Raw genomic sequence first — 56507 nt, 5'->3', positions numbered from 1 at the left:
CGTTGCCCAACACGAAGGTCACCGCCATGGTTTCACCAAGCGCACGGCCCAGGCCCAAGAACACACCGCCGACCACCGCAGAGCGGGTGTAAGGCAGGACGATGTCCCAGACCACTTCCCAGGTCGTGCCGCCCAGTGCGTAAGCCGACTCTTTCAACGCGATGGGCACGCTGCGGAACACTTCGGTCATGACCGAGGTGATGAACGGGATAATCATGATCGCCAGCACGATGCCGGCGGTGAGCATGCCGATGCCCAGTGGCGGGCCCTGGAACACCGGGCCGATCAGCGGCAGCGCGCCGAGGTTGTCGTTGATCCACGGGGCCATGTATTGCGCCATGAACGGCCCGAACACGAACAGGCCCCACATGCCATAGATGATCGAAGGAATGCCCGCGAGCAGTTCCACCGCCGAAGCGATGGGCATGCGCAACCAGGGCGGTGCGACTTCAGTCAGAAAAACCGCGATGCCGAAGCTCACCGGAACGGCGATCAGCAGCGCGAGAAAGGAGGTGACCAGCGTGCCGTAGATCGGCACCAGCGCGCCGAACTTGCCGTTGACCACATCCCATTCGGTACTGGTAAGAAATTCGAAGCCAAAGGTCTTGAACGCCAGGGCACCGCCCCAGAGTGTCGAGCCGGCGATACTCGCCAGCAACAGCAGCACCAACAGAGCCGCTCCCAGCATCGTGCGCCGAAACCAGGCGTCGTGTCGGTGATCGCGGGCCGCGCGTTTTTCGCTCTCGGATAGTGCATCCGGAATCACAGCGGACATGTATTGGGTGTTCTCATTCATGGTAGGTCCACTCGCAAGGAAACCCTGCCACCGAGCGCTCGGTGACAGGGGTTAGCCGGATTACGTCGAGTTACTTGGTGAACTCGGTTTTCCAGTAGTCTTCGATCTTGCTGACCAGCGATGCAGGCAGAGGTACGTATTCCAGTTTTTCAGCGGCGCTCTGGCCTTTTTCCAGGGACCATTTGAAGAAGTCGAAAGCAGCCGCGCTTTTCTCGGCGTTCTTCGGTTGCTTGTACATGATGATCCAGGTGGTCGCGGTGATCGGCCATGCCGTCTTGCCCGGCGCGTTGGTCATGATCAGGTTGAAGTCTTTGGCGTTGGCCCAATCAGCCGTGTCAGCCGCTGCGGCGAAGGCTTTGGCGTCAGGCTTGATGAACTCGCCAGCAGAGTTCTGCAGTTGAGTGAAAGCGATATCGCTCTTGGTGGCGTAGGAGTATTCAACGTAACCGATCGAGCCCTTGATCTGTTTTACGTAAGCCGCCACACCTTCGTTACCCTTGCCGCCAACGCCCACAGGCCATTGAACAGCGGAGCCAGTGCCTGGACCGGATTTCCATGCGTCGCTGACTTTGGTCAGGTAGCTGGTGAAGTTGAAGGAAGTGCCCGAGCCGTCCGAACGGTGGACCACGGTGATGTTGGTATCAGGCAGTTTCACGCCATCGTTCAGTTTGACGATTGCAGGATCGTTCCACTTGGTGATTTTGCCCTGGAAGATGTCAGCCAGAACCTGGCCGCTCAATTTCACGTCGTTGGCTTTGACGCCTTCGAGGTTGACGACTGGAACGATACCGCCGATGACGCTTGGGAATTGACCCAGGCCGCCGGCCTTGAGGTCTTCAGCGGACATCGGGGCGTCAGACGCGCCGAAGTCTACGGTGGCAGCCTTGATCTGGGCGATACCGCCGCCCGAACCGATCGACTGATAGTTCACGCGATTGTCAGCAGTTTTGCTGTAGTCCTGCGACCACTGGGAGATAACCGGGAATACGAAACTCGAACCAGCGCCCGTCACATCAACGGCGTGTGCCATACCCGACAGGCACATCGAAGCCATCAGAAGCGACAGGCGTTTTTTAGTCAGCAGAATCACGGCAATACCTCAACAAGAGAATTTTGTGTGTGTGGTCACAGTTGAAGACCCGAGGCAGATTTAAAACTGGAAACATTTCTGTTTGATGACAGTCTTGAGACCACGCGCCAAAACGGAGTCGTCTGTCAGCCATTTCCTACAGCGTGTAAAGCTGAAGTGCCCGGTTTTGTTGGCTAAGGCTGAGGTTGTCTAGCAGAAGGGAATTTAATATCAATGCGCCATATATCGGCATCAAGGCATCAAATCTGTGGCAATTGAGCGGCGTCTGGGGACGGCACAGGGCTGTGTGAGACGTTGGCGGAGTTCTCCGGCCGTACGGCGCAACCGATCCATCGAGGGCAATGTGTATCGAGATTTTACGACTCGCCTCGATACACCTCGACGCTCGCCCTACACCCCGGCGGCAAGTCGCCCGATTTCGGCCATCAGCGCGTTGATCTGATCACCGCTGGCTTTCGATCCGGTGTAATACGCCGTCACCAGAACAGGCGGACGGTCGCCGGGCCAGATCACCGCAACGTCGTTGCTGGCGTTGTTGGCACCCGAACCGGTCTTGTCGCCCACACGCCAACGGGCAGGGACGCCGGCGCGCAGCTTTTTGTCGCCGGTCTGATTGTTCACCAGCCAGGCCGTCAACTGATCTCGCGAGGCCAGCGTCAGTTTTTCACCCAGCACCAGCGTGTTCAATGTCTGCAGCATGGCGACGGGCGTGGTGGTGTCGCGCGGGTCACCCGGCCGGTTTTCATTCAACTCGGGCTCGCGCCGGTCGAGGCGCGTTTGCGTGTCACCGATCGAGCGCAGCCAGGCCGTCAACCCTTCGGGACCGCCCATGCTGTCGAGCATAAGATTGGCAGCAGTGTTATCACTCAGCGTCATCGCCGCCTCGCACAGCGAACCGACGCTCAGCCCCTGCCCGCCCACGTGCAGCTCGGTGGTCGGTGAATACGGCACCAGTTGCTCGGCGGAATAGACGATGCGCCGCGACAGGTCTTCCTGCTTTCGATCCACCCGCGCCAGCACATGGGCGGCGGCCAGGCATTTGAAGGTGCTGCACAGGGCAAAGCGTTCATCGCCGCGATGGCTGATCAGGCGCTGGCTCGCCGTGTCCAGAATGGCGACACCCAACCGGCCGCCGTAACGACGTTCAAAGTCGGCCAGTTGCTGCTGGATGACTCGATCGGAAGAAGGCTCCGAGCGCCGCTCGAAAGCGAATGAAGGAAGACTCAACAACGTGGGCACAGCCAGCAACGACGCGCCGATGAGGGTTCTGCGGGTGATCAAGATGAACGTCCTTGTGAAGGGCAACGAGCGCCGCACGGATCATGGCACTCACCCCAATGTGACGAGCCGCCGGTGAGCCGCTGCGAACGGTGGGCAAACCGGCGCACATCATCCGGCCAGACGCCGGGACATTTCAACCATAAGCCGCTACACACGCACAATCATCGGCCCGCGCCCTCATCGCCCTTCTCACGTTGCCTCAGTGCGATCGTTTGAAAGCCGGGATCGACCGCACCCACATAAACAGCCGAAGGGTCGCCGGCGTGTCGACGGGCTCGTGGCTCGCCGCAAGCTCGCCGGCCAGAGACGCCAGTGATTGCGGCAACAACCAGGAAATCTCCTGCTCGGTGGCTTGATAAGGCATCGGGGTTTCCTCTTTCTCGAACGCTGGCCATGGGTTCATCGCCGTCTCTCCCGCACACGCATGGATGGTTACAGATCGAGCACCAACGGCCCTGAAGCCGGGACTGCGCAGCAGATCAGCACGTGGTCCGGCGCCGGCCTTTCAGCGGGCGGGACCGGGTAATGCACCTGGCCACTGATGAGCCGGGTCTTGCAGGTGCCACAGGATCCGCCGCGACAGCTGAATTCCGGGCTCAGTCCTCGGCTCTCGGCCAGTTCCAGCAGACTGCCAGCGGCGGGTTGCCAACGCGCTTCCTTGGCGGAGCGTTCGAACACCACCGGCACTGCTTCGGTGGCGGCAGGCGGTTGATCAAAGGCAACCCCCTGTGAATCACCGCTGCGCTTGAGGCTGGACGGGCCGAAGGTCTCGGCATGAATGCGCTCATCGCGAATGTGCATGCCGCGCAGGCCGTCGTAGATCTCCTGGGTAAATGCCGCCGGCCCACACACATAAAAATCAAAATCGTTGAACGGCAGCAGCGCCTTGAGCAGATCGAGGTCAATGCGGCCGGTCAGGTGGAAGTCTTCACCCACCCGCGCCGACGTTTCCGGCTGGCTCAGCACGCGGATCGCTGTGAGCTGGTCGCCAGCCTTTGCAATGAGTGTGTCCACTTCTTCGCGAAACGCCAGGTCGGCCAGACGACGGGCACTCTGGATGAACCAGGTCGCCCGCCCTCCCCGCACCCGTTTGCCTTCGTAGATGACTTCTCGCAGCATCGACAGCATGGGCGTGACGCCGATGCCCGCACCCAGCAGCACCAGCGGCCGACGCTCCTGCGCATCCACCACAAAACTGCCCTGGGGTGACCGCGCCTGAAGCAGATCGCCAATGCTGACGTGGTCATGCAGGTACGCCGAAGCCAGGCCGTCGCGCTTGACGCTGATGCGGAAGAATCCATCGGACGGCGCGCTGGACAGGCTGTAGGTACGAATCAGCGGCGGCGTCCGACCATCCGGGGACAGGCGCAGCGGCAGGTGTTGACCGGCCTTGAACGCGGGCAACCCGGCGCCGTCGGCAGGCTCGAAATAGAACGAACGAATGCCGTCGCTTTCGTCCTCGATCCGCGTCACCCGCAGGGGCCGCCATTGATCGCGCAGGGCATCGGCCTGCAAGCGCGCGGCGGTCTGCTGCCAGTCGCCGGTCATCAGGCTGTTCGGCGACCAGCCCTGGAATTCCCAGCGCGAGCGCAACGCCGCCGGCCGACGCACCACCTGCTCCACCCGCACCTGCCAGAGCCGCTCGGCGCCCTGGAACGCCGCGATTTCCGGCCCGTCGAGGATCAGCCTTACAGTGCCTGCCACCTGCAACAGCTCGCCGGTCTGGAAATCAACGAACAGCAGACCGGCCCTTGGATTGACCTGGAAATTGCCGAGCGTATTGAAAAACAGGTTGCCGGCGAAATCCGGGATGGTCAGCACATCGCCCTCTACGCGCACGAACCCGGCATGGCCGCCACGGTGGGACACGTCCACCGAACGATGGGGCTGGGCGCCTTCAAGGTCGACATAGCTGGCGACGAAGAAGGTGTCGGCGCCACGAATGGTGGCGATGGCGGCATCATCCAGCGCGGCCAATCGCTGCACCGGGGAACGCTCCGCCTCAGCTTTGAGCGGCACCTGCTTGAGTGCCCGCAGCTGAATGTACTGCGGACAATTGCCGTACGAGTGCTCGACGCTCACGGAAAAACCGTTTTCCCACACATCGCTGATGTGGCCATTGATGCGGTTGCGACGGCGAGTGTGCAGGTCGATGCCGAGCATGCCCACCGCCGCGCCCGGGGTGAACTCGGCGCCGGCCGGGTCTTCGGCGTCGGGTCGTCGGGCGATGTGCAACTGCCTGGCGTCGGGTGAATGGATAAACCCCGACTGGGCGTCCAGCAGGCTCGCCCATGGCCAGCCCTCAGCGTCCACGGCGCCGAGAATCAGGTACGGCAGATGCTCGTAGAACTCACGGTGCTGATCGGGCATGTAGTCACGAATGACGCGCTTGCCCAGGGTTTCCATGCGCTCTGCAACGCCGACTTTGGCCTGCAGAGCGCGCTCGCCGGAATGCCATGGCGATGGTATTTCAGTGCGAATCTCGTTCATGGCGCGAACTCCCTGGACTCCCGGATGATTAGTTGACCAGCCCTGCCGCCGTGCGTGGCATGGGCGTGAAGCCCGGCAGGTTCTCGATGCGCGCCAGCCATGCCTGCACGTTGGCGTATTCGTCCAGCGACACATTGCCTTCCGGCGCGTGGGCGATGTAGCTGTAGGCGGCGACGTCGGCGATGGTGGCGTGATCGGTGGCGAGAAATTCGCGGCCGTTCAGGTGCTGATCGATGACACGGAGCGCGTCGTGGGCCCGCTGGATCGTGTCTTTCGGATCGAAGCCCGCGCCGAACACCGTGATCAGCCGCGCCCGCGCCGGGCCCAGATAAATCGCGCCGGAGGCGGCAGACAACCAGCGCTGCACCTGCGCGGCGCCCTCGGGATCATTCGGCAACCAGCGGCCCGACGGGTCGTACTTCTTCGCCAGGTACACCAGGATCGCCGTTGAATCGGCGACGATGACGCCGTTGTCGTCAATCACCGGCACCTGGCCGAAGGCGTTGATGGCGAGGAATTCCGGCTTTTTCTGCTCGCCCTTGGCCAGATCAACAAACTGGATCTTCGGATCAAGGCCCAGCAGCGACAGCATCAGCTCGGCGCGGTGGGAGTGGCCGGACAGCGGGAAGTGATAGAGCGTGATGGCGGTCATGGGGTGGGCTCCTGGGCAAGTGCGTCAACTCAGCGTGGGGCGGCGGTGCCGCAATGGTGGGCCGCGCTGGTGGAATGGATAGTGGGCCTGACCGCTGGATTGGAGAATGACCAGAAAAAGCAATCCACTGTTTCACGTAGTGAAATGCCGGGCGTCAAATCCCGCTGCTTGAACCGCTCACACGGCTCGCGCCTCCCCTATCTGCAACATTCAGAAATATCCCCTTGACGGCGGCCCGATGGCTGAGCGTTCATATTGGAGTACAGCCATCATCCAACTGCTCTGCTCTCTGGTGAATTTCCATGGTTTCGTCCGTTCTGGCGGCTTCTCTGTCGCGCCGTCGCATTCACTACAGCTGGGTGATCCTGGCCGTCACCTTCCTCACCATGCTGGTCATGGCCGGCGCAGTGGGCGCGCCGGGTGTGTTCATCCGGCCACTGCAAGCAGAGTTCGGCTGGGACACGGCCGAGATTTCTTCGGCGCTGGCGATTCGCTTTGCCCTGTTCGGTCTGGTCGGCCCGTTTGCCGCCGCGTTCATGAACCACTTCGGCGTGCGCAAGGTGGTGCTGACCGCGCTGACGCTGGTCGCCAGCGGCATGGTCTTGTCGCTGTTCATGACGCAGTTCTGGCAGTTGGTGCTGCTATGGGGCGTGGTGGTTGGCTTCGGCACAGGGCTGACGGCGATGGTGCTCGGCGCCACCGTTGCGACGCGCTGGTTCTCAAAACATCGCGGGCTGGCAATGGGCTTGCTGTCGGCCAGTTCTGCCACGGGCCAACTGGTGTTCATGCCGCTGCTGGCGAACATGACCGAGCATTTTGGTTGGCGCACGGCACTGGCATGCATCTGCACGGCCATCGTGATTGCCGGGGTTGCCGTACTCGCACTGATGCGCAACCGCCCTGCCGATCTGCAACTGCCACTCTACGGCGATCAGGACATCCAGCCCGTAGCCGCGAGCAGCCAGACCTTCGTTCAGCTGTTGATCACCCCGCTGCGAGTGCTGCGCGACGTGTCGAAAACCTGGACGTTCTGGGTGCTGTTCATGACGTTTTTTATCTGCGGCGCCAGCACCAACGGCCTGATCCAGACCCACTTCATCAGTCTGTGCGGCGATTACGGCCTGGCCGCAACCACGGCGGCCGGAATGCTGGCGGTGATGGGGATTTTCGACTTCTTCGGCACCATCGGTTCCGGCTGGCTGTCGGACCGTTTCGACAATCGCTGGCTGCTGTTCTGTTACTACGGCTTTCGCGGCGTGTCGCTGGTGCTGCTGCCGTTTCTGGATTTCACCGTGTTCGGGCTGTCGGTGTTTGCCCTGTTGTACGGGCTGGACTGGATCGCCACAGTGCCGCCGACGGTCAAGCTGACCGCCCAGCGATTTGGCGCCGAGCGCGCCAATATCGTGTTTGGCTGGGTGTTTGCCGGCCATCAGCTGGGCGCCGCCTTTGCCGCCTTCGGCGCCGGCTGGACACGCACGCATTTCGCCACCTACCTGCCGGCGTTTTTCATTTCCGGCCTGTTGTGCGCCATTGCGGCGTTGATCGCGCTGTCCATCGTGCCGCCCGTGAAGTCGACCAGGGCTGCTACTGCGTAAACGGCTTAAAGCCACTGCCGCGCGGTCAGCCACATCCCATAGCCCACGGCCATCAGCGCCCAGGCCAGCAGCGGGTGAAACACCACCCGCCAGGCCATCGCGCGCGGCTCGAAACCGACGCCGTGGACGAACCCTCCGGCCACGCCCCACATGATCAGCATCAGCAGGCTGTGGGAGTAATGGCCGTTGGCGTCGAGCATCGACGCCGGGTGAATCAGCAGCACCAGGCTAAGCGGCGCGGCCATCAACAGGGACAACGCCCGGCCGATGGCGTGTCTGAAGGGCGCGTTGAGCGCTTCAGCGGTCACGGCCGCTCTCCAGCGCAGCGGCGTCGGATGACTCCAGCCAAAGCGCGTTGATGATGCCGAAGCTGCAGGCCAGCAACACGCCGAGAATCCAGGCGAAATACCACATGATTGTCTCTCCTCTAAAACGTGGCTCAGTACAGGCCGTGGGGGTTGTGGTCGATGTGCGCGGTGGTGACCTTGCCCCACATTTTGGCGTAGCACCACAGCGTGTAGCAGAGGATCAACGGCACGAAAATCGACGCCGCGATCAGCATGATCATCAGGGTTCTATGGCTGGAAACGGCGTCCCACACGGTCAGGCTCGACGCCGGGTCCAGGCTCGAGGGCATGACGAACGGGAACAGCGCAAAACCGGCGGTACACAGCGCGCCGACGATGGCCAGGCTGCTGCCGAGGAACGCCGTTCTGCCCTGCCCCGCACTGGCGCCGAGCAAGGCCAGCAAGCCACCGAAAATCCCGAGCAATGGCGCGATGACCGTCAGCGGGTGCTGCTGATAATTCCCCATCCAGCCGTGGTTGCTGGCTGTCACGGTTTTCGCCAGCGGGTTCAGCGCCGCGCCGGCGTCGAACGCCGAAGTGATCGCCAGGCCCTGAATGCCGCCGAGCAACAGCCACACGCCGGCGCCGATGAACGACAGCAGGAACAGCAGCGACAGCCACTGCGCCGCCCGGCGGGAGCGTCGGGCAATGGCGCCTTCGGTGCGCATCATCAGCCAACTGCCGCCGTGCAGGCCGAGCATGCTCAGGCTGACCACGCCGGCCAGCAGGCCGAACGGGCTCAACAGCTGCCAGAAGTTGCCGTGATAGCTGGAGCGCAGAGTGTCGTCGAACTGAAACGGCACGCCCAGCAACAGGTTGCCGAACGCCACGCCGAAGACCAGCGACGGCACCACGCCCCCGACAAACAGGCCCCAGTCCCAGCTCTGCCGCCAGCGGGTGTTTTCCAGTTTGCTGCGGTAGTCGAACCCCACCGGGCGCACGAACAGCGCAAACAGCACCAGCAGCAGCGCCCAGTACAAACCGGAGAACGCGGCGGCGTAGACCAGCGGCCAGGCCGCGAACAGCGCGCCGCCGGCGGTGATCAGCCAGACCTGATTGCCATCCCAGTGCGGGGCGATGGTGTTGATGACCACGCGCCGCTCGGTGTCGCTGCGTCCGACGTAGGGCATCAGCATCGCCGCGCCCAGGTCGAAGCCATCGGTGAGGGCAAAGCCGATCAGCAATACGCCGACCAGCACCCACCAGATCATTTTCAGTGTCTCGTAATCGAACATCGGGGATTCCTCAGGCCAGGGCCGGGTGTTTGGCGTGGGCAGCGTTGCCGGGCGCGCCTTGCTCGAAGTGGTAGCGACCGGTGTGCAGGCTGCTCGGGCCGAGTCGGGCGAACTTGATCATCAGGTACATCTCGATGATCAGCAGGAGGGTGTAGAAGCCGACCAGCGCCACAATCGAACCGAGCACATCCCCCGCCGACAGGGTCGAGGCTGAAAGATGCACGGGCAGCACTTCACCGATGGACCAGGGCTGACGGCCATGCTCGGCGACCCACCAGCCGGTCTGGGTGGCAATCCACGGCAGCGGCAGGCTGAACACCGCCCACTTGAGCAGCCAGCGCTTGCGGGTCTCGTTCTTGCGCGCCGAGGCCCAGAAGGCACAGGCAAACAACAGCAGCATGAGCATCCCGCTCAGCACCATCACGCGGAAGGTCCAGAAGATCGAGGCCACCTGGGGGATCGAATCCAGCGCAGCCTGTCTGATCTGCTGCTCGTTGGCGTCGACCACCATGTCGGTGTACTTCTTCAGCAAAAGGCCGTAGCCGAGGTCCTTCTTCACGGCGTTGAAGGCGTCGAGGGTCTGCGCACTCTTGTCGCCCCCGCGCAGCTGGCCGAGCAGGTCGTAGGCGGTCATGCCGTTGCGGATGCGACCTTCGTGTTCGCGGACCAGGTCCTTGATCCCGGTGACCTGCTTGTCCACCGAGCGGGTGGCGATGAGGCCCATCACGTACGGAATCTTGACCGCGTAGTCGGTGCGCTGCTCGGCCTGATTGGGCAAGCCGAACAAGGTGAACGCTGCCGGGGCCGGTTCGGTGTCCCATTCGGCTTCGATGGCGGCCAGCTTGGTTTTCTGCACGTCGCCAATCTCGTAACCGGATTCATCACCCAGCACGATCACCGACAGGATCGATGCCATGCCGAATGCCGAGGCGATGGCGAACGAACGCCGGGCGAAAGCGATGTCGCGGCCCTTGAGCAAATACCAGCTGGAAATCGCCAGGACGAAGATCGCGCCGGTGACGTAGCCGGACGCCACGGTGTGGACGAACTTGACCTGGGCGACGGGGTTGAACAGCAGGTCGCTGAAGCTGGTGAGTTCCATGCGCATGGTGGTGAAATTGAACTCGGCGCCGACCGGGTTCTGCATCCAGCCGTTGGCGATGAGGATCCACAGCGCTGACATGTTGGAGCCGATCGCCACCAGCCAGGTGACGGTGAGGTGCTGGACGCGGGTCAGGCGGTCCCAGCCGAAGAAGAACAGGCCGATGAAGGTTGATTCGAGGAAGAACGCCATCATCCCTTCGATGGCCAGCGGCGCGCCGAAGATGTCGCCGACGTAGTGGCTGTAGTAGGCCCAGTTGGTGCCGAACTGGAATTCCATGGTCAGGCCGGTGGTGACGCCGAGGGCGAAGTTGATGCCGAACAGCTTGCCCCAGAACTTTGTCATGTCTTTGTAGACTTGCTTGCCGGTCATGACGTAGACCGATTCCATGATGGCGAGCAGGAAGGTCATGCCGAGGGTCAGGGGGACGAAGAGGAAGTGGTACAGCGCGGTCATCGCGAACTGCAGCCGGGAGAGGTCGACGACTGATTCCGATATCATTTTGGGTTTTTCTCAGAGGGTGCGGATGGGGTGCTCAGTAGGTGCAGGCCGGCTTGCACGCCGTCGTCCTTGACTTCGACCGGGGCGTCGAACCAGACGCTGCGGATGCCCATGAGCAGGACGAGTTTGATCAGGAGGATCAGGCTGATGTCTCTGGCCAGGGGGTGTTTGAGGAAGTCGAAAGGACCGGGCATGTTGAGGACTCGTCGGGGTGCGAGGTATTTTTCCTACAGGCCCTTCGTGCACCTTTGATCCAGGTCAAGGAACCGCGTTTACTCCGGTGTGGCAGAACGCCACAGTTGTTTAAAAGCATCTGCCTGGGGGCAGATTGTTTCGCCTTCGGCGAGTTACTTGGAAAAGCACCCCAAGTAACCAAGGGTGCCTGCTCCTGGTTGGGCCCCTCCTCCGTCGGGGTTCCTTCACTCCGGTCTTGCTCCGTGGGCCCGCGCCGAACGGACATCCATGTCCTGACGGCGCTCTCGCCGCATCCATGCGGCTCGGCCCACTCCGCAAAACCTGCGTTCAGCCTGCACCCAAGTCGCGTTGGGCGGTGTCTGGACCTTTTTTGTACGAAGATCAAAAGCAGATCAAAAGCAGATCAACGGCTTCCCGGCTGAAGCCGGTCCTACGGGGGAATGCGGTGCCGTGGATGATCGTCCCCACGCTCTGCGTGGGGATGCATCCCGGGACGCTCCGCGTCCATTCCCGGCTAAAGCAGGTCCCACTGACTGCGCGCGGTGTTCTTGTAGGACCGGCTTTAGCCGGGAAGAGGCCATCGCAGGCGCCGGCATTTTTGGACTGCCCGCAGCTTTTGAGTGGGACCGGCTTCAGCCGGGAAGAGGCCAGCACAATCGCCGGCATTTCTGGACGAGACGCGGTGGCTGGCGCGCGATGTGGTGGATCTGGAGGTCGGGTAGTTTGCGTGAGGTTGTCCGCAGCAGTCGGGGAACCCGGCCTCGTCCATTCAAGCTGTTAGGATGACCGGCAGGATGCCGTCTCAAGTGACGGATTATTCAGCCGATATCCCGGTGTGCAAGGCAGTCGGTGACGGTTGCGCCGGGGTGTTCACGGTCCGGAATCTGTCGCTTCTGCACCCCATGAGGTAGTTATCGATGACATTCCATTCGCTCATTCACACACTGGGCAGCGCACTCTGTGTGGCGCTGTTGCTGTGCGTGGGCACTGGCGCGTCGGGAGCTGAATCGATTAACTCGAACGCGGCTCGTGTCGAGATCCATGTGGTCACCGAAGAACTCCCACCCTATAACATGACCCGCGACGGGGTGCTCACCGGCATGAGCACCGAGGTGGTCCAGGCGGTGTTGAAGGAGGTCAATGTGCAGGCCTCCATTCAGTCCATGCCCTGGGCGCGGGCTTATGATCTGGCGCTGCACACGCCCAATGTGTTGATCTACTCCATCACCCGCACCGCCGAGCGCGAGCGGCTGTTCAAGTGGGTCGGCACCATCGCCGCGTCGCGCTGGTTTCTGTATTCGTCGGCCAGCCATCCCGTCACGCTGCTGAGCCTGGACGATGCCCGGGACTGGCAAACCGCGACGGTCAACGAAGACGTCGGCGAGCAGTACCTGATGGCGCGCGCGTTCGAGATCGGCCATCAGCTGCAATCGAGCAACCGCTACGAATTCAATTACCAGAAGCTGCAGACCGGCCATGTCGACCTGTGGATTTCCGACGAGCTCAACGCTTACTACCTCGCCCGGCAGGTCGGCGATGACCCGGCCCGAACACTGGTGCAATCCCTGCGCATAAAAGAGCTGGAAGAAGCCGGCGGCTTCAACATGGCGTTCAGCATGGGCACGCCCGACGCCACGGTGCAGCTGTTTCAGAAAGCCCTTGAGACCATTCGCGCCAACGGCACCTACGACGCCATCGCGCGCAAGTGGCAATGAGCATGCCGTTCGACACCCCTTCCGACCCGCCCGGCGACACCCGCCCGGACCCTCGCAACGGGCAGCGCACCGGACAGCGCAACGGCTCGCTGGCACGGCGTCTGGTGCTGGCGACGCTGGCGTTCTGCATGCTGTTCACCGCCGCAACGGTGCTGGTGCGCACCTGGTTCGCCTGGAACACCAATCTGGCGAACATGAACGCCGAGCTGAGCCTGATCGATCAGGTGTTCCAGGGCACGCTGTCAAAAGCCGTGTGGGAGATGGATGATCAGGCGCTGCAGACCCAGATCGACAGCGTGGCCACGGCGGCGCCGGTGGGCCGGGTTCAACTGACGATCCTGCGGCCCGGTCGCGCCCCCGAGATTCTGGAACACCAACACCCCGGCCACACTGGCTCGATCCTCGCCCCGGCATTGCATCGGCAGCTGACGATTGCGCCCTACCCCGGCGCCAGCGAGGTGGTCGGCGAGCTGACCATCGAAGGCGACGAGAGCCTGCTGTGGAGACGCCTGTGGAAAGAAGTCGCGGTCATCATGCTCACCCAGATCATCCAGTCCCTGGCGCTCGCCGGGCTGATCATGGGGATGTTCAACCGCTCGGTGACCCTGCACGTGCGGCGCATTGCCCGCCACCTCGAACACCTGACACCGCTCAACCTCAAGACGCACCTGACGCTTGAGCGACGCGGCAAGGCCGGCGACGAACTCGACCTGCTCGAAGCGGGCGTCAATGACCTGCAGGACAAACTGGCCGCGCACCTGGAGCGTCAGGCGCGCGATGAAGTCACCCTCGCCGCCAGCCGCGACCAGCTCGCCGAACTGGTCGAGCAGCGCACCGCACAGCTCAAGGCCGCCAATACGCGACTGGAAGCCCTGACCCGCTTCGATCCGCTCACGGGCCTGGCCAACCGCCGGCATTTCGACGAGCTCAAGGAGCTGGAATTCAACCGCGCCTTGCGTCATCGCCAGCCGCTGTCGGTGCTGATGTGCGACATCGATTTCTTCAAGCTTTACAACGACACCTACGGCCATGCCCGGGGCGATCAATGCCTGCGCGACGTGGCGCTGGCCATGAGCGCGCTGTTTTCGCGCTCCGGCGAACTGGTGGCGCGGCTCGGCGGCGAAGAGTTCGCCGTGCTGCTGCCGGGCCAGGATGAGCAACAGGCACTGGCCTCGGCCGATCGCCTGCGCGGGCTGCTGGCCCGGCAACAACTGGTACACAGCGCTTCACCGGTCTCGCCCTTCGTGACCTTGAGTATCGGCGTGGCCGAGCTCGACCCGGCGAACATGGAGCACTTCGATCAACTGCTGCAGAGTGCCGACCGGGCGCTGTACCGGGCGAAAAGCCAGGGCCGGGACCGCTGTGTGATCTGAACCGAGAGGAATGCCATGGGAACAATTCATCGTCAGTGCAGCGTTCTGGTCCCTTTGCTGATGCTGTTCGTGTGCCTGAACGCTGGCGCCGCGACGTTGCAAGTGGTGACCGAAGACTCCTCCTACAGCGCACTCGACGGCGACAAGGTGGTCGGGGTCGCCAGTGAAGTGGTCGAGCTGACCCTCGCCAACGCCGGCATCACCGATTACCACATGGCGCTGTACCCCTGGGCGCGGGCCTACGACATCGCGCGGCTCGAAGCGAACGTGCTGATCTACCCGATGATCCGCAGCAGTGCGCGCGAAGGGCTGTTCAAGTGGGTCGGCGAGCTGGAACACGTCATGCCGTCGTTCTACAAACTGCGCAAGCGCGGCGATGTGCGGGTCAAGGACTTGCAGGACGCCAGTCATTACACCGTCGGCGTGGTGCGCGACGATTCGCGCCAGCAATACCTGGAAGGCAAGGGGTTCAGCAGGATGGTGGTGTCGGCCAATAACCTCGACAATCTGCGCAAACTCATCAGCGGCCAGGTCGAGCTGATTCCCATGCCCGAGCGCGAGGCGCGGGAACAATGCGCTGATCTGCACATTGCCTTCGAGGACCTGGAAAGCGTCTTCACCCTCGACGAACTGTCCAAAGGTCTGTACGTCGCCCTCAGCGCCAGCACCCCGGACGAGACGGTCCAGCGAATCACCGCCGCCTTCGCCCGACTCAAACAGGACGGCACGGTGGACAGGGTCATCGCCGGGCAGTGACAGCAATAAGTCGCAAGCCCACCCCGGCCCTGCAAAACTGCTTTTCATGCCCCGGAAATCAGCGCCTCGGGGATTTCACAAAGCCTTCACAATCGTTTTGGAAAACTCCGCGCGGTCTGTCCCGCCTCCCCTCCCGGCAGCCATTGACTGACTCAGTCTGACGTCTCGGCCCCACGGATGGAAATGCCTGTTGCACCCGCACCCCAGGCACTGCGCGGCCCCTTATATGGAAATGAATCCGATGGTCAAACCGGTCACGTCTACTCGTCTGGTGATGCTGTTTTCCCTGTGTCTGGTGGTGTTCTACAACTTGGCGACCTGGCGCGCACTGGTTGATCTGGCGCAATTGCAGGGCGTCAAAGCCATCGCGTTCTATGTGTCGTTTGCCTTCCTGCTGTGGGCCGCAATCACCCTGCTGCTCACACCCTTTTCGTTTCGCCCGACGCTCAAGCCGGCGCTGAGTCTGGTGGCGCTGTGCTCGGCCGGCGCCGCGTATTTCATGAACACCTACGGCATCAGCATCGACACGACGATGATGCAGAACGTGCTGGAGACCAACCCCGGCGAGGCCGAGGCTTTGTTGAGCGGCAAGCTGTTTCTCTACCTGGGCCTGCTCGGCGTGCTGCCGATCGCGCTGATCTGGTGGGTGCCGGTGACCTACCGCCCCGTGCTGCCCGGGCTGGTCAACAAAGTGCTTGTCTGCATCGGCTGTTTGCTGGTGATCGCCGCTGCCGTCGGCCCCTTCTACTCGACCTATGCGCCGATCTTTCGCGATGAAGACGAGCTCACCCACTTCATCAACCCGACCAATTACATTTACGCCATCGGCAAGCTGACCAAGCAGACCGTCGCCATCAAAGAGACGCTGAAAATCCAGACCGTCGGCGCCGACGCGGCGCTCAGCCCCCAGGCACAACAGCGGCCAAAAAAGAGCCTGATGATCTTTGTCGTCGGTGAAACGGCACGGGCCGACCACTTCTCCCTCAACGGTTACGGGCGGGAAACCAACCCGGAACTGAAGAAGCAGGACATTCTCAACTTCACCCACGTGGCCTCGTGCGGTACCTCCACCGCCGTGTCAGTGCCGTGCATGTTTTCGAAGTTTCCGCGCACCGATTACAGCGACAAAAAGGGCAAGACCTACGAGGGTCTGCTGGACATGCTTCAGCGCGCCGGTTTGAAAGTGCTGTGGCTGGACAACAACAGCGACTGCAAAGGCACCTGCCTGCGCGTGCCCCACAGCGATATCCCGAAAAACCAGCCGAGCCCGTTCTGTGATGGCAAGAACTGCCTCGACGAATCGCTGCTGGTGGGCTTGCAGGACTACATCGACTCACTGCAGGACAACGCCATCATCGTCCTCCATTCCGATGGCAGCCACGGCCCGGAATACTATGATCGCTACCCCAAGACGCTCGAACGCTTCACGCCCGTCTGCCACACCAATCAGCTGGGCAGCTGCACGTCCGACGAGCTGAAAAACGTCTACGACAACACCATTCTCTACACCGATCATTTCCTGTCCCAGACCATCGAACTGCTCAAGCGCAATCAGGACAAGGTCGATGCGTCGATGATCTACGTCTCGGACCACGGCGAGTCCCTCGGCGAAAACGGCATCTACCTGCACGCCGCGCCGTACGCCATCGCCCCGACGGCGCAGACCCACGTGCCGATGGTGATGTGGTTCGGCCACTCGACCCTGGAAGACGCCGGCGTCGATCGCACGTGCCTGGCGGCCAGGCAAGACCAGCCGGACCTGAGCCATGACTACATGTTTCATTCGGTGCTAGGCTTGCTCGGCGTTACCAGCACGGAATACCAGCCGGCGCTGGACCTCTTTCACAGCTGCAAACGCAACAAGGGATGAGTTGAAATGACCTGCCAGAACCCGGTGAAACGTCTTGATCAACCGGTGTTCTGGCGGGACGCGCAGCTGCCGTTCATTGAAGCGCGCTCCATCGCCGACGGACGCAAGGTCTGTTATTCCCGTCATTCCCATGAAGTGTTTTCCATCGGCGCAATCACCGCCGGGCAAAGCACGTACCTGCACGAGAAAACCACCCAGACCATCGCCGCCGGCACCGTTGTGGTGATGAACCCTGGCGAGGTCCACGCCTGCAACCCCATCGACGATCAGCCGTGGTCCTACCTGATGCTGTACGTGAACGTGCAATGGCTGGGCGCGCTTCAGCGGGATTGCGGGGTCAACAACGGGGGCGTGTTTCGCGGGTATCCGGCCACCCACAGTCGTGACCCGCTGTTGTTCAAAGGCTTGCTCGACTTGCATCGGCGGCTGGTGGATTCGCAGCTCGATACGCTGGCAAAACAGGAGGCCGCTGTCGGTTTTTTCAGCCTGGTCGAACAGCGTTTGGGCGGCTCGACGCTGACGCCAAGACAGCCCAATCCCAAGGTCGAGCGCGCGGCGCGGTACATCGATGCGCATTATCTGCAACCGATTCGGCTCGAGGATTTATGCGCGGTGGCGAACTTGTCCGAGGCCTACTTGATTCGCGCGTTCGAGCAGCATTACCACATGACACCCCACGCCTGGCTGGTCAACCGGCGCATCCAGCACGGCCAGGCGCAATTGCGCAGCGGCGAGCCCATCGCCGACATCGCGCAGCAGAGTGGCTTTGCCGATCAGGCGCATTTTCAGCGGGCGTTCAAAAAGCATCTGGCCGTGACGCCGGGCCAGTACAAGCCGTGATCAGACGCCTGCTCGCCCGGAGCTGAACGGGCTCAGACGTAAAACAGCGACACCGCGCAGCCTGCCAGGAGCGCCGCCATGCTGCGGTTGAACACGCGGATGCGACGAGGGCTGCGCAAGTAAGGGCCGAGAAAAGCACCGGCGTAGGCCCAGCACGCCACCGACAGGTAGCACACGACGAAGTAGATCAGCGCAAACAGACCGATCAGTCGCGCCTCGCCATCGGCCACAAACGCGCCCATCCCCGCCACCGCCGCCAGCCAGGCTTTCGGGTTCAGCCACTGCATGGCCGCGCCGTGCAAAAAGGATGGCTCGCGGGTCGGTTTGGCGACGTCGAGGCGGCCGTCGTCCACGGCCAGTTTCCACGCCAGATAGAGCAGAAACGCCACCCCGGCCCAGCGAATGATCTCGGTCAGCATCGGGTAGCGCTGCAGCACTTCGTGCAGGCCGAAGCCGGTGAACATCAGCAGGACGACAAAGCCTACCGTCGCGCCGAGCACATGGCGCAGGCTCGCGACCAGACCGAACTGCGCGCCCGAGCTGAGCGCCACAACGTTCACCGGCCCCGGCGATATGGACGCGGCCAGTGCAAACGCCGCCATGGAAATCATCAGGTTCATTGCACGTCTCACCCTTCATTTGACTGTGGGGTAAGTGTACGAAGGGCGCACGAGCGGGCGATTGAACAAAACTGACCAATCGCCGACGGTGTGCCTGGTCCAGGGTTCAGGGCTCAGGGTTCAGTCGTGGGCTTGGGTCAGTCGTGGGCCTGGGACAGGGGCCGCGCCACTTCTTCCAGGGATTTGCCTTCCGAGGCCACGCCCCAGATCGCCTGCACCACGGCGGCCAGCAACATCAACGCGGCACCGATCAGATAGCCGAAGAACACCGGGCCCCGCTCATGGGTGTCGATCAACTGGCCGAACAGGGTCGGGCCGACGATGCCGCCCAGCGCCGTGCCGAATGCATAGAACACCGCAATCGCCAGCGCGCGGATCTCCAGCGGGAAGGTTTCGGCGACGGTCAGATAGGCCGAACTGGCCGCTGCCGAGGCGAAGAAGAAAATGATCATCCAGGCGATGGCTTGTTGCGTGACATCCAGAACGCCCTGCTGAAACAGATAGCCGCTAATGGTCAGCAGGACCCCGGACACGGCGTAGGTCAGGCTGATCATCACCCGCCGCCCCACCACATCGAACAGCCGGCCCAGCAGCAAGGGCCCGCAGAAGTTGCCCAGCGCCAGGGGCAGCACGTACCAGCCGATCGACGCCGACGGCACCTGATAGAACTCGGTCAGCACCAGGGCGTAGGTAAAGAAAATCGCGTTGTAGAAAAACGCCTGGGCGGTCAGCAGCGTCAGGCCCACCAGCGCGCGGCGGCGGTAGGTGTTGAACAGCGTGTGGAAAATCTCTTTCAGCGGCGTGTGGTCCCGGGCGTGCAGACGCAAGGGTGGACCCGTTGGCGCGGAGAGGTCGTGGCCCTGACGGCGCAGGCGCTCTTCGATGCCTTCCACGATCTCCCTCGCCTCTTCACCCTGGCCGTGAATCAGCAACCAGCGCGGACTTTCCGGCAGCCACAGGCGCATCAGCAGAATGATCAGGCCGAGCACCGCGCCGATGCCGAAACACAGGCGCCAGCCCATGTCCGCGCCGACCCACGAGGCGTCCAGCAGCACGATGGAGCCGACCGCGCCCAGTGCCGCGCCGATCCAGAAGGTGCCGTTGATGGTCAGATCGACCCAGCCGCGAAACCGTGCGGGCGTGAATTCCTGGATGGTCGAATTGATCGCCGTGTACTCGCCGCCGATGCCCATCCCGGTCAGAAACCGGAACAGCAGGAAACTCCAGACGCTGAAGGAAAACGCCGTGGCGGCGGTCGCGGTGATGTACAGCGCGAGGGTGATGAAGAACAGTTTGCGCCGGCCGAGCCGGTCGGTCAGCCAGCCAAAGAACAACGCCCCCAGCACCGCGCCGCAGATATAGGCGCCGCCGGCCAGGCCGATGTCGGCGTTGGTCAGGTGCAGGACCGGGCTGTCTTTCAGCGCCCCGGACACCGAGCCCGCCAGGGTCACTTCCAGACCGTCGAGCAGCCAGGTGATGCCCAGCGCAAAGACCAGCAACGTATGAAACCGCCCCCAGGGCAGACGATCGAGCCGGGCCGGCAGGTCCGTTTCAAATACTGCGCCTTTGGGGTCTGCCGCTACTGCCTGCACGCTGCTGATCGCCATGAGTCGTCCCCGTGGATCGGAAGTGATCTGTGGGTTCAGAGTTCGCGGGGTGCGTGGGAGTTCAGCGGGGGTGACGGGATCTGTGTCAGCCGCTGAACCTGTGGGACTGAGCTTGCTCAGGAAGAGGCCGGAACAGTCAGCCACTGTCTTCAGTGAGTAAGAGCAAGCCTTCGCGAGCAAGCTCGCTCCCACAGGATCGCGGATCCGACTCGCGGTCTCAGTCATTTTCCCAAGCCTGATTGTTCCCACGCTCCGCGTGGTAACACCGCTCAGGACGCTCCGCGTCCAGCGACATGACGCGGAGCGTCATAGGGCGCGTGCCCACGCAGAGCGTGGGCACGATCAACAACTAAAAGCAGTCACCCGCGGCACCCGCGACAACCTAAAAAAAACCCACCAAACGGTGGGTTTCTTTTTTCAACGGGGCTGCGTGGGTTAGACGTTGAACACTGTCACCAGCTTGGTGTTCAGGTAGGCCTCGATCGCTTCGGTGCCGCCCTCGGATCCGTAGCCGGAATCCTTGATGCCGCCGAACGGCACTTCCACCAGGCCGATGCCCTGGTGGTTGATCGACAGCATGCCGGCTTCGATGCGGGTGCTGAGGATGTGGGTGGTTTTCATCGATGAGGTAAACGCATACGACGCCAAACCGAACGGCACGCGGTTGGATTCCTTGACGGCATCCTCGACCGTGTCGAACGGCACCAGCAGCGCCACCGGGCCGAAGGGTTCTTCGTTCATGATGCGCATTTCGGTGGTCAGCCCGCTGATGACCGTGGGCTGGAAGAAGTAACCCGGTCCTTCGATGGCCTTGCCGCCGACGTGGACCTTGGCGCCCTTGTCGCTGGCGTCCTTGATCAACGCGTTCAACGCCGGGATGCGTCGCTCGTTGGCCACCGGGCCCATGGTCACGCCCTGCTCCAGGCCGTTGCCGACTTTCAGCTCGTGGGTGTGGCCGACGAACTTCTCGACGAATTCATCGAACACCCCGCGCTGGACCAGAATCCGCGTGGGTGACACGCAGACCTGCCCGGCGTTGCGGAACTTGGCGCCGGCCAGCGTGCGCGCGGCCAGGTCGATATCGGCGTCATCGAACACCAGCGCCGGGGCGTGGCCGCCGAGTTCCATGGTCGCGCGCTTCATGTGCTGACCGGCAAGCGCTGCCAGTTGCTTGCCCACCGGGGTCGAGCCGGTGAAGGTGACTTTCTTGATGGTCGGGTGGGCAATCAGGTAGCTGGAAATCTGCGCAGGGTCGCCGTATACCAGGCCGATGACGCCGGCCGGAACGCCGGCATCGACGAACGCACGGACCAGTTCGGCAGGCGACGCCGGGGTTTCTTCCGGGGCCTTGACGATGATCGAGCAGCCGGCCGCCAGCGCCGACGACAGCTTGCGCACCACTTGGTTGATCGGGAAGTTCCACGGCGTGAACGCCGCCACCGGGCCGACCGGTTCCTTGATGACTTTCTGCTCGACCGAGACGTTGCGCGATGGCACCAGACGGCCGTAGGCGCGGCGGCCTTCTTCGGCGAGCCAGTCAATGATGTCGGCGGCGGACAGGGTTTCCATGCGCGCTTCGGCCAGGGGCTTGCCCTGTTCCTGGGTCATGATGTTGGCGATGTGATCGACGCGGTCGCGCAGCAGGTTGGCGGCCTTTTGCATGATTTTGTAGCGGTCGTAGGCCGGGGTGCTGCGCCACGTTTCAAAGCCGCGTTCGGCCGCTGCCAGCGCCTGGTCCAGATCGGCGATGTCGGCGTGGGCCACGGTGCCGAGGGTTTCGCCGTCGGCGGGGTTGATGACATCGAGGGTGCGGCCGTCTGAGCTGGCACGCCATTGACCATCGATGTAGAGCTGAACGTCTGGGTACATGGGGAACTCCAGATGCGCCTCGCGGGGAGGCGGAGGGAAGAAAGGCGCGCTGAACCTGCCGGATGCGCGCCGCTCGCGATCGGATTGGATCGGTTGCGGGACATCCTCAGAGATAGGGGCTGACGAGGCCGTTTTCAATGGCGCTGAACATGAAACTCGCGATTGGCGGTGACTGAGCCTCTTGTGTATGAAGATCAAGATCAAAAGCAGATCAAGGGCTTCCCGGCTAAAGCCGGTCCTACAGTCGACGCCAATCCTGCTGGATGCATGCGATGCATTTAGTAGGACCGGCGTTAGCCGGGAAGAGGCCGGTTTGTTCACCAAAGATGTTGATGGTTCCCACGCTCCGCGTGGTAACACCGCCCCGGACGCTCCGCGTCCTGCAGACGACGCGGGGCGTGTTAGATCAGCATCAGCTGCCGAGCGTAGGCGTGCAGTACCTCGCGCTGGATCATGAAGCTGGCGTATTTGCCTTCGCGCAGGGTGGCGATGAGGCCGGCGCGCTCGAGCTCTTTGGTGTGATGGGAAACGGTCGCGGCGCTGACGGGGTGGATCTTCAGCACTTCGGCGCAGGGCAGCGCCTGTTCACTGTCGCCGATCTGAACCAGAATCCGAAAGCGGCGGCTGTCGGCCAGCGCCCGGGCGATCAATGCGAATTGCGAGTCACTCAACGGGAACTGCTGTGCCGTGCTGTTAATCATTGTGACGCCTCAGTAAAAACCTCCTTGTCCAGAGATACTGCGGAACAAACTCGACAGGCTGATGACGGTCACCATTGATGGCGGTCGACCCTGGCGGTCAACAGTATGGAGGCTTCCGGCAAAAGATGGTTCAGCGCCGTGAGCATTACCTGGAACCACCCGACATTGATCGCTGACCGCGTTAATGTTTTCTGGCATCCTGCGCGCCCTTTTTCCCACGACCGACTGCCATGCCCCGCCCTGCTCTTTGTACACAATCTCCTACCAAACTGTATTTAAGCGTGTGGACATGTTGTACAGTCGGCAATCCTGACCGGCAAGGCAAGATGTCCGCACCGGTCGGAGATGTGTCATCCGCAAAGCCCATGACCCCATAAAAACAAAATGGCAGGCTAACCATGACCGCACCCCGCAACAGCGCCCCGACCCGCTCGGCTTCTGCTTCAGTCTCGTCCAGAACAGACCTCATCTACGGCCTGCATGACCGGCCGCATTTCACCGCCGCGATCTTTGCGGCGTTACAGCACGTGCTCGCCAGTTTCGTCGGCATCATCACTCCCACCCTCATCGTCGGCAGCGTGCTCGGGCTGGACAGTGAAGTGCCGTACCTGATCAGCATGGCGTTGTTCGTGTCCGGGCTGGGCACCTTCGTTCAGGCCAAACGCATCGGCCCGATTGGCTCGGGGCTGCTGTGCCTGCAGGGCACCAGCTTTTCCTTTCTCAGCGTAATCCTCAGCGCCGGGTTTCTGGTCAAGAGTCGCGGCGGCGGCACCGACGAAATCCTCTCGACGATCTTCGGCGTGTGCTTCTGCGCAGCGTTCGTCGAGGTCGCCCTCAGCCAGTTCATCGGCAAATTGCGCAAGCTGATCACCCCGGTGGTCACCGGCACGATCATTACCCTGATGGGCCTGTCGCTGTTGAAAGTGGCCATGACCGACATGGCCGGCGGCTTCGGCGCCAGCGACCTGGGTTCGGCGGCGAACATGGGCCTGGCCGGCCTGGTGCTGATCACCATCGTGGTGCTCAACCGGTTCAATATTCCGTTACTGCGCCTGAGCGCAATCATCATCGGCCTGACCCTGGGCTTCGCCGTCGCCTGGTTCATGGGCCGGGTGGATTTCGCGCAGATGCCCCATGTGCCGGTGATGAGCCTGCCGGTGCCCTTCAAATACGGGTTTTCCTTCGATCTGCTGGCGTTCATCCCGATTGCGGTGATCTTTCTGGTGTCGCCGCTGGAGGCCGCCGGGGACCTCACCGCCAATTCAATGATCTCTCAGCAGCCGGTGAGCGGGCCGGTGTACATCCGCCGGATCAAGTCGGGGCTGCTGGCGGACGGGCTGAATTCGGCGCTGGCGGCGACCTTCAACAGCCTGCCCATGGTGACCTTCGCGCAGAACAACGGGGTGATTCAGCTGACCGGCGTGGCCAGCCGCTACGTGGCGTTTTTCATCGCCGGGATTCTGGTGCTGCTGGGCCTGTTCCCGATCATCGGCGCGGTGCTGCAACTGATGCCGAAGCCGGTGCTGGGTGGCGCAACGCTGATCATGTTCGGCACGGTCGCGGTGGCCGGGATCAAGATCCTCTCGGAGGCCGGTCTGCATCGGCGCAATATGCTGATCGTGGCGATTTCCCTGGGCATGGGCCTGGGCGTCGCGGCCGTGCCGGAGGTTTTGCGCGAGCTGCCCAAGGCGCTGCACAACATTTTCGAATCGCCCATCACCGTCGGCGCGTTCTGCGCGATCATCCTCAACATCTTTCTACCGGAGGAATACCAGGAGCCGGAGCTCACGGAATTCGACCCGGAAGCTGCCACGCTTAAGGTGCTGCAGGATCCGCCCCCTAGCCCTGCCGCGGGACCTGACGCAGAACCTCTCCCGACGCGCGGGGTCGCACACTTGAATCGTCATGACGTTTGAAGGGGCGTGTTGCGCCCCAACTGCCTGCCACGGGAGTCACCGATGCCGCTACGCCCGATCCGCACCCTCCTCGCCGGCCTGACCCTGGTGCTCGCACTCAGCGCCTGCGCGCTGTTTCCCAACCGCGATCCGCTGAACATCAACGTAGTGGGCATCGATCCCCTGCCCGGCCAGGATCTGGAAATCCGCTTCGCCGTGAAGCTGCGCCTGCAAAACCCTAACGACACCGACATCCAGTACGACGGTGTGGCGCTGAATCTGGACGTCAACGGCCGCTTGCTTGCCTCTGGCGTGAGCGACCAGAAAGGCACGATCGGGCGGTTCTCCGAAGGCGTGTTGACGGTGCCGGTCACCGTGTCAGCCTTTGCCGCACTGCGCCAGGCGGTGGGCCTTGCCGATCAGCAGCGCCTGGACAACCTGCCCTACGAGCTGCACGGCAAGCTGGCCGGCGGACTGTTCGGCACGATGCGCTTCGAGGACAGCGGCACGCTGAACCTGCCGAAACCGGCCAGCGGCACTTGGTGATGGCGGATTGGCAGAACGTCGCTAGGTACTTTCCCGACCGATCAACCGGCACTCCAGCAGATTCAACCGCTGAAAGACCTCGTCCGTGACAATCACACCCAGCCGTTGCAGCACGCGCTCGGCAGCGAGCACACCGATCTGGAGCGCCGGCGGCTTGATCGTGCTGAGGCTAGGCATGAGCATTTCGGCGAAGGGGTAATCGCCGAAACCCAGCATCGCGCAGTCACCCGGAATGCTTACCCCTGCACGCTGGGCCGCGAGCAAACCGCCGGCAGCCAGGTTGTCGTTGGCGAAGAAGATCGCATCGGGAGGCGTGGCCCGCTGCATCAGCTCGGTGAGCGCCTGCTTGCCGGCTTCGAACGGCGCGAGATCGCCCGCCGGGGTGAAAATCTGCGGGCTGACCCCGGCCTCCCCCAGCGCCTGCACATAACCGGCGCACCGTTCTTGCGCGCTAAAGTCCCCCGCCGCACTGTTGAGCACGAACGCAATTCGCTGATAGCCGCGCTGCAGCAGATAACGCGCGCCAGTGACCCCGACCTCGTGATGGGAAAAGCCGATCTGGATCGGCGCGCGGTCGGGCTGGTAGTCCCAGGTTTCGATCAGCGGAATGTCCGTCGCCGCGAGCATCTTCTCCGTGGCCTCACTGTGGAAGTGACTGGTGACCACCAACGCAGCGGGTGACCAGCCGAGAAACGCGCGGATCGCTCGCTCTTCCTGCTCGGTGGAGAAGTAGCTCGACGCCAGCAGTAACTGATAGCCGTGCCGGGCCAGGGTGTCGCTGAAGCCCTGGATGGTGTCCGCAAAAATCGGCCCGGAGATGTTCGGCACCACCATCGCCACGATCCTGCCCTTGGCCGACGCCAGCCCTCCGGCGACCAGATTGGGCACGTAACCCAGTTCGGCAACGGCGGCCGCGATGCGCTGACGATGCTCGTCGGACACCTGATCCGGCTGATTGAAATAGCGCGACACGGTCATCGTCGATACGCCGACGTGGCGAGCAACCGCGTCCTGAGTGACGCGCCCGGCACCGCGCCGCTTGCGTGGGGGATCTGGTGTGTCACTCAAAACGCCCGCTCCTGGCAAAAGCCTGGTTATAACCAGAGATTATTTAAAGCTGATTTTTCAGTATTGGACGGTCTATTCGCCGATTACCGATACTGGCGATGTTAGCGCTAACTGACAGTATCAGCTACTCGCTTGAGCGAATGCCCACCTTTCTGCCGCGCAGCACACCAGTGGCCGCAGAGCCACCTTCCGACAAGCATTCATCAGCGAGCAACGATCATGCGACAAACCGGGGCGTTCCATTCACCGAGTCACCTTAGTCAGGCCATTGCCACGGCATTAGCGCTGTGTGCGCTGCCGGCCTTCGCCGCGGACGTGTCCACAGCGTCGCCAATGGCGGAGCAAGCACCCGAAACCGCCACCCTCCAGGCGGTCACGGTCACCGCCACCCGCCGGGAAGAACCGCTGCAGCAGGTCCCGGTCGCCGTCACGGTACTGGACGGCGAACAGCTGGAGCGTGACAACCGCAACGGCGTCGCCAGCGTCGCGCAGCAAGTGCCTGCGCTGAATTTCCGCACCGGTGCCTCGAACAAGGACACTTCATTGTTCATGCGCGGCGTCGGCACCATTTCCACCTCTCCGGGCGTCGAGCCGACTGTCGCGACGGTGGTGGACGGCGTCGTCTACGCGCGTCCCGGCCAGGCGACCCTGGACCTGCTGGACCTGGAGCGCATCGAAGTCCTGCGTGGCCCCCAAGGCACGCTGTTCGGCAAGAACGCCTCGGCCGGTGTGCTGAACATCGTCAGCAAGGCGCCCACCGCAGAGACCCACGGCTACATCGATCAGTCGTACTACAGCGGCAATGAAAGCCGCACCCGTTTCGGCATTGGCGGCAGCCTGATTCCCGATACGCTGAAAGCCTCGGTCACGACCCTGTTCGGCACCTACGACGGCAACGTGCACAACAAGGCCAACGGGCAGGAGGTCAACGGCTACAACCACAAAGGCGCGCGCGGCAAGCTGGAGTTCACCCCCAACGAAGACGTCAAACTGACGGTCATCGGCGACTACATGCAGTCCCATGACGACACTCCCAACGGGGTCATCAGCCAAGCGCTGACACCTGCCTTCGCCAACGCGCTGTCGCCGGTGCGCGCCAGCAACGACAACCGCGATCTGGTCAGTGACTACCGCAGCCATGTCGACGACATCAACAAAGGCTTGTCGGCGCAACTGGACTGGAACCTGGGCGATTACACGCTGACCTCGATCACCGCCTGGCGCGGCTGGAACAACACCCAGTGGCAGGATGGCGACCGACTGGCCAACGTCAGCGCCGCCTTCCCCGGCACCGAAGACAAGGGCGATCTGGATTTCAATCAGTACTCCCAGGAGCTGCGACTGGCCTCGCCGGAAGGGCAGTTCCTCGAGTACGTCGGCGGCCTGTATTACATGCACGGCAAGGACGACGAAAGCTACCGCCGCACGCTGATCACGCCCACCGCGACCAACACCGGCGTCGCCGACTACAGCACCACCAGCGACAGCTACGCGGTGTTCGGCGAAAGCACGCTGAATTTCACCCCGGCGTTTCGCGGCATCGCCGGTCTGCGCTGGACCCACGACGACCTGGAATACGATCACCGCCGCGTGTCGACGTCCGCTACTACGGTCAGCGGCATTCAGCCCGGCACCAGCAGCTCCGGTTCGGTGGACGAAGACGGCTGGTCCGGGCGGCTGGGCGTGCAATATGACCTGAGCGATTCGGTCATGGCTTACCTCACCTACTCGCGCGGCTACAAAGGCCCGGCTTACAACGTGTTCTTCAACATGCAGCCCCGGGACACCGGCGCCCTCAAACCCGAGACCTCCAACAACTGGGAGCTGGGCATCAAGGCCACCACCTGGAACCACCGCCTGACCACCAACGTCGCGGTGTTCCACAGCGAGTACAGCAACTATCAGGCGAACTTCTTCGACAGCGTCGCGGGCCAGGTGGTGACCCGGCTGATCAACGCCGGCAGCGTCAGCACCGAAGGGGTCGAGGCCGACTACGCCTTGCAGGCCACACGCAACCTGAAGTTCTCCGGCGCCATCGCCTACACCAAGGCGCGCATCGACCAGTTCAGCTGCCCGACGGGCGCCGCGGCGTCCTGTGACGTGAACGGCAAGACGCTGCCCTACGCGCCGGACTGGAAAAGTTACGTACGCGCCGATTACACCATCCCGCTGGACAACGGGCTGGACATCGAACTGGGCACTGACTACAGCTGGCAGAGCGAAGTGCAGTACGACATCAGCCAGAACCCGGACACCAAACAGGGCGCCTACGGCCTGTGGAACGCCAGCGCAGCCGTGGCCGATTACAGCAATGGCTGGCGCGTCGCGGTGCTGGCGAAAAACCTCACCGACAGATCCTATTCCCCCCTGCTTGCCAGCGGCACGGGCTACATCTACCGCGCCGTGCCACGGGACGACGAGCGCTACTTCGGCGTGCAAGTGCGCAAGGATTTCTGAACATGGGCGAACCGTCACAAGGACACTGCATGAAAGGCATCGGCAATGAGCACTGAATCCCGCCACACACACACTGAGCCCCGGCAGATGAAACTGGGCGCGTTCCTGATGGCCACCGGTCACCACGTTGCGGCGTGGCGCCACCCGGACGTGCCGGCCAACGCGGGCCTTGACTTCAAGCACTACAAACACCTGGCGCAGGTGGCCGAAGCAGCGAAGTTTGACACGCTGTTCATCGCCGACAGCGTGGCGGCCGCGACGGGAGACGCCGCCAGCTCCATGGCGCGTTCGGACCACTTCGAACCCCTGACGCTGGTTTCGGCGTTGAGTGCGGTCACCGAGCGCATCGGCCTGATCGTCACCGCCACCACCAGCTACAACGAGCCCTTTCACATCGCCCGTAAATTCGCCTCCCTGGATCACCTGTCCGGAGGCCGTGCGGGCTGGAACCTGGTGACGTCGGATGCCGCCGCCGAAGCCCTGAATTTCGGCCGCGACGAGCACATCGACCACGCCGAGCGCTACAGCCGCGCCCGGGAGTTTCATCAGGTGGTGACCGGATTGTGGGACAGCTGGGACGACGACGCTTTCGTGCGGGACAAGGCCAGTGGCGCGTATTACCGCCCTGACGGCCTCCACGTGCTGGATCATCAGGGTGAGCACTTCAAGGTCAAAGGCCCGCTCAATGTGGCCCGCTCGCCCCAGGGTCAGCCGGTGGTGGTTCAGGCCGGCTCGTCGGAGGCCGGTCGCACGCTGGCGGCGCAGACTGCCGAAGTGGTATTCACCGCTCAGCCTTCGCTGGCCGCTGCCCAGGCGTTCTATCAAGACCTGAAGTCTCGGGCCGTCGGGTTCGGCCGAGACCCCGACACGCTCAAGATTATGCCCGGCATGTTCGTAGTCGTCGGTGACAGCGAGGCCCAGGCCCGGGACAAATTCGAGGCATTCCAGGCGCTGGTTGAGCCCCGCGTGGGTGTCGCGTTACTGGGAAGAATGCTGGGCAATTTCGACCTCTCGGGTTACCCGCTGGACGAACCCTTGCCCGCGCTGCCATTGACCCGGAGCGGCCAGCAAAGCCGCCAGGCCCTGCTCTCGCAACTGGCGCAGGACGAGAACCTGACCCTGGCCCAGCTAGGACGAAAAATCGCCGGCGGTCGAGGCCACTTCAGTGTGGTCGGCACCCCGAGTCAGATCGCCGATCAGTGGCAGATATGGTTCGAGCAGGGCGCGGCCGACGGCTTCAACGTGCTGGTGCCGCACTTGCCGGGCGGGCTGGAAGACGTCGCGCACAAGGTGATTCCGGAGCTGCAGCGGCGCGGCTTGTTCCGACAGGACTACACCGGCAGCACCTTGCGCGAGCACCTGGGTTTGCCGCGTCCGGCCAACCGCTTCAGCGCGCCGCCAGGCCATCGCCCTGCACACAGAAACCAAGAGGGTTTGAAAGGATGAAGACATTGCGCACATTGGGCAGCGCATTGCTGGCCGTGATCGGGATCAACCTGGCCTGCGCGAACGTCGCGTCCGCAGCCGACTCATCCGACCCGGCCGAGTTGCGCATCGGGTATCAGAAGGGCTCGATTGCGTTGGTGCTGGCCAAGGAACAGGGGCTGCTGGAGAAGCGCTTCCCGAATACCCACGTGCAGTGGATCGAATTCCCGGCCGGGCCGCAGATGCTGGAGGCGTTGAATATCGGGGCGTTGGACGTGGGCTCCACCGGCGACATTCCGCCGCTGTTCGCCCAGGCCGCCGGCGCCGATCTGCTCTACATCGGCGCCGAGCCCGCCAAGCCGCAGGCTGAAACCCTGCTGGTCGCGGCCGACAGCCCGCTGCATCAGGTGGCGGACTTGAAGGGCAAAAAGGTGGCATTCCAGAAAGGCTCCAGCTCGCACAACCTGATCCTCCGCGCCCTGAACCATGCCGGGTTGAAGTACACGGACATTCAGCCGGTCTACCTCAGCCCGGCCGATGCCCGCGCGGCATTTGAGCAAGGCAGCGTCGATGCCTGGGCGATCTGGGAACCGTTTTCGTCGCTGGCCCTGAGCGGCGGTCGCGCCCGGCTGTTGGCGGACGGCACCGACCTGGGACTGTCCGGGCCGATCTACACGGCCAGACGTTCGTACGCCAGTGGGCACGGGGCGTTCATCAACGCATTGCTTGAACAGCTGACGAATGCCGAAGCGCTGACCCGCAGCCAGCGGCAGCTGAGCCTGGACGTGCTGACGCGGTCGATGGGGCTGCCCCAGGCGGTGATAGCCCGCTACATGGACAACCGCCCTGCCTCACCGATCCTGCCGATCACCCCGCAGATCATTGCGGCGCAGCAGCAGACGGCCGATCTGTTCTTCGAAAACCATTTGCTGCCCAAACGCATTGACGTGAGCGCAGCGGCCAGGCCGTAGCCGTACGCTGTCAGTGGGACCGGCTTTACGGTTTTAGTGGGACCGGCTTTAGCCGGGAAGGCGTCCGACGGGCTAAACCGAAACCTACCCCCGCGCCGCTGCCACCAGTCGATTGACCTCGGCGCGCACCATGTTGGCGTACTCCGGCGGCGACATGGCGTCGAGCTCACCGCGCACCCACTCCGACCATTTGCCCTTGCGCTTGGCCCGTTCGCCCATCAGCCGGGCGGCGTCACCTTTGGCCTTGCCCAGATTGCTCTGCCACAGATCGAACAGGCGGGACTTTTCGTCCTCGATCGCGGCACGTTCCGGAAGGGTTTTATTGGCCAGGTTGTAGCTCATGGTATGTACCTCGGTGGTCAAAACGAAACGCATAAACGGAGCCGGTGACGGGCTCGAAAAACGTCAGCATCTTACACCCGCCGACCGTGAATCCCGACCCCATTACGCGTACTTTTTGCCGGCTGGGGGAAAAGCGCTGCAACTTTTCAGGCGCTCAAAACTCCATTGCACACTGCCATAACCACTGAAAGGAAATTTGCCATGGCTCGTAAAACTGCTGCCCAAAACGCCGCTGTCGAACAGATCAAGGATCAAGCGTTCAGCGAACTGGCCGCCCTCATTGAAGAGTCCGACAAACTGCTCAAAGACAGCGCCTCCCTGGTCGGCGAAGAAGCCGATACCGTGCGTGCGCAACTGAGCCAGAAACTCAAGCAGGCGCTGGAATCCGTGGGCAGCGTGCGCGAACGCGCCAAGCCAGCCGTTGATGCCACCGAAAACTACATCGGCGGCCACCCATGGCAGACCGTGGCAGTCTCGGCAGGCTTTGGTCTGGTGGTGGGTCTGTTGCTGGGCCGTCGTTGATTAACGACGTCTGACCTGGTAGCAAGATTGAATTTGGCCGGGGCGTCGCGTGATGCCACCGGCTTCAAACCCTCAAGACCTCGGCGCGATCACTTCCAGCTGTGACAGGCGATGGCCCTTGACCATCGCGGCATCGATCTCTGTCTTGGCCTTCTCGGCATCCGCCTGAGACTCGAACGGTCCGATCATCACCACTTCCCTGCCATCGACCTTCACCACGTAAGACGGGTAATGGTGCTCGACCAGCCAGTAGGTCATGTCGCTCAGCGCTTCTTTCAAATGGACACGAATGGTCCATTGCTGCGAAGCCGGCGTCGGTGCTTCCGCGGTCGAATCAGTGCTCGGAACCTGGGCGGGCGTCGCCGGCTTGCCACCATCACAACCCGCCAGCATCAACACCGCCACCATCATTGCCATCTTGCGCACGTCTGTCGCTCCTCGTTTGAAGTGGCGGGAGTCTATCACCGCAGACAGGCGGGAGTTGTAACGGCCCGACGCTACACCGCCGGGCTGCAGCAGTGGACCCGCATTCAAGCCTCCCCGCTCACAAAGCCCTGAAAAGTTTGCTGCCCGCTCCACAAATAACCGAACCCGATGATGGCACTGTGGTCAATCTCTCAAGTCATTTCCCAGGCGTACCCTTCATGGCGTTCACTTCAGCTAATGCGAGCCTGCGCTTCGCCGACAGTGTATCGTTGCCAGCCCGCCACCCAGGCGCGCAATCCACGAAAGCCGATCTATCGTGAACACACCCATGACTCCCGCGACGCCCGCGCCGATGACTGACACCCCTCACCGCCAGGCTCATGCATTCGGACAGCCGCCCGCTCCAGCGATCGCCGAGGCGCAGACCCGCGCCGATCAGTGGATCATCTGTGAGCATTGCGACTCGGTCTATGAGGCCCTGCCCCTGAACAAAGGCGAGGCTGCCTACTGCCTGCGCTGCGCCGCGATTCTTCGCCGCAGTCACCGGATGACCGTCGAGCAACTGCTCGCCCTGACCATCGCCGCCTGCGTCCTGTTCATCTTCGCCAACGTATTCCCGGTCATCAGCATCAGCATGCAGGGCCTGCACAACGAGGTGACGCTGTGGGGATCGGTTCAGGCGCTGGCCCAGGGGCAGATCACACTGATCGCGCTGGTCGCGGGACTGGCCATCATTCTCGCGCCAGCGCTGCAGATTGCCTTGCTGTTCTGGGTACTCGCCCACGCCCATCGCGGCGAGATCGCCCCCGGCTTCAAGATATGCATGCGCACCCTCGAACATTTGCGGCCCTGGAGCATGCTGGAGGTGTGCCTGCTGGGGATTCTGGTGGCCATCGTCAAACTGGCGGGCATGCTGGACGTGCACGCGGGCGTCGGCCTCTGGGCCATGGCGATGCTGATGGTGCTGATCGTACTGATCGCTGGCAAAGACATCCGCCGTCTGTGGGACGAATTGGGAGTCGGACCTGAATGAACGGCATTCCCTACGCCCGCGAGTACAACGTCACCCTGTGTCACATCTGCAGTTACGTCTGCCCGGAAGACGCCCATGAATGCCCGCGCTGCGATTCACCGGTGCATCGGCGCAAGCCCAACAGCCTGACGCGGACCTGGGCCTTTCTGATTGCGGGGCTGATCTTCTACCTCCCGGCCAACCTGTTGCCGGTGATGTACACGACCATGCTCGGCAGCAGCAGCGAGAACACCATCATGAGCGGGGTCATCGAGTTCGCCGAAGGCGGCTCGTGGGACATCGCCATTCTGATTTTCATCGCCAGTGTGGTCGTGCCCTGCATCAAGTTTCTGGTGCTGGGGCTGTTACTGATCACGTGCCAGCGCCGCAGCACTTGGGCGATGCGCGAGCGTTCGCGGTTGTTCCGCTTCATTGAACTGATCGGCTACTGGTCCATGCTCGATGTGCTGGTGGTGGCGCTGGTGGCAGCGCTGGTGCAGTTTCGCGGGCTCAGCACCATCGAGCCGCGCCTTGGCATTCTGTTTTTTGGTTTGGTGGTGGTGATGACCATGCTTGCCGCCATGACGTTCGATCCCCGGCTAATCTGGGACGCAGAGGTTGAAGATGTCCGATAACACCCTACCCCCCTCCCCGCCGACCCGACCGCAGGTCAAGGCCCGCAAGGTGCGCGTTTCGCTGGTCTGGCTGGTGCCGATCGTCGCAGCCCTGATCGGCCTGTCGATGGTGGTTCATGACTTCCTCAACGTCGGCCCCAAAGTGGTGGTGAGCTTCCTCACGGCCGAGGGTCTGGAAGCCAAGAAAACCCAGGTCAAGTACAAGAACGTGGTCATCGGCATGGTCACCGACATCGAACTCAGCGATGACCGCACCCACGTGCTGGCGAGCATCGACCTGAACCAGTCGGCCGCGCCCTTCACCCGCGCCGACACGCAGTACTGGGTGGTGCGTCCGCGCATCGGCGCCCACGGCGTCACCGGCGTCGACACCCTGTTGTCGGGTGCTTTCATCGGCGCTGACGCCGGCAGCTCGGAAGAAACCAAAAAAGACTTCACCGGTCTGGAAACCCCGCCGGCCGTGACCTTCGGCGAGAAAGGCAAGCGCTTCATTCTGCACACCGACGACCTTGGCTCTCTGGACATCGGCTCGCCGGTGTACTTCCGCCGCATTCAGGTGGGTCAGGTGGTGGCCTACGAACTGGCGAAGGACGGCAAGGGCGTGGACGTCGAAATCTTCGTCGGCGCGCCAAACGATCAATTCGTCCTCGACGATTCACGCTTCTGGAACGCCAGCGGGGTAGACGTCACCCTCGGTGCTTCGGGCCTGAAAGTGTCGACCCAGTCCATGGCCTCGATCCTCTCCGGCGGTATCGCCTTCCGCGAACCCAAATACAGCCCGGACGCCAAGCCAGCAAACGGCAACGCCGAATTCAAACTGTTCGAAGACCAGGCCACTGCACTGGCGCCGCCCGATGGCGAACCCAAATACATCCGCATGCGCTTCAACCAGTCGCTGCGCGGCCTGGTGGTCAATGCGCCGGTGGACTTCCTCGGCGTCAACGTGGGCCGCGTCGTGTCGGTGGACCTCGATTACGACCCGGCGACGGGCACGTTCCCCGGCATCGTTGGCGCGGTGATCTATCCGCAACGTCTGGGCGCAGCCAATGACAAGCTGAAGCAGCAGGCCGGCGGTGGCGATGACGAAGAACAGACCTCCAGGATCCTCGGCCAGTTCGTCGAGCGCGGACTGCGGGCGCAGGTGCGCACCGGCAACCTGCTGACCGGCCAGCTTTACGTCGCGATGGATTTCGATCCGAAAGCGGCGAAGGTTGCCTACAACGCCAAGGCACGGCCGCTGGAGATCCCGACAGTGCCCGGCAGCTTCGACAAACTGCAGGAGCAGTTGCAGGCGTTCGTCGACAAGCTCGGCAAAATCCCCCTCGACGACCTGGCGAAGAACCTCAACGGCAGCCTGATCGAACTTCAGAAAACCATGAAGCAGGTCAACAGCGACGTCTTGCCTCAGATGCGCGGCGCCTTGCAGCAAGCGCAGAAAACCCTGGGCACGGCCAACGAAGCGCTGTCGGATGACTCGCCAGCACGTCAGCAACTGGGTCAGGCCATGGACGAAGTCCAGCGCACGGCGCGCTCGGTTCGCGTGTTGACCGACTTCCTCAGCCGCCATCCCGAATCCCTGATTCGCGGTCGCACCGGCGATGCGGCGCCAGGCTCGTACAAAGGATCTTCCTCTTCCCGCGAAATCGCTCCGGAGCCTGCTCAATGACCTTGCGTAACTCTCTTCTTGCCCTGGCCTGCGTGCTGGGGGTGACAGCCTGTGCTTCCACGCCAACCCATTACTACACGTTGATCGCGCCCGCGACCCAGGCTCCGGGGAATGCAAGTCCGGCGCCCTTCCAGTTTGAAATGCAGGCGGTGCTCATGGCGGTGCAGGTCGATCAGCCGCCGCTGGTCATCCGCCAGGGCAACGGCAGTCTGGCGATTCTGGAGAATGAGCGCTGGGGCGCGCCGTTGGGCGATGAGTTCCATGACGCGTTGACCGGCCAGCTCGAACGCCGCTTCGGGTCCCGAGACCTGGCGGGCTTGCCTAAACAAAGTGACCAGCCAGTGCTGTCGGTTCGCACTGACGTACGTCGCTTTGAGTCGGTACTGGACCAATACGCACTGATCGACGTGGTCTGGAACCTGAGCCTGCGCGGCAGCGGTGCCGGTCCGGGTAGCAAGCGGCAGACCCTCACCTGCAGCAGCGTCATTCGGCAACCGGCGGGCACCGGCATGGAAAGTCTGGTGGTCGCACACCAGAAGGCTGTCTCGACGTTGGCCGATACCATCGCCCGCACCGCCACACAATGGGCGCGCCAATCCGACGCCCGCTGCCCGTCCTGACATCGAAAAAGCCGGGGCTCCAAGCCCCGGCCGTTCGCCGACCCGCCCTTTTCTCAGGACACTATTCAAAAACGCCCGCAAGTGACATCAAAAAGTCTTCATTGGGATAGTTATCATACAACTGTTTGAGAAAACTCCTACAAGCCGGTATGTTTGGATCCTCTTTCCCACCGGATGGCAGTATTGTTCGGAGTGAATAGATAAAACCGCCTAAGCTGCACCCGTTTGCGTTGATCTGCTCATGCTCCTGTCGAGTCGATCCAGGAAGTCGCAACCAGCAGCTTAATGTCAGGGATCGTCAAATGGAGTTGAGCACATGAAAGGCATTGGCCTGAGACTCAGGCAGGAACGCAACAGACTGAAGCTGTCACAGAGCGCATTGGGCGCAATCGGAGGCGTCGAGACCAACGCGCAGGGTAATTACGAGAATGGCACCCGGTCGCCGAAAGCCGATTATCTGCTACGCATCGCCGAGGCCGGTGTCGACCTGAACTACGTCATGAGTGGCAACAGAGCATCGCCGGACGCAGTAAACAGATCACTGGTGATCGATCCTGAGGAAAGGCCGGATGTCTATCCCCATTTGACCAAAGTCACCCATCAGCTGCACCGTAATTTATACGGACTCATTGAGGCATCGCTGCAGCTGACGCAACTCATCGAAGTGCGCAACCACGACGCCCGGTTCAGCGAGGCAAAGGTGCAGCTGGAGACGATCCGGGTTGAAGCGCAGTCGCTGGCCCAAGCCACTATGAAGTTGATCTTCGAGACCTCGAAGCTGGTATAGGGCGGCTTCGCAGGAGATGAGGCTGTGTGGGGGACACCTCCCCACACAGCAAACGACTGAGGACTTCGAATCAGCGACGCTTCAACCGGTCGATGATCACCGCGAGCAACAGGATCGTGCCGCGAATCACATACTGGTAAAACGTGTCGATATTCTTCAGGTTCATGGCGTTCTCGATGATTGCCAGAATCAACACCCCGGCGATGACATGGCGAATCATGCCGATGCCGCCGCTCAGGGACACCCCGCCCAGTACGCACGCGGAAATCACCGTCAGCTCGAAGCCCTGACCGATCATGGGCTGACCCGAGGTCATGCGCGAGGCCAGCACCACGCCGGCCAGCGCGCCAATCAAGCCGTGCACGGCGAAGATGATGATCTTGGTCCGGTCGACGTGAACGCCTGCCAGCAACGCCGCTTCCTGGTTGCCACCGATGGCCAGCGTGTTGCGGCCGTAGGTGGTGTAATTCAGCAGCCAGCCGAAGAATACAAAGCACACGATCGTGATCAGGATCGGCACCGGCACGCCGAACAGCTGACCGTTGCCGAACACGAAGAAGGCCTCGTCGCCAACGCCCACCGCTTTACCGTTGGAGAAGATGTAGGCCAGGCCCCGGACGATCTGCATGGTCGCCAGTGTGGTGATCAGCGCGTTGATGCGCAGCTTGGCGATGACGATGCCGTTGATCAGCCCGACCAGCAAACCCATGGCCAGCGCCGCCGATACGCCCAGAAACACGCTGTCGGTGTCGCGAATCACGATCCCGGCAATGACGCCAGAGCATGCCAGCACCGAACCGACCGACAGGTCGAAATGCCCGGAGGCCAGGCAGTAGAGCATGGTGCACGCGGCGATGCCGACCGTGGAAATCGCCAGGCCCAGGCCGCGCATGTTCAGTGGCGACATGAAGTTGTCGATCAGCAGCGCACAGAGCACAAAAATGCCCAGGGCGGCCATGAGCATGGCCCAGTCGTCGACGAATCGACGCAGATTCATGCCTTGGCGGGGAGCCGTCAGGCTGGATTCGGTAGACATACGCACCTCGTTCTTATTTTTCATAGCCAGTGTTCATAGCCAGGTTCAACCGCGCGTACGCGGCAATGCCAGTTGCAGAAGACGCTGTTCATTAGCCTCTTCGCGGGACAGCTCGCCGGTGATGGCGCCTTCACTCATGACCAGAATCCGATCGGAAATCCCCATAACCTCCATCAGGTCGCTGGACACCACGATGACCGCGATGCCATGGGCGGCGAGGTTGTGGATGATCTGATAGATCTCGGATTTCGCGCCGATGTCGATGCCGCGGGTGGGCTCGTCCAGCAGCAGGACCTTCATGGGCATCGACAGCCAGCGCCCCAGAATCGCCTTCTGCTGATTGCCACCTGACAGAAACAGCATCTGCTGCTCAGGCGAAGGCGTCTTGACGTTCATCGACTTGATCTGATGCCGGGCGTTGTCACGCTCCCAGCGCCCCTGGATCAGGCAACCCAGGCTGACGTGCCGAGGCCGCGCGCCGATGTTGATGTTTTCGGCGACGCTGGACAGCGGCACGATGCCTTCTTTCTTGCGGTCTTCCGGGCACAACAGAATGCCGGCGTCGATGGCGTCCCGAGGCGAACGCAGGTTCAGCGGCTTGCCTTCCAACTGCAAGGTTCCGGCCTGACTGCGCGTCAGCCCCGAGAGCATGCGAAACATCTCCGTTCGACCGGCACCGACCAGGCCGAAGAAGCCGAGGATCTCGCCCTTCTCCACCGCAAAACTGGCGGGCTCCTGCAGGCCCGGGCCCATCAGGCCGGTCACTCGCAGGCTCGGTCCCTGATGTTGGCGGGTCCGGTAGTTGTAGATGTCCTGGATGTCGCGCCCGACCATGCAGGTCACCAGGCGGTCATGGTCCAGATCGGCCATGTCCTCGAAGGTGCGGACGAAGCGGCCGTCCTTGAACACGGTCACGGCGTCACAGACGCGGAAGATTTCTTCCATGCGGTGAGAGACATAGAGAATGACCCGACCTTCGTCCCGCAGCCGGATGATGATCGCCATCAGCCGATCGATCTCCCGCGCCGAGAGGCTGCTGGTGGGCTCGTCGAAGGCGATGACGTGGGCATTGCGCGACATGGCCTTGGCGATTTCCACCAGTTGCCGCTGCCCCAGGGAGAGATCACCCAGGCGCGTGGTCGGGTCGATCTCGTCGGCCAGGCCTTTGAGCAGCTCCCGCGCGCGACGAACCATGGCCCGACGGTTGATCATGCCCCAGCGATTGGGCATGTGACCGAGCAGCAGGTTTTCCGCCACCGACATTTCCGGAACCAGGTGCAGTTCCTGGTGAATCACCGCGACGCCGGCCGCGATGCTGTCTGCGGTGGATTTGAACGCCAGATGCTGATCGCCGATCTGCAGATCGCCGCTGTTGGGCTGGTACGAGCCGCCGAGAATCTTCAGCAGCGTCGATTTACCTGCGCCGTTCTCGCCCATCAGCGCGTGGACGCTGCCTGGCCGAGCTTCAAAATTGATGTCTGACAGCGCCTTCACACCGGGGAAGGTTTTGCCGATCCCGTTGAAACGCAGGCTGCCGCCGTGCTGAACCTGTTGCTGAACCGATGCCTGTTGCATGAACCACCTCCACCCCGCCCCACCCTTGCCGGGTGGGACGGGGCCTCGCAGATATCCGCCTGATTTTCAGGCGTCCCGACTCGACTGCCGCGCTTACTTGTACAGACCGATCTTGGTCAGCACGTCCTTGAAGTTGGCGCGGGTGATCAGCGTCACGTCGTCCATCGCGGTGTATTTCGCAGGTTCTTTGCCGGTGGTGACCCACTCGTACATCTGCAGGGCGGTGTTGTAGCCTTCTTTGTCGGGGCTGGGCAGCATCGATCCGAAGAAGCCGCTTTCCTTCTTCTTCAGCTCGTCGATGGCGTCAGTCCCGTTGATGCCGATGCCGATCACGTTGGCCGCGGTGAAGCCAGCACCCGCTGTGGCGCGCACGCCGCCCAGAACGGTGTTGTCGTTCATGCCGCCGATGATAAGGTTTTTCGCCCCGCTTGGCAGTTTCGGCAGGGCCGCACCGGTGGAGTCCATACTGCCTGGCACGTCGAGGGTTTTCTGCGGCGCGAAGAGGATGTGATCCTCAGGCAGACCGGCTTTCTTCAAGGCGTCCACCGAACCGTCGGTGCGCTTCTTGCCGGTGTCCAGCTCGTTGTAGGTGTTGATGATCGCGTAGGTTTCTTTCCAGTCCCACTTGCGGTTCTTCGCTTCGTCGGCCATGGCCGCGCCCTGTTTCTGGCCGACTTCGAACGCGGCCATCCCCAGATACGGCACGTCTTCCATAAACTTGCCTTTGGCGTCGACGAACCGGTCATCGACAGCCATGACTTTCAAATCGTTGGCCTTGGCTTTGGCGACGATGGATGGGCCGAGGGAAACATCAGGCGGGCAGATGACAAAACCCTTGGCGCCGTTGGCGGCGAGGCTGTCGATGGCAGAAAGGGTTTTTTCACCGTCGGGAACGGCGATTTTGATGACTTCGAATCCGTGGTCTTTACCGGCCTTTTCGGCGAACTGCCATTCGGTCTGGAACCAGGGCTCTTCAGCCTGCTTGACCAGAAAACCGATCTTGACTTTTTCGACGTCAGCGGCGGACACACCGGCGCTCATGCCCAGAATGGCGGTGGCAACAGCAGCACAGCACAGGGAACGAATCCCGTGGCGACTCAACATAGCTAACTCCTTATTTTTATTGACTAGCTACAGCGTTCAGCAGTGAGTGTCAGAGCGGCATGCAGCAGAAAACACCGCGCGCCGATCGACTGAAAACAGTCATATCATATTATCAATGAAGCCTATGTAACCGAGTGTCACACCTCGACGACGCAAGGTTTGGCTCACCCCGCAAAGCGGTGCGAGGCCATGCCCTTGATGCCGATTTCCATCTGAATCACAGCTCCATCCAGCGCCAGCGCGCCTTCTGCAGTTCGCGCGCTGGTGACAAACAACGTGGTCATGTCCGGCCCGCCGAATACGCAGCTGGTCGGGTGACTGACCGGCAGTTCGACGATCCGGTCAACGCTGCCATCGGGGGCAAAACGGATCAGGCAGCCGCCACCCCAGCGGGCGTTCCAGACAAAACCGTCTTCGTCCATCGCCGAGCCATCGGGCGCACCGCGAGAATGCTCATGGGCCCAGACCTCGCGGTCGCCCAAAGAGTGATCGTCGTTGATCGGGTAACGATAGATCACGCCGTCCAGAGTATCGGCGGTCAGTACGACAGAATCGTTTTCTGGCCAGACCAGCGTGTTGACGATGCCTTGCCCACTGAGCAGAGGCGCGACTGAGGCATCACCGTCGACGCGGTAAAGCCCGCCGGATCGACGCTCGATCGGCAGGTCACCGCCCTCCTCGTCCAGGTTGTTCTGCATGGTCCCGAGCCAGAGTCGGCCATGCCGGTCGCAACGGGCTTCGTTGGCCCGGTTGCCCGGCACGGGATCGGCGGCGCACAGCAGGGAAGTAACCGGTTTGTCGGACGGGGAATCAAGGTCGAGACGATGGACGCCGCTGGCCAGGGTGACCAGTGCGTCGCCTTTCGAGGTGGGTATGAAGGCAGAGACTGGCTCGCTGAACTGCCAGTGGGACACCTCACCAGCGTGCAGGCGCAGCGCGCGGAAGCCGGCAATGTCGACCCAGTACAACGCTTGGTGGGCGTGGTCCCAGAACGGCCCTTCGGCCAATTTGAAACGCTGGTCGCAGACCGGCAGCCATTTCATGGAAAATTTCCTGCTTATTATTGTAGGTCCGTGAGCCACTCAAAAAGCTCACCTGTAAAACGTCAAACGTGCCTGCTCAGGAATAGCGCGACAACGGTTGCTCCCGTGAACGCGCAATCACCTCACCGGCGTTTTCGATCAGGCTCATGCAGGCCCAGACACCCCGCGCCGAATCACGGTTGGCGATGGCATCCGCCAGATCCTTGTGCAACGGCAAGGTTCTGCCGAGCTCTCCGGGTACCGCCGACGACACTTCGAACGAGATCGCCAGCAACGCACCCAGTGCCGGCAACATCTGCTCGATGAACTGGTTATGACTCGCCGCGAGCACCGCTTCATGGAAGCGCTGATCCGCCGCGTTGTAATCACTCGAATCCGCCACGCTGGCCGCCAGCCGAACATAAGCTGCCTGAATCCCGGCAATCTGCTCCGGTGTCGCCCTTTCACAGGCCCAACGCACGGCCATCGGTTCAATGGCGCGCCTCAAATCCAGCAGGTCCAGCACAAAACTCTCCGGCAGGCCTTTCGCCGCCAGCCATCCCACGACCTGCGGGTCAAACAGATTCCAGCTGCGCACCGGCAATACCCGCGTGCCCACCTTGGGTCCGACCTCCAGCAACCCTTTGGCCACCAAGGTCTTGATGGCTTCGCGAATCACCGTCCGGCTGACCCCGAATTCTTCACCCAACGCCGCTTCAACCTTCAGCGACTGTCCCGGCATCACATTGCCTTGAGCAATCCAGGCTCCCAGGCGGTCTACCGTCGACGCGTGAAAACTGCTGCTCATTGATCCGCCCCTGTTCGCGGTGTGTTCCGCAAATCGAGGCTAATGATCATACGATTAGGCGTCAATCACCTGTACAGAAGGCCATTCCTGGGCTAGACCTTCCCGCATCGGGACGGACACTGCCTTTCGCCAAATAGTATTACAATTTATTTTTAAAGCGAGTGATTTTGATCTATAACTCGAAATATCGGGGCCTTCCAAGCTGAATAGTATGACCAATCGCCAGATCCAGGCCATTGACGTACTGCTTGGCGGTAGCGCTTCGAGTAAAGAGGCTAAAGCCTTCGGGCAACACCCCCGAAATACTCACCACAACACGCCTATAAAAACAAAAGGATCGACGCAATGAGAAAGACGCTTATCCCTGCCCTGGGCCTGTCGCTGATGGCCGCCGCCCTGCAAGTGCACGCCGCCGGACTGTCCACTGAACACGGCGCCTTCGGCAAACTCGCCGACGGCACCCCGGTCGAGAAATACACCCTGCGCAACAGCAAAGGCATGCAGGCCACGGTGATCACCTACGGCGGCACGCTGCAATCGCTGCTGGTCCCGGACAAGCACGGCAAGGCTGAGGATGTGGTACTGGGCTTCGATGACGTGGACGGCTACGTCAAAGGCACCGCATTCTTCGGGGCCACCATTGGCCGCTTCGGCAATCGTCTGGCAGGCGGCAAGTTCTCTCTGGATGGCAAGAGCTATCAGGTGCCGCTGAACGATAAGACCAATTCACTGCACGGCGGGCCGAAGGGCTTCGACAAGCAGATCTGGAAGGCTGAGGAGGTCAAGGACAAAGGCTCGGTCGGGGTCAAGCTGACGTACGTCTCGGTCGATGGCGAGATGGGCTTCCCCGGTACGCTGAAAACCGAAGTCACCTACAGCCTGAACGACAAGAACGAGCTGCGCATCCAGTACCACGCGACGACGGACAAACCGACCGTCCTCAACCTCACCAACCACAGCTACTTCAACCTGGCCGGCGCGGGTAACGGCGACATCCTGGATCAGGTGGCGGTGGTGCATGCTGCGCATTACACGCCGGTCAACGAGACGCTGATCCCGACCGGCGAGCTGCCGCCAGTCGCCGGCACCCCGTTTGACTTCCTCAAACCGGTCGCCTTCGGCAAGCGCATCCGTGAAGACAACCAGCAGCTCAAGTTCGCTGAAGCGACCCAGGGCGGCTACGACCACAACTGGGTGCTCGACACCAAGGGCAAACTGTCGAATCTGGCCGCGGACGTGGTCGATCCGAAGTCCGGTCGCCGTCTGCAGCTGTTTACCACCGAGCCTGGGGTTCAGCTGTACACGGGCAACTTCCTCGACGGCACCGTTAAGGGCAAGGCCGGCAAGATCTATCCGCATTGGGGCGCGTTCACGCTGGAAACCCAGCACTATCCGGATTCGCCTAACCAGCCGGCCTTCCCTTCCACGCGTCTGGACCCTGGCAAGGCTTACACCCAGACCACTGTGTTCAAATTCCTGACCAAGTGATCGTTTGAGTGTAAAACCGACGCGGCAGGGCGACTTCGAACGTCGCCTCTGTCGCACCGGCCACTGCTTAAAGCCGCCATAGCGTCACTGAAACCGCTCAAAACCGGGTGTGCCATTCATTTGTAAGGGTTAAAGACCTTGGGATCATCGTTCTGTACTAAAGCTAACCATTTGGCTTATGAACGGTGATTTCGAGTGAATTTTCCTGACGGTGACGACTCAGTTACAAAGAGAGTGACTGATAGGGAGGTTTGCAAGCGTGGCACAGTACAAGCATTTCAGAATCGATTACCTGCTGCATGGCAGCTACAAAAGCTTCTACATCAGCGCTGAAGCCATGGATAACGCATCTGCCTGGCACTGGGCGTCGGTGGATGCCGGGTTTGGTCAGATTCCCAAATACCGCTCCGACCGGGTGCCGAAAGTGACCAAGCCAAAAGCCGAGCAACTAGGCTTGACCGATGTTGAGTGGGCTGAATCCTGATCAACCCATCAGGGCTTTTTCTCCTCTGAGTTTTCGCTGACCTTCCACCTGACTTTCCCCTGCGGAAATCTGCCTCGGCGGCGCGTCATCCTCGGCGCGCTGGCGGGCAGTCCAATGCCTGCCCCCCTCGCTTAACCCCGCCCTTTTGAAGCTTGATCTGAAGGGGATTCTGACCATTAACTCGCTTCATCGACGCCATTGGCAAACCTGATCATTAAACGACCATTGCCGCTAACGCCTTGCAATCACTGGCTTACAGAAACTTATCCACAGAGATATTCACGCTTTCCGTGGACAACTATTTCAACGATATAGCGTTGACTTTGTTGCCCTTTCCGGCCTAGCCAGCGTTCAGAGAAAGCCCTCCAAACCCACGATTTCAGGCCTCAAGCGGCGCTGAGCACCCGAGCCAATGTCGCCTTGACCTTGCCGATGCCATCGTGCAAAGCCTGCTCGATTTCCGCCATCGTGATGACCGCCGCGGACTTGCCGGCGGCCGGATTCACCACCAGCGCCAGGCAGGCATATTCCAGCTCAAGCTCACGCGCCAGTGCAGCTTCCGGCATGCCGGTCATGCCAACGATGTCGCAGCCGTCTCGCTCGAGCCGCGCAATCTCGGCCACTGTTTCCAGCCGGGGTCCCTGGGTGCAGGCATACACGCCGAAATCGCTGTGGGCGCAGCCTTCGGCCGCCAGCGCGGCAATCAGTCGAGCCCGCAATGGCGCGCTGTAGGGGAAGCTGAAATCGATGTGGGTCACGTGCTCAAGGTCATCGGCAAAGAACGTGTGCTCGCGACCGCTGGTGTAGTCCACCAGATCGTGGGGGACACAGAAATGGCCGGTGCCCATGTCAGGGTGAATCCCGCCCACGGCGTTGACCGCCAGGATCGCTTCGGCGCCGGCCTGCTTCAGGGCCCAGATGTTGGCGCGGTAGTTGACCTTGTGCGGCGGAAAGCGGTGCGGGTGCCCGTGACGAGCCAGGAACATCACCTCGCGGCCGGCGTATTCGCCGAGATGGATATCGCCGGACGGCGCGCCGTATGGAGTGTTCACCGCCAGGGACTGACGGATCGTCAGCCCTTCGAGCTGGGTCAGGCCGGTGCCGCCGATAATCGCGTAAACAGTCATGGGAGTTCCTTATTCGATCAGTTGAGCAGCGCGCAGGGCGGTCAGCGCCGCCAGCCAGCGGGGATGCTGCCGGTATTCGGTGGACGCCATGCCCTGCCCGCGCATTCTGTGAAGCCGCGCCGCCGGCGGCGAGACCTTCAAGCGCTGCGCCGCGCTCAACGCCAACTCAGCCGCCGCGCGGTCGTTGCACACCAGGCCCATGTCACAGCCGGCCGTAAGCGCCGCCTCGATGCGACTGGCAGCGTCACCCACGACATGGGCGCCAGCCATCGACAGGTCATCGCTGAAAATCACGCCATCGAACCCCAGCTCACCGCGCAGGATGTCCTGCAGCCAGCGGCGGGAAAAGCCCGCCGGCTGCGAGTCGACCTGGGGATAGATCACGTGGGCGGGCATGACCGCTGCGAGGTGTTTGCTCAAGCGCTGAAAAGGCACCAGGTCATTGGCACGGATCGTTTCAAGACTGCGCTCGTCATTGGGGATGGCCACGTGGGAGTCGGCCTCGGCCCAACCGTGCCCGGGGAAATGCTTGCCGGTGGCCTCCATGCCCGCTGCGTTCATGCCACGGATAAAAGCGCCGGCCAGTAGCGCCGCGCGCTCGGGATCGCCTTCGAACGACCGGGTGCCGACGACCGCACTGCGTTGATAGTCCAGATCCAGCACCGGCGCAAAGCTGAGGTCCAGCCCCACTGCCAGCACTTCGGTTGCCATCAGCCAGCCGCAATGCTCGGCGAGGCTTTCTGCATTCGGATGGCCGGCAATGGCGCGCATCGGCGGCAACCGCACAAAGCCCTGGCGCAGGCGCTGGACACGTCCACCCTCTTGATCGACAGCGAGCAGCAACTCGGGACGAATGGCACGGATGGATGCGCAGAGTTCACGAACTTGCCGTGGGCTCTCGATGTTGCGCGCGAAAATAATCAGGCCGCCCACTTCGGGCTGACGCAGAAACTGACGGTCTTCGGAGGTCAGCCAGGTACCGGCGACGTCCACCATCAGGGAGCCTTGCAGGCCAGAACTCATAGGAAGATCCTTCAACAACCAATGCTCAGGCCGGCATGGTGCGGGATCGAAGGATGTGATGCAAATTACGCCACCGCCAGCCGGTGGCGCGCCTCAGACCTTGGCAGGTGCCGGTGTCGAGGTTTTGGTACGGGGCCGAAGTTGCGCGGTGAGCATGGCCGTGTCGGTGACGCCCGTTTCGGCGCGCATGCCGGCCGCCAGAAACGGCACCATCAGGCGCATGACCTGCTCGATGGACGTGTTGACCCCGAAATCGGTCTCCGCAATGGCCCGCAGCGCTTTGATGCCGGACATGCTGAAGGCCGCAGCGCCCAACATGAAGTGGACCCGCCAGAACAGCTCGATGGGAGGAATGCGCGGGGCTGCTTCGTTGACCAACAGCATGTAACGGCGGAACACCTTGCCGTACATGTCTTCGAGATAACGCCGCAAATGGCCCTGGCTCTGGCTGAACGCGAGGCCTAGCAGGCGCATGAAGATGGACAGGTCATTGTTGCTGCGCGGCTGAACCACCAGCGCCTGCTCAACGAGGATTTCAAGAAGCTCTTCAAGGGTCGGCTTGTGTTCAGGCTTGGCCTGGCGGCGCTCCAGCTCGCGGTCGAGACTGACGCAGAACGGCCCGAGGAAGCGGGAGAACACCGCTTGAATAAGGGCCTTCTTGGAACCGAAGTGGTAATTCACCGCTGCCAGATTGACTGACGCCTTGCTGGTGATCAGCCGCAACGAGGTTTCGGCAAAACCTTTCTCGGCAAATAGCTGCTCCGCTGCATCGAGAATTCGTTCAACTGTTTCCGACTGAGCCATGGTTCAACGCCTGACAAACACGTGTTTGAAACATACGTTTCATACACAGCACTGTCAACCCTGAGCGTCCCCTTTCTGTCCATGCGGTCACGGCATTTAACCATACAAACCGGGGCCTGTAGCCACTCATGAAGAGGGCTCACCGCAGGCTGGGCAAAAAGGACCATTGCCAAGACCCAAGCACTGTATATAATCCCAGTCACTGTATAAAAAGCCAGAGCGATGCACATGATCAAACTGACGTCACGCCAAGCCGAGATTCTGGACTTCATCAAGCGCTGCCTCGAAGACAACGGCTACCCGCCGACCCGCGCTGAAATCGCTCAGGAGCTGGGCTTCAAATCGCCCAATGCTGCCGAAGAACACTTGAAAGCACTCGCCCGCAAAGGCGCCATCGAAATGACTCCTGGCGCCTCCCGCGGCATTCGTATCCCCGGCTTCGAAGCCAAGCCCGATGACAGCGGCCTGCCGATCATTGGTCGCGTCGCAGCCGGCGCGCCGATCCTGGCCCAGCAGCACATCGAAGAATCCCTCGCCATCAACCCGGCCTTCTTTCACCCCAGCGCGGATTACCTGCTGCGTGTTCACGGCATGAGCATGAAAGACGTCGGAATTCTCGACGGCGATCTGCTGGCCGTCCATACCACCCGCGAAGCACGCAACGGCCAGATCGTTGTGGCGCGAATTGGTGATGAAGTGACAGTTAAACGTTTCAAACGCGAAGGCAACAAGGTCTGGCTGCTGGCCGAGAATGCCGACTTCGCACCGATCGAAGTGAATCTCAAAGATCAGGATCTTGTCATTGAAGGCTTGAGCGTCGGCGTGATTCGTCGATAAGGAGAACGTAGATGCAGTTCCCACAGACACCGCAACAACATGCACAACTGCCCCTGTTCGAAGCATTCATGGCGCCCGGCGTGCCCATGCTCGACGTTCCGCTGTTGCAGGTCCCGACCCTGGCAGAGATTGCCGAGTCGCCCTGGAGCAATGAACCGGAAGCCTTTAGTGAAGTGTCATTGCGCGGCGCTGCCGGGAACTGCCTCAACCTGTTGGCCCCGATCCTGCGTGAGTTGAGTGAGGACACCAACGACCGCTGGCTGACACTGGTTGCACCACCCGCCAGCGTGACCCAGGCGTGGCTGCGTGACGCGGGCCTGAATCGGGAACGCATTATTCTGATGCACCCGCGCGGGACGCAGAGTGCGCTGGAACTGACCCGTGAAGTCTTGCGCCTGGGCCGCAGTCATACGGTGGTCAGCTGGATCAATCCCATCTCAGGCAGTGCGCGCCAGCAACTGGCCAGCGCAGCACGTATCGGCGATGCGCAGAGCCTCAACATTCGTCTGGGCTAAGCACGTCGGCAGAACTATTCAGAGTATTTGGAGCGTGTAGGCGCTTCTTGCGAATCGAGAAGCGGAACGGCGTTTGAGCGAGCTGCGAATCCTGAGGATCAATGCAGAACGCGCGGCCCTTCTTCATCCTTGGTCAACTCGCCTTCGGCCAGGCGCCCCGCCATCTGTACACCTACGCTGAGCATCGCCTTGGCGACTTCAACGTGCTGACCCTGCAAGAACGCTTTGGCGTCTTCCGAAAAATTCAGGGTGACCAGCGATCCTTCATCTTCGGCGCGGCGCAGCTCGATGCGACCGTCAGGCAGTTCAACAATTTCCAGAAACGAAGTTGGCATCAGGGCAGTTCTCCACGAAAGGCTCGCATTGTAACAGCCAGATGACTGAGTCCCTAGCCCATCGATCACTCCGACTCAGCACTCGCTCAGGCCTTCTCTGAACCGGATTGCGAGGCCTTTGAGCTGCTGACGCCAGCTTTCCATCTCCTCGCGCGTCAACGCCTGCTCGGGCTCTTCTTCCGCCCCCACTGCGATAATAAGTGGCTGAGTGACGTCACCTTTGGGTTTGCGCGGCGCCCTCGGCGGCATGAACAACGCCTGGTAGGAGGCCAGTAATTGCGCCAGCCACGTTTCGCGGTTGTGGGCGAGCTCGACCAATTCGCCCATTTCCGGGATGGCGATAGCTTCCAGCACCTTCGGCGACAGCAGATCCTCGGCACGCGGGGTGCTGGCCTGTGGCAGTCGGTAGAATCCGGCAATCTCGTGGCACAGCCCGAGCAACGCGCCATAGAGATGAAAGATCGCCGACTCACGCTCCGCCTGCTCAAGCCCCTGGGCGTTCATCGCGCGGCTGTCCCTGGCCTTCGCCATCGCCTCCAGTGCCAGGCCTGCGAAGAACAGCTTCTGGTTGGTGCGGGTGTAGAGTTCGTGAGCCATAACGGTGGCCTCTGTAGAGATGAGTGAAGCGACAACCTGCCCGCAGCGAGTCAGCCGCAGACAAAAAAATCCCTCGAAGCGCACGAGCGCGCCGAGGGATTCTTTTAACGCAAAGCGTCGGAGCTGACCAGTCGGATCGTGATCAAACGATCAACGCTTGTCCTCGACCTTCCACTTGCCGCCGTCGTAGAACGCACGCCAGCCAGTCGGCTTGCCGTCCACTTCGGTCTGCACGTATTGCTCCTTGGACTTGCGGCTGTAGCGGATCACCGCCGGGCGACCGTCGGGGTCCTTCTTCGGCGCTTCACAGAGGAAGTGATACTTAGGATCGATCTCGTCCTTGTGCGGTGCAATCTCCATCACCAACGGTGCACGGGTCTCGCGGTTTTTCGGGAACTGGCTGGCCGCCAGGAACAACCCCGAAGCACCGTCGCGCAGGATGTAGGTGTCGTCGACCTTCTCGCACTTGAGCTCCGGCATCTTCACCGGGTCCATCTTCGGCGGCGCCGCTTCACCGCTTTTCAGCAGCTTGCGGGTGTTCTTGCAGTTGGTGCAGCCGAAGAACTTGCCGAAACGGCCGGTCTTGAGCTGCATTTCGCCGCCGCACTTGTCGCACTCGACGCTCGGGCCTTCATAGCCCTTGATGCGGTAGGTGCCCTCTTCGATCTCGTAACCCGAGCAATCCGGGTTGTTGCCGCAGATGTGCAGCTTGTGCTTCTCATCCAGCAGGTACGCATCCATCGCGGTGCTGCAGATCGGGCAACGGTGCTTGCCACGCAGCACGCGGGATTCGGACTCGCCCTCATCGTCGTCGGCGATTTCGTCGCCCGGCGTGAGGTTGACGGTGGCCTTGCAGCGCTCTTTCGGCGGCAGGCTGTAGCCCGAGCAGCCGAGGAACACGCCGGTGGACGCGGTACGAATCTGCATCGGGCGGCCGCAGACCTTGCACGGGATGTCAGTCATCACCGGCTGGTTGGCGCGCATCCCGCTGTCGGGAGCTTCGGCCACTTCGAGTTTTTTCTTGAAATCGCCGTAGAACTCGTCGAGGACGTTTTTCCAGTCGCGTTGGCCCTGGGCCACGTCGTCGAGGTTCTCTTCCATGCCGGCGGTGAAGCCGTAGTCCATGAGGTTCGAGAAGCTTTCGGACAAACGTTCAGTGACGATGTCGCCCATCTTTTCCGAATAGAAACGACGGTTGTGCAGGGCCACGTAGCCACGGTCCTGAATCGTCGAAATGATCGCGGCATAGGTCGATGGACGGCCAATGCCGCGTTTTTCCATTTCCTTGACCAGGCTGGCTTCCGAATAACGTGCAGGCGGCTTGGTGAAGTGCTGGCTCGGGTCGAGCTTGATCAGCTTCAGCTTGTCGCCCTGGGCCATGTCCGGCAGTACGTCGTCATCGCCCGGCTTGCTCATTTGTGGCAGCACGCGAGTGTAGCCGTCGAACTTGAGAATGCGACCCTTGGCGCGGAGTTCGAAATCACCAGCCGCGACGCTGACGGTGGTCGAGAGGTATTGCGCAGGCGGCATCTGGCAGGCCACGAACTGGCGCCAGATCAGCTCGTACAGACGCTCGGCGTCACGCTCCATGCCGGTCAGCTTGCTCGGATGCGTGTTGACGTCGGAGGGACGAATCGCTTCGTGAGCCTCTTGCGCGCCTTCCTTGCTGCTGTAGACGATCGGCGATTCCGGCAGGTACTTCTTGCCGAACTCGGTTTCGATGTAGGTGCGGGCCATGGCCACTGCGTCGGCCGACAGGTTGGTCGAGTCCGTACGCATGTAGGTGATGTAACCGGCTTCGTACAGACGCTGGGCCATCATCATGGTTTTCTTCACCCCGTAGCCCAGGCGGTTGCTCGCGGCCTGTTGCAGCGTGGACGTGATGAAAGGTGCCGACGGCTTGCTGCTGGTCGGTTTGTCTTCACGCTTGCTGATGCTGTAGGCCGAGGCCTTGAGCTTCTCCAGCGCCGCCATGGCGGTCGCTTCGTTCAGCGGTTTGAAGGCCTCGCCTTTTTCGCGGGCGACTTCAAAGCGAACGATGGCGCCCTTGGCAGTGCCGAGGTCCGCATGGATCTCCCAGTACTCTTCCGGGATGAACGCGCGGATTTCACGCTCGCGCTCCACCACCAGCTTCACTGCCACGGACTGCACACGGCCGGCCGACAGACCGCGGGCGATCTTCTGCCACAGCAGCGGCGACACCATGTAGCCGACGACGCGGTCGAGGAACCGGCGTGCCTGCTGGGCATTCACGCGGTCGATGTCGAGCTCGCCCGGTTTGGAGAAGGCTTCCTGGATGGCTTTCTTGGTGATCTCGTTGAAGACTACGCGCTTGTAGCGCGCATCGTCGCCACCAATGGCTTCGCGCAGGTGCCAGGCAATGGCTTCCCCTTCGCGGTCCAAGTCCGTCGCGAGATAGATGGTGTCGGCGTCTTTGGCCAGGCGGCGCAATTCGTCGATCACCTTCTCTTTGCCGGGAAGGATTTCGTACTTGGCTTTCCAGCCGTGTTCCGGATCGACACCCATGCGCGCCACGAGCTGGCGCTTGGCCTTTTCCTTGGGCGACAGCGCAGGCGCTTCGGCCACGGCCTTGCCGCGCTTGGCAGCAGGCTCTTTGGAGGCGCTAGCCGAACCGCTGGTGGGCAGGTCTCGGATATGGCCGATACTCGACTTCACCACGTACTGGTTGCCCAGGTACTTGTTGATGGTCTTGGCCTTAGCCGGGGATTCCACAATGACCAGCGATTTGCCCATGGATCGGAAAATTCCTAATGCGAGAAAAAAGACGTCAGAGCCGTCGAGGCCCCGCTATATATAGTGGCTGAAAGGTGAGGTCAAGCAATGGCTGCTGCAACGTCATGCCTCAGGGCCGTGGAAAAAGATCCGGTTCGGCCTGAACCAAAGCAAAGCGCGGCACTTGCTCGCCGTCAACCTCAACTGACTGCAGAAACATGCTCAAAGGGCGTACCCACAGGCCGTATTCGCCGTACAGCGCTTGATAGCACACCACTTCTTCTTCGGTCTCCGAATGCCGCGCGACACCGATAACACGGTATTCGGGCCCTTTGTAGTGACGGTAGAGACCTGGCTGTAGCGGCATGCGGGGGACCTCGGGTGTGACAGGAAAAAAAGTGGCGAAAATACATTTTCGGAAAAAACAAAAGCCGGGGCACCAGGCCCCGGCTTGCACACTCACACCGTTTAGACGCGTTCGAATACGGTGGTAATGCCCTGACCCAGACCGATGCACATGGTGGCAACACCCAGGGTGCCGCCATTCTGCTTCATCACGTTGAGCAAGGTGCCGGAAATCCGCGCCCCCGAGCAACCGAACGGGTGACCCAAGGCGATGGCGCCGCCGTGCAGGTTAACCTTCTCGTCCATCTTGTCGAGCACTTTCAAATCTTTCAGCACCGGCAGGGCCTGTGCAGCGAAAGCTTCGTTGAGCTCGAAGTAGTCGATATCGGCGATGCTCAGCCCTGCACGCTTGAGCGCTTTCTGGGTCGCCGGAACCGGTCCGTAACCCATGATTGCAGGGTCGACACCGGCCACGGCCATGGAGCGGATCACCGCCAGGGGCTGGATGCCGAGGTCCATGGCGCGCTGGCCGGACATGACGATCATGCACGAAGCACCGTCAGTGATCTGCGACGAGGTGCCGGCCGTGACCGTACCGCCTTTCGGGTTGAACGCAGGCTTGAGGGCAGCCAGGCTTTCCAGCGTCGTCTCCGGACGAATGGTCTCGTCGAAGTCGAACATCTTCAGGAAACCGTTCTCGTCGTAGCCCTGCATCGGGATGATTTCGTCCTTGAACTTCCCTTCCAGCGTGGCCTTCTGAGCGAGCCTGTGGGAGCGCACACCGAACGCATCCTGCGCCTCGCGGGTGATGCCGTGCATCTTGCCCAGCATTTCGGCGGTCAGGCCCATCATGCCGGAGGCTTTGGCGGCGTACAGCGACATGTGCGGGTTCGGGTCGACACCGTGCATCATGCCAACGTGGCCCATGTGCTCGACACCGCCGATGACGAAGACGTCACCGTTGTTGCTCATGATCGCCTGAGCCGCCGTGTGCAACGCGCTCATGGACGAACCACACAGGCGGCTGACCGTCTGCGCGGCGGAGGTGTGCGGAATCTGGGTCATCAGCGACGCCATGCGCGCGATGTTCCAGCCCTGCTCCAGGGTCTGGTTGACGCAGCCCCAGATCACGTCCTCGACTTCGGCCGGGTCAACCTTGTGGTTGCGTTCCAGCAATTTGCTGATCAGGTGCGCCGACATGTCTTCGGCGCGGGTATTGCGGTGCATGCCACCCTTGGAGCGGCCCATCGGTGTGCGACCGAAGTCGACAATCACGACGTCTCTCGGATTCAAGCTCATATCTTCACCTGTTCGTTGGGCACTTAGCCGAAGAAGCGTTGGCCGGTCTTGGCCATTTCACGCAGCTTCGCAGTGGGGTGGTACAGAGCGCCCAGATCAGCGTATTGGTCAGCCAGGGCCACGAATTCAGCGACACCGATCGAGTCGATGTAGCGCAGCGCGCCACCGCGGAACGGAGGGAAGCCGATGCCGTAGATCAGGCCCATGTCGGCCTCGGCAGCCGTGTCGACGATGCCGTCTTCCAGGCAACGCACGGTCTCGAGGCACAGCGGGATCATCATCCAGTTGATGATGTCTTCGTCGCTGACTTCACGCTGCTCGTAGATCACCGGCTTGAGCACTTCCAGCACGGAAGCGTCGACCACTTTCTTCGGTTTGCCCTGCTTGTCGGTCTCGTAGACGTAGAAGCCCTTGCCGTTCTTCTGGCCGAGGCGATTGGCGTCGTACAAGGCGTCGACGGCGGTGCGGCGATCGTCCTTCATGCGGTCCGGGAAGCCTTCAGCCATGACGTCGCGACCGTGGTGGCCGGTGTCGATGCCAACCACGTCCATCAGGTACGCCGGGCCCATTGGCCAGCCGAATTTTTCCATGACCTTGTCGATGCGCACGAAATCCACACCGGCGCTGACCAGCTTGGCGAAGCCGCCGAAGTACGGGAACAGGATGCGGTTGACCAGGAAGCCCGGGCAGTCGTTGACCACGATCGGGTTTTTGCCCATCTTCTTGGCGTAAGCCACGGTGGTCGCCACGGCGACTTCGCTGGACTTCTCGCCACGGATGACTTCAACCAGGGGCATCATGTGCACCGGGTTGAAGAAGTGCATGCCGACGAAGTTTTCCGGGCGCTTGAGGGCCTTGGCCAGCAAGCTGATGGAGATCGTCGAGGTGTTGGAAGCGAGAATGGTATTTTCACCCACCTGCCCTTCCACTTCGGCCAGTACGGCTTGTTTGACCTTCGGGTTCTCGACCACGGCTTCGACAACGAGGTCGACGGTGCCGAAATCGCCGTAGGACAGCGTAGGACGAATCGCATTGAGCGCTTCAGCCATCTTCGCGGTGGTCAGGCGGCCTTTTTCGACGCGCTTGCCCAGCAGCTTCGATGCTTCGCCCAGGCCCAGCGCGATGGCTTCTTCACGGATGTCCTTCATCAGGATCGGCGTGCCTTTGACAGCCGACTGATAGGCGATGCCGCCACCCATGATGCCGGCGCCCAATACAGCGGCCTGCTTCACGTCCTTGGCGACTTCGTCGTAGACCTTGGCTTTCTTTTTCAGCTCCTGATCGTTCAGGAACAGACCGATCAGGCTCGCAGCGGCCGAGGTCTTGGCCATCTTCACGAAACCGGCCGCTTCCACTTCCAGCGCTTTGTCGCGACCGAAATTGGCGGCTTTCTGGATGGTCTTGATCGCTTCGACCGGCGCCGGGTAGTTCGGGCCGGCCTGGCCTGCCACGAAACCCTTGGCGGTTTCAAAGGCCATCATCTGCTCGATGGCGTTGAGCTTGAGTTTGTCCAGCTTCGGCTGACGCTTGGCCTTGAAGTCGAACTCGCCGGAGATGGCGCGCTTGATCAGGTCCAGTGCAGCTTCCTGCAGTTTGCCGGGAGCCACGACAGCATCGACGGCGCCCACTTTCAGTGCATCTTCAGCGCTGTTGTCTTTGCCGGACGCGATCCACTCAACTGCGTTGTCCACACCGATCAGGCGTGGCAGACGGACTGTGCCGCCGAAGCCCGGATAGATACCGAGTTTGACTTCAGGCAGGCCGACCTTGGCGGTAGCGGACATCACGCGGAAGTCAGCGGCCAGGCACATTTCCAGACCGCCGCCCAGGGCGATGCCGTTGATGGCCGCAAGGGTCGGTACGTTGAGGTCTTCGAAGGCGCTGAAGATTTTGTTGGCTTCGAGGTTGCCGGCGACGAGTTCAGCGTCCGGCAGCTTGAAGTTATCGACGAATTCGGTGATGTCGGCGCCGACGATGAACACGTCCTTGCCGCTGGTGACGATGACGCCCTTGATCGAGCTGTCGGCCTTGATGGCTTCGATGGCCTGATTCAGGTCGTTGAGGGTGAGGCGGTTGAACTTGTTGACGGACTCACCCTTGAGATCGAACTGCAGTTCGACGATGCCACTTTCAAGAGCCTTAACCGTGATGGCTTTACCTTCGTAAATCATCAACTGATCTCCACGATATGGAAGCTGAACAATACGCATCAGACGCTGAGATCCGGCGCTATGCACGACGTTGCCGTCGAGGCGAAACACCAAACGCCAGTCACCCCGTCGACGCGATTCGAGCGTCTGTCAGAGCATTCCTACGGCAAACGCTCAATTCATACGCCCGTTTGATTTGGGTGCGGCTACCTTCTGCC

53 protein-coding genes (1 of these 53 cut by a window edge) are annotated in these 56507 nt (G+C 61.8%); 21 read left to right on the top strand and 32 right to left on the bottom strand.

What is annotated here, in order from left to right:
• From pstC to ABEH28_RS01710, 6 genes are all read right to left on the bottom strand, one after another.
• On the bottom strand, positions 1-796 hold the 5' portion of the coding sequence (gene pstC, locus ABEH28_RS01735) for a phosphate ABC transporter permease subunit PstC (RefSeq protein WP_192172406.1). The gene continues 200 nt to the left of window position 1, outside the view; 796 of the gene's 996 nt are visible here — the first part of the coding sequence; the start codon lies at positions 794-796; its stop codon lies beyond the left edge, outside the window.
• A gap of 70 nt (positions 797-866) precedes the next feature.
• The gene (gene pstS, locus ABEH28_RS01730; RefSeq protein WP_346628907.1) at positions 867-1886 is read right to left on the bottom strand and encodes a phosphate ABC transporter substrate-binding protein PstS; all 1020 of its coding nucleotides are present in this window, start codon (positions 1884-1886) and stop codon (positions 867-869) included.
• Between the two features lie 390 nt (positions 1887-2276).
• The gene (bla, locus tag ABEH28_RS01725; protein ID WP_346628906.1) at positions 2277-3167 is read right to left on the bottom strand and encodes a class A beta-lactamase; all 891 of its coding nucleotides are present in this window, start codon (positions 3165-3167) and stop codon (positions 2277-2279) included.
• 199 nt (positions 3168-3366) lie between these two features.
• Positions 3367-3570, bottom strand: a complete 204-nt coding sequence (locus tag ABEH28_RS01720) for a hypothetical protein (RefSeq protein ID WP_192172403.1) — start codon at positions 3568-3570, stop codon at positions 3367-3369.
• Positions 3571-3599: 29 nt separating this feature from the next.
• A complete protein-coding gene (locus ABEH28_RS01715; protein WP_346628905.1) occupies positions 3600-5657 on the bottom strand; it encodes a pyridoxamine 5'-phosphate oxidase family protein in 2058 nt (685 codons plus the stop codon).
• A gap of 28 nt (positions 5658-5685) precedes the next feature.
• Entirely contained in the window at positions 5686-6309 is a 624-nt protein-coding gene (locus tag ABEH28_RS01710; protein WP_346628904.1) for a glutathione S-transferase, read from the bottom strand.
• 302 nt (positions 6310-6611) lie between these two features.
• On the opposite strand from ABEH28_RS01710, the gene ABEH28_RS01705 reads away from it, so the two are divergent.
• Positions 6612-7904 carry an MFS transporter gene (locus tag ABEH28_RS01705; RefSeq protein ID WP_346628903.1) on the top strand — a complete coding sequence of 431 codons (1293 nt, stop codon included), beginning with the start codon at positions 6612-6614 and terminating at the stop codon, positions 7902-7904.
• Positions 7905-7909: 5 nt separating this feature from the next.
• On the opposite strand, the gene ABEH28_RS01700 is transcribed toward ABEH28_RS01705, so the two are convergent.
• From ABEH28_RS01700 to cydP, 5 genes are read right to left on the bottom strand one after another with little or no spacing between them, the layout of a single operon-like run.
• On the bottom strand, positions 7910-8212 hold the full coding sequence (locus tag ABEH28_RS01700) for a cyd operon YbgE family protein (RefSeq protein WP_346628902.1): 303 nt from the start codon (positions 8210-8212) through the stop codon (positions 7910-7912).
• Complete coding sequence (gene cydX, locus ABEH28_RS01695) at positions 8202-8318, bottom strand: cytochrome bd-I oxidase subunit CydX (protein WP_065988546.1); 117 nt, start codon at positions 8316-8318, stop codon at positions 8202-8204. Before cydX ends, ABEH28_RS01700 begins: the two co-directional genes overlap by 11 nt.
• A 25-nt stretch (positions 8319-8343) precedes the next feature.
• Positions 8344-9486 (bottom strand): cytochrome d ubiquinol oxidase subunit II, encoded by a 1143-nt coding sequence (gene cydB / locus ABEH28_RS01690; protein WP_346628901.1) that lies wholly within the window; start codon positions 9484-9486, stop codon positions 8344-8346.
• A 10-nt stretch (positions 9487-9496) separates the two neighbouring features.
• A complete protein-coding gene (locus tag ABEH28_RS01685) occupies positions 9497-11089 on the bottom strand; it encodes a cytochrome ubiquinol oxidase subunit I (RefSeq protein WP_346628900.1) in 1593 nt (530 codons plus the stop codon).
• Positions 11086-11283 carry a cytochrome oxidase putative small subunit CydP gene (cydP, locus tag ABEH28_RS01680; protein WP_346628899.1) on the bottom strand — a complete coding sequence of 66 codons (198 nt, stop codon included), beginning with the start codon at positions 11281-11283 and terminating at the stop codon, positions 11086-11088. The genes ABEH28_RS01685 and cydP overlap by 4 nt, the downstream gene beginning before the upstream one ends.
• Positions 11284-12201: 918 nt before the next feature.
• Here cydP and ABEH28_RS01675 point away from each other — a divergent pair.
• The 5 genes from ABEH28_RS01675 to ABEH28_RS01655 all read left to right on the top strand — a co-directional run bounded on the left by ABEH28_RS01675 (position 12202) and on the right by ABEH28_RS01655 (position 17838).
• Positions 12202-12999 (top strand): transporter substrate-binding domain-containing protein, encoded by a 798-nt coding sequence (locus ABEH28_RS01675; protein ID WP_346628898.1) that lies wholly within the window; start codon positions 12202-12204, stop codon positions 12997-12999.
• A 2-nt stretch (positions 13000-13001) separates the two neighbouring features.
• The gene (locus ABEH28_RS01670) at positions 13002-14372 is read left to right on the top strand and encodes a diguanylate cyclase (RefSeq protein WP_282373343.1); all 1371 of its coding nucleotides are present in this window, start codon (positions 13002-13004) and stop codon (positions 14370-14372) included.
• A 15-nt stretch (positions 14373-14387) separates the two neighbouring features.
• On the top strand, positions 14388-15128 hold the full coding sequence (locus ABEH28_RS01665; RefSeq protein ID WP_346628897.1) for an ABC transporter substrate-binding protein: 741 nt from the start codon (positions 14388-14390) through the stop codon (positions 15126-15128).
• Positions 15129-15354: 226 nt separating this feature from the next.
• Positions 15355-16998: a phosphoethanolamine--lipid A transferase gene (locus tag ABEH28_RS01660; RefSeq protein ID WP_346628896.1), complete on the top strand. Its 1644-nt coding sequence runs from the start codon at positions 15355-15357 to the stop codon at positions 16996-16998.
• A 6-nt stretch (positions 16999-17004) separates the two neighbouring features.
• Complete coding sequence (locus ABEH28_RS01655; protein WP_346628895.1) at positions 17005-17838, top strand: AraC family transcriptional regulator; 834 nt, start codon at positions 17005-17007, stop codon at positions 17836-17838.
• 32 nt (positions 17839-17870) lie between these two features.
• Here ABEH28_RS01655 and ABEH28_RS01650 read toward each other — a convergent pair whose 3' ends face one another.
• The 4 genes from ABEH28_RS01650 to ABEH28_RS01635 form a co-directional block, all read right to left on the bottom strand.
• Positions 17871-18458 carry a LysE family translocator gene (locus tag ABEH28_RS01650; RefSeq protein WP_346628894.1) on the bottom strand — a complete coding sequence of 196 codons (588 nt, stop codon included), beginning with the start codon at positions 18456-18458 and terminating at the stop codon, positions 17871-17873.
• A gap of 137 nt (positions 18459-18595) precedes the next feature.
• A complete protein-coding gene (locus ABEH28_RS01645; protein ID WP_346628893.1) occupies positions 18596-20065 on the bottom strand; it encodes an MFS transporter in 1470 nt (489 codons plus the stop codon).
• A 435-nt stretch (positions 20066-20500) separates the two neighbouring features.
• Positions 20501-21934: an NAD-dependent succinate-semialdehyde dehydrogenase gene (locus ABEH28_RS01640; RefSeq protein ID WP_346628892.1), complete on the bottom strand. Its 1434-nt coding sequence runs from the start codon at positions 21932-21934 to the stop codon at positions 20501-20503.
• 401 nt (positions 21935-22335) lie between these two features.
• Positions 22336-22635 (bottom strand): helix-turn-helix domain-containing protein, encoded by a 300-nt coding sequence (locus ABEH28_RS01635; RefSeq protein ID WP_346627805.1) that lies wholly within the window; start codon positions 22633-22635, stop codon positions 22336-22338.
• A 398-nt stretch (positions 22636-23033) separates the two neighbouring features.
• Between ABEH28_RS01635 and ABEH28_RS01630 the strand changes: the two genes are divergently transcribed.
• Together ABEH28_RS01630 and ABEH28_RS01625 are read left to right on the top strand one after the other, a co-directional pair.
• Entirely contained in the window at positions 23034-24551 is a 1518-nt protein-coding gene (locus tag ABEH28_RS01630; RefSeq protein ID WP_346628891.1) for a nucleobase:cation symporter-2 family protein, read from the top strand.
• A 42-nt stretch (positions 24552-24593) separates the two neighbouring features.
• On the top strand, positions 24594-25076 hold the full coding sequence (locus tag ABEH28_RS01625) for an LEA type 2 family protein (protein WP_346628890.1): 483 nt from the start codon (positions 24594-24596) through the stop codon (positions 25074-25076).
• A gap of 21 nt (positions 25077-25097) precedes the next feature.
• Here the strand turns inward: ABEH28_RS01625 and ABEH28_RS01620 are convergent, their stop codons facing one another.
• On the bottom strand, positions 25098-26144 hold the full coding sequence (locus tag ABEH28_RS01620; RefSeq protein ID WP_346628889.1) for a LacI family DNA-binding transcriptional regulator: 1047 nt from the start codon (positions 26142-26144) through the stop codon (positions 25098-25100).
• 333 nt (positions 26145-26477) lie between these two features.
• On the opposite strand from ABEH28_RS01620, the gene ABEH28_RS01615 reads away from it, so the two are divergent.
• From ABEH28_RS01615 to ABEH28_RS01605, 3 genes are read left to right on the top strand one after another with little or no spacing between them, the layout of a single operon-like run.
• Positions 26478-28601 carry a TonB-dependent receptor gene (locus tag ABEH28_RS01615; protein WP_346629181.1) on the top strand — a complete coding sequence of 708 codons (2124 nt, stop codon included), beginning with the start codon at positions 26478-26480 and terminating at the stop codon, positions 28599-28601.
• A 45-nt stretch (positions 28602-28646) separates the two neighbouring features.
• Positions 28647-30047, top strand: a complete 1401-nt coding sequence (locus ABEH28_RS01610; RefSeq protein WP_346628888.1) for an LLM class flavin-dependent oxidoreductase — start codon at positions 28647-28649, stop codon at positions 30045-30047.
• Complete coding sequence (locus ABEH28_RS01605) at positions 30044-30997, top strand: aliphatic sulfonate ABC transporter substrate-binding protein (RefSeq protein ID WP_346628887.1); 954 nt, start codon at positions 30044-30046, stop codon at positions 30995-30997. The genes ABEH28_RS01610 and ABEH28_RS01605 overlap by 4 nt, the downstream gene beginning before the upstream one ends.
• Positions 30998-31081: 84 nt before the next feature.
• On the opposite strand, the gene ABEH28_RS01600 is transcribed toward ABEH28_RS01605, so the two are convergent.
• Positions 31082-31339, bottom strand: a complete 258-nt coding sequence (locus tag ABEH28_RS01600) for a hypothetical protein (RefSeq protein ID WP_122534790.1) — start codon at positions 31337-31339, stop codon at positions 31082-31084.
• Positions 31340-31540: 201 nt separating this feature from the next.
• On the opposite strand from ABEH28_RS01600, the gene ABEH28_RS01595 reads away from it, so the two are divergent.
• Entirely contained in the window at positions 31541-31861 is a 321-nt protein-coding gene (locus ABEH28_RS01595; protein WP_192172383.1) for a DUF883 family protein, read from the top strand.
• A 72-nt stretch (positions 31862-31933) separates the two neighbouring features.
• Here the strand turns inward: ABEH28_RS01595 and ABEH28_RS01590 are convergent, their stop codons facing one another.
• Positions 31934-32287, bottom strand: coding sequence for a hypothetical protein (locus tag ABEH28_RS01590; RefSeq protein WP_192172382.1), 354 nt, complete (start codon positions 32285-32287; stop codon positions 31934-31936).
• A gap of 328 nt (positions 32288-32615) precedes the next feature.
• On the opposite strand from ABEH28_RS01590, the gene ABEH28_RS01585 reads away from it, so the two are divergent.
• The 5 genes from ABEH28_RS01585 to ABEH28_RS01565 all read left to right on the top strand — a co-directional run bounded on the left by ABEH28_RS01585 (position 32616) and on the right by ABEH28_RS01565 (position 37007).
• Complete coding sequence (locus tag ABEH28_RS01585) at positions 32616-33320, top strand: paraquat-inducible protein A (RefSeq protein ID WP_346628886.1); 705 nt, start codon at positions 32616-32618, stop codon at positions 33318-33320.
• Entirely contained in the window at positions 33317-33934 is a 618-nt protein-coding gene (locus ABEH28_RS01580) for a paraquat-inducible protein A (protein WP_192172381.1), read from the top strand. Before ABEH28_RS01585 ends, ABEH28_RS01580 begins: the two co-directional genes overlap by 4 nt.
• Complete coding sequence (locus ABEH28_RS01575; protein WP_346628885.1) at positions 33924-35600, top strand: MlaD family protein; 1677 nt, start codon at positions 33924-33926, stop codon at positions 35598-35600. The genes ABEH28_RS01580 and ABEH28_RS01575 overlap by 11 nt, the downstream gene beginning before the upstream one ends.
• Positions 35597-36220, top strand: a complete 624-nt coding sequence (locus ABEH28_RS01570) for a PqiC family protein (protein WP_282371910.1) — start codon at positions 35597-35599, stop codon at positions 36218-36220. The genes ABEH28_RS01575 and ABEH28_RS01570 overlap by 4 nt, the downstream gene beginning before the upstream one ends.
• A 316-nt stretch (positions 36221-36536) precedes the next feature.
• A complete protein-coding gene (locus ABEH28_RS01565) occupies positions 36537-37007 on the top strand; it encodes a helix-turn-helix domain-containing protein (RefSeq protein ID WP_192172378.1) in 471 nt (156 codons plus the stop codon).
• Between the two features lie 70 nt (positions 37008-37077).
• On the opposite strand, the gene araH is transcribed toward ABEH28_RS01565, so the two are convergent.
• The 5 genes from araH to ABEH28_RS01540 form a co-directional block, all read right to left on the bottom strand.
• Positions 37078-38043: an L-arabinose ABC transporter permease AraH gene (gene araH / locus ABEH28_RS01560; RefSeq protein ID WP_166650464.1), complete on the bottom strand. Its 966-nt coding sequence runs from the start codon at positions 38041-38043 to the stop codon at positions 37078-37080.
• 45 nt (positions 38044-38088) lie between these two features.
• On the bottom strand, positions 38089-39618 hold the full coding sequence (gene araG, locus ABEH28_RS01555; protein WP_346628884.1) for an L-arabinose ABC transporter ATP-binding protein AraG: 1530 nt from the start codon (positions 39616-39618) through the stop codon (positions 38089-38091).
• Between the two features lie 93 nt (positions 39619-39711).
• Entirely contained in the window at positions 39712-40722 is a 1011-nt protein-coding gene (locus ABEH28_RS01550) for a substrate-binding domain-containing protein (protein WP_282371908.1), read from the bottom strand.
• Between the two features lie 164 nt (positions 40723-40886).
• Entirely contained in the window at positions 40887-41765 is an 879-nt protein-coding gene (locus tag ABEH28_RS01545; RefSeq protein ID WP_346628883.1) for an SMP-30/gluconolactonase/LRE family protein, read from the bottom strand.
• 76 nt (positions 41766-41841) lie between these two features.
• Complete coding sequence (locus tag ABEH28_RS01540) at positions 41842-42552, bottom strand: FadR/GntR family transcriptional regulator (protein ID WP_192172374.1); 711 nt, start codon at positions 42550-42552, stop codon at positions 41842-41844.
• A gap of 345 nt (positions 42553-42897) precedes the next feature.
• Here ABEH28_RS01540 and ABEH28_RS01535 point away from each other — a divergent pair, with 345 nt between their 5' ends.
• Positions 42898-44040 carry an aldose epimerase family protein gene (locus ABEH28_RS01535; RefSeq protein WP_282371905.1) on the top strand — a complete coding sequence of 381 codons (1143 nt, stop codon included), beginning with the start codon at positions 42898-42900 and terminating at the stop codon, positions 44038-44040.
• A 259-nt stretch (positions 44041-44299) separates the two neighbouring features.
• Complete coding sequence (locus tag ABEH28_RS01530; RefSeq protein WP_037011182.1) at positions 44300-44524, top strand: DUF6555 family protein; 225 nt, start codon at positions 44300-44302, stop codon at positions 44522-44524.
• 386 nt (positions 44525-44910) lie between these two features.
• Here ABEH28_RS01530 and ABEH28_RS01525 read toward each other — a convergent pair whose 3' ends face one another.
• From ABEH28_RS01525 to psrA, 3 genes are all read right to left on the bottom strand, one after another.
• Positions 44911-45651 (bottom strand): S-methyl-5'-thioinosine phosphorylase, encoded by a 741-nt coding sequence (locus tag ABEH28_RS01525; RefSeq protein WP_346628882.1) that lies wholly within the window; start codon positions 45649-45651, stop codon positions 44911-44913.
• Between the two features lie 9 nt (positions 45652-45660).
• Positions 45661-46662, bottom strand: a complete 1002-nt coding sequence (nagZ, locus tag ABEH28_RS01520; protein ID WP_346629180.1) for a beta-N-acetylhexosaminidase — start codon at positions 46660-46662, stop codon at positions 45661-45663.
• Positions 46663-46767: 105 nt separating this feature from the next.
• A complete protein-coding gene (gene psrA / locus ABEH28_RS01515) occupies positions 46768-47478 on the bottom strand; it encodes a transcriptional regulator PsrA (protein WP_192172371.1) in 711 nt (236 codons plus the stop codon).
• 228 nt (positions 47479-47706) lie between these two features.
• Between psrA and lexA the strand changes: the two genes are divergently transcribed.
• Together lexA and sulA are read left to right on the top strand one after the other, a co-directional pair.
• Positions 47707-48315 (top strand): transcriptional repressor LexA, encoded by a 609-nt coding sequence (gene lexA, locus ABEH28_RS01510; protein ID WP_065988571.1) that lies wholly within the window; start codon positions 47707-47709, stop codon positions 48313-48315.
• Between the two features lie 11 nt (positions 48316-48326).
• The gene (gene sulA, locus ABEH28_RS01505) at positions 48327-48830 is read left to right on the top strand and encodes an SOS-induced cell division inhibitor SulA (RefSeq protein WP_192172370.1); all 504 of its coding nucleotides are present in this window, start codon (positions 48327-48329) and stop codon (positions 48828-48830) included.
• Positions 48831-48928: 98 nt separating this feature from the next.
• On the opposite strand, the gene ABEH28_RS01500 is transcribed toward sulA, so the two are convergent.
• The 6 genes from ABEH28_RS01500 to fadB form a co-directional block, all read right to left on the bottom strand.
• Positions 48929-49165 (bottom strand): hypothetical protein, encoded by a 237-nt coding sequence (locus tag ABEH28_RS01500; RefSeq protein ID WP_037011193.1) that lies wholly within the window; start codon positions 49163-49165, stop codon positions 48929-48931.
• A 75-nt stretch (positions 49166-49240) separates the two neighbouring features.
• Complete coding sequence (locus ABEH28_RS01495) at positions 49241-49762, bottom strand: DUF6586 family protein (RefSeq protein ID WP_192172369.1); 522 nt, start codon at positions 49760-49762, stop codon at positions 49241-49243.
• Positions 49763-49912: 150 nt separating this feature from the next.
• Positions 49913-52516, bottom strand: coding sequence for a type I DNA topoisomerase (gene topA, locus ABEH28_RS01490; RefSeq protein WP_346628881.1), 2604 nt, complete (start codon positions 52514-52516; stop codon positions 49913-49915).
• 109 nt (positions 52517-52625) lie between these two features.
• Positions 52626-52862: a DUF1653 domain-containing protein gene (locus ABEH28_RS01485; RefSeq protein ID WP_065988576.1), complete on the bottom strand. Its 237-nt coding sequence runs from the start codon at positions 52860-52862 to the stop codon at positions 52626-52628.
• A 101-nt stretch (positions 52863-52963) separates the two neighbouring features.
• Entirely contained in the window at positions 52964-54139 is a 1176-nt protein-coding gene (gene fadA, locus ABEH28_RS01480) for an acetyl-CoA C-acyltransferase FadA (protein ID WP_282371901.1), read from the bottom strand.
• A gap of 23 nt (positions 54140-54162) precedes the next feature.
• Positions 54163-56310 carry a fatty acid oxidation complex subunit alpha FadB gene (fadB, locus tag ABEH28_RS01475; RefSeq protein WP_282371900.1) on the bottom strand — a complete coding sequence of 716 codons (2148 nt, stop codon included), beginning with the start codon at positions 56308-56310 and terminating at the stop codon, positions 54163-54165.
• Positions 56311-56507 lie beyond the last annotated feature (197 nt).

Origin of the sequence: Pseudomonas sp. Ps21-P2 (assembly GCF_039672565.1) — a bacterium.
Lineage (GTDB): Bacteria > Pseudomonadota > Gammaproteobacteria > Pseudomonadales > Pseudomonadaceae > Aquipseudomonas.
This window is presented reverse-complemented; position numbering and strand designations above follow the sequence as displayed.

Excerpts from the sequence above, each read along its gene's own strand:
- ABEH28_RS01720 (WP_192172403.1), bottom strand. The coding sequence starts at position 3,570 with ATGAACCCATGGCCAGCGTTCGAGAAAGAGGAAACCCCGATGCCTTAT.
- ABEH28_RS01715 (WP_346628905.1), bottom strand. The coding sequence starts at position 5,657 with ATGAACGAGATTCGCACTGAAATACCATCGCCATGGCATTCCGGCGAG.
- ABEH28_RS01710 (WP_346628904.1), bottom strand. The coding sequence starts at position 6,309 with ATGACCGCCATCACGCTCTATCACTTCCCGCTGTCCGGCCACTCCCAC.
- ABEH28_RS01705 (WP_346628903.1), top strand. The coding sequence starts at position 6,612 with ATGGTTTCGTCCGTTCTGGCGGCTTCTCTGTCGCGCCGTCGCATTCAC.
- cydX (WP_065988546.1), bottom strand. The coding sequence starts at position 8,318 with ATGTGGTATTTCGCCTGGATTCTCGGCGTGTTGCTGGCCTGCAGCTTC.
- cydB (WP_346628901.1), bottom strand. The coding sequence starts at position 9,486 with ATGTTCGATTACGAGACACTGAAAATGATCTGGTGGGTGCTGGTCGGC.
- ABEH28_RS01685 (WP_346628900.1), bottom strand. The coding sequence starts at position 11,089 with ATGATATCGGAATCAGTCGTCGACCTCTCCCGGCTGCAGTTCGCGATG.
- cydP (WP_346628899.1), bottom strand. The coding sequence starts at position 11,283 with ATGCCCGGTCCTTTCGACTTCCTCAAACACCCCCTGGCCAGAGACATC.
- ABEH28_RS01675 (WP_346628898.1), top strand. The coding sequence starts at position 12,202 with ATGACATTCCATTCGCTCATTCACACACTGGGCAGCGCACTCTGTGTG.
- ABEH28_RS01670 (WP_282373343.1), top strand. The coding sequence starts at position 13,002 with ATGCCGTTCGACACCCCTTCCGACCCGCCCGGCGACACCCGCCCGGAC.
- ABEH28_RS01665 (WP_346628897.1), top strand. The coding sequence starts at position 14,388 with ATGGGAACAATTCATCGTCAGTGCAGCGTTCTGGTCCCTTTGCTGATG.
- ABEH28_RS01660 (WP_346628896.1), top strand. The coding sequence starts at position 15,355 with ATGGAAATGAATCCGATGGTCAAACCGGTCACGTCTACTCGTCTGGTG.
- ABEH28_RS01655 (WP_346628895.1), top strand. The coding sequence starts at position 17,005 with ATGACCTGCCAGAACCCGGTGAAACGTCTTGATCAACCGGTGTTCTGG.
- ABEH28_RS01650 (WP_346628894.1), bottom strand. The coding sequence starts at position 18,458 with ATGAACCTGATGATTTCCATGGCGGCGTTTGCACTGGCCGCGTCCATA.
- ABEH28_RS01645 (WP_346628893.1), bottom strand. The coding sequence starts at position 20,065 with ATGGCGATCAGCAGCGTGCAGGCAGTAGCGGCAGACCCCAAAGGCGCA.
- ABEH28_RS01640 (WP_346628892.1), bottom strand. The coding sequence starts at position 21,934 with ATGTACCCAGACGTTCAGCTCTACATCGATGGTCAATGGCGTGCCAGC.
- ABEH28_RS01635 (WP_346627805.1), bottom strand. The coding sequence starts at position 22,635 with ATGATTAACAGCACGGCACAGCAGTTCCCGTTGAGTGACTCGCAATTC.
- ABEH28_RS01630 (WP_346628891.1), top strand. The coding sequence starts at position 23,034 with ATGACCGCACCCCGCAACAGCGCCCCGACCCGCTCGGCTTCTGCTTCA.
- ABEH28_RS01625 (WP_346628890.1), top strand. The coding sequence starts at position 24,594 with ATGCCGCTACGCCCGATCCGCACCCTCCTCGCCGGCCTGACCCTGGTG.
- ABEH28_RS01615 (WP_346629181.1), top strand. The coding sequence starts at position 26,478 with ATGGCGGAGCAAGCACCCGAAACCGCCACCCTCCAGGCGGTCACGGTC.
- ABEH28_RS01610 (WP_346628888.1), top strand. The coding sequence starts at position 28,647 with ATGAGCACTGAATCCCGCCACACACACACTGAGCCCCGGCAGATGAAA.
- ABEH28_RS01605 (WP_346628887.1), top strand. The coding sequence starts at position 30,044 with ATGAAGACATTGCGCACATTGGGCAGCGCATTGCTGGCCGTGATCGGG.
- ABEH28_RS01600 (WP_122534790.1), bottom strand. The coding sequence starts at position 31,339 with ATGAGCTACAACCTGGCCAATAAAACCCTTCCGGAACGTGCCGCGATC.
- ABEH28_RS01595 (WP_192172383.1), top strand. The coding sequence starts at position 31,541 with ATGGCTCGTAAAACTGCTGCCCAAAACGCCGCTGTCGAACAGATCAAG.
- ABEH28_RS01585 (WP_346628886.1), top strand. The coding sequence starts at position 32,616 with ATGACTCCCGCGACGCCCGCGCCGATGACTGACACCCCTCACCGCCAG.
- ABEH28_RS01580 (WP_192172381.1), top strand. The coding sequence starts at position 33,317 with ATGAACGGCATTCCCTACGCCCGCGAGTACAACGTCACCCTGTGTCAC.
- ABEH28_RS01575 (WP_346628885.1), top strand. The coding sequence starts at position 33,924 with ATGTCCGATAACACCCTACCCCCCTCCCCGCCGACCCGACCGCAGGTC.
- ABEH28_RS01570 (WP_282371910.1), top strand. The coding sequence starts at position 35,597 with ATGACCTTGCGTAACTCTCTTCTTGCCCTGGCCTGCGTGCTGGGGGTG.
- ABEH28_RS01565 (WP_192172378.1), top strand. The coding sequence starts at position 36,537 with ATGAAAGGCATTGGCCTGAGACTCAGGCAGGAACGCAACAGACTGAAG.
- araH (WP_166650464.1), bottom strand. The coding sequence starts at position 38,043 with ATGTCTACCGAATCCAGCCTGACGGCTCCCCGCCAAGGCATGAATCTG.
- araG (WP_346628884.1), bottom strand. The coding sequence starts at position 39,618 with ATGCAACAGGCATCGGTTCAGCAACAGGTTCAGCACGGCGGCAGCCTG.
- ABEH28_RS01550 (WP_282371908.1), bottom strand. The coding sequence starts at position 40,722 with ATGTTGAGTCGCCACGGGATTCGTTCCCTGTGCTGTGCTGCTGTTGCC.
- ABEH28_RS01545 (WP_346628883.1), bottom strand. The coding sequence starts at position 41,765 with ATGAAATGGCTGCCGGTCTGCGACCAGCGTTTCAAATTGGCCGAAGGG.
- ABEH28_RS01540 (WP_192172374.1), bottom strand. The coding sequence starts at position 42,552 with ATGAGCAGCAGTTTTCACGCGTCGACGGTAGACCGCCTGGGAGCCTGG.
- ABEH28_RS01535 (WP_282371905.1), top strand. The coding sequence starts at position 42,898 with ATGAGAAAGACGCTTATCCCTGCCCTGGGCCTGTCGCTGATGGCCGCC.
- ABEH28_RS01525 (WP_346628882.1), bottom strand. The coding sequence starts at position 45,651 with ATGACTGTTTACGCGATTATCGGCGGCACCGGCCTGACCCAGCTCGAA.
- psrA (WP_192172371.1), bottom strand. The coding sequence starts at position 47,478 with ATGGCTCAGTCGGAAACAGTTGAACGAATTCTCGATGCAGCGGAGCAG.
- lexA (WP_065988571.1), top strand. The coding sequence starts at position 47,707 with ATGATCAAACTGACGTCACGCCAAGCCGAGATTCTGGACTTCATCAAG.
- sulA (WP_192172370.1), top strand. The coding sequence starts at position 48,327 with ATGCAGTTCCCACAGACACCGCAACAACATGCACAACTGCCCCTGTTC.
- ABEH28_RS01500 (WP_037011193.1), bottom strand. The coding sequence starts at position 49,165 with ATGCCAACTTCGTTTCTGGAAATTGTTGAACTGCCTGACGGTCGCATC.
- ABEH28_RS01495 (WP_192172369.1), bottom strand. The coding sequence starts at position 49,762 with ATGGCTCACGAACTCTACACCCGCACCAACCAGAAGCTGTTCTTCGCA.
- topA (WP_346628881.1), bottom strand. The coding sequence starts at position 52,516 with ATGGGCAAATCGCTGGTCATTGTGGAATCCCCGGCTAAGGCCAAGACC.
- ABEH28_RS01485 (WP_065988576.1), bottom strand. The coding sequence starts at position 52,862 with ATGCCGCTACAGCCAGGTCTCTACCGTCACTACAAAGGGCCCGAATAC.
- fadA (WP_282371901.1), bottom strand. The coding sequence starts at position 54,139 with ATGAGCTTGAATCCGAGAGACGTCGTGATTGTCGACTTCGGTCGCACA.
- fadB (WP_282371900.1), bottom strand. The coding sequence starts at position 56,310 with ATGATTTACGAAGGTAAAGCCATCACGGTTAAGGCTCTTGAAAGTGGC.